A 56990-nucleotide genomic window follows, 5' to 3' on the forward strand; every position below is an offset into this window, starting at 1 on the left:
CGCCCCCAGCGGTGGCGGCGGTGACGGCGGACACCCACTGGAAGAAATTCGGGTTGTGGGCGGTGTTGTTGCTCAGTGTGCTGTTTTTGGCGGTGATGGCGTTCAGTCTGTTGCGCAAGCCGCCGGTCAAACCTTGAGAATGGCCGGCGCTGCGCGCCGTTCGCGGGCAAGCCTCGCTCCTGCAGGTTCGCGTCGTGCCAATTTCGGCGAACGACACAAAACCATAGGAGCAAGGCTTGCCCGCGATGGCGTCCTTGGAGTCAGCAAAAATCTTGAAACCGCCATTTGATCTGGTCGGTTTCGAACTACGCTCAACCCCGCACATGAACTCTATTGGGCGTATCACGTCTGATAGGAGGAAATACGCCCCGACTCGCGTTAAACTGCGCGGGTTTTTAGCCCCCCATTCCACCGGAGCCTTCCATGTCCCGCGTTACCCTGAGTCGCTATTTGATTGAGCAGACCCGTAGCAATAACACCCCTGCCGATCTGCGTTTCCTGATCGAAGTGGTGGCGCGTGCTTGCAAAGAGATCAGCCACGCCGTGTCCAAAGGCGCCCTCGGTGGTGTTCTGGGCAGCATGGGCACTGAAAACGTCCAAGGCGAAGTGCAGAAGAAGCTCGACGTGATCTCCAACGAGATCCTGCTCGAAGCCAACGAATGGGGCGGTCACCTGGCCGGCATGGCGTCCGAAGAAATGGACAATGCCTACCAGATCCCGGGCAAATACCCGAAAGGCGCGTACCTGCTGGTTTTCGACCCGCTGGACGGTTCGTCGAACATCGACATCAACGCCCCGGTCGGCACCATCTTCTCGGTGCTGCGTTGCCCGAACGAATACCTGAGCCAGAACGAAGCGCTGAACGAAAAAGCCTTCCTGCAACCAGGTACCGAGCAAGTTGCCGCCGGTTATGCCATCTACGGCCCGCAAACCATGCTGGTACTGACTCTGGGCGACGGCGTGAAGGGCTTCACCCTGGACCGCGAAATGGGCAGCTTCGTGCTGACCCACGAAGACATCCAGATTCCGGAATCCACTCAGGAATTCGCGATCAACTCGTCTAACCAGCGTCACTGGGAAGCGCCGGTTCAACGCTACGTCAGCGAATTGCTGGCCGGCGATGAAGGCCCGCTGAAAAAGAACTACAACATGCGCTGGGTGGCCGCGATGGTTGCCGATGTGCACCGCATCCTGACCCGTGGTGGCCTGTTCATGTACCCACGTGACAGCCGCGAGCCCTCCAAGCCGGGCAAACTGCGTTTGATGTACGAAGCCAACCCGATGTCGTTCCTGGTCGAACAGGCCGGTGGCGCGTCCACCGATGGCCACCAGCGCATTCTCGACATCAAGCCCGATGGCCTGCACCAGCGCGTAGCGGTGTTCCTCGGCTCGAAAGAAGAAGTCGCCCGCGTCACGGCTTACCACAAGGAATAAACCATGACCGCGCCCTGGCAGCCGTTGCTCGAATGGTGGTTCGGAACCCTCGAATCCCCCAACGACATAGCGGCTGACAGAGGCAAGTTGTGGTTCGGCAAGCGCGACAGCCAGGACCGCGAAGCGCGCGAGCGTTTCGGGGACTGGGTCGAGCAGGCACTGGCCGGCGGTTTGACCGACTGGGCGCAACGCCCCGAAGGTTGGCTGGCCTTGGTGCTGCTCCTCGACCAACTCCCGCGAATGATCTTTCGCGACACCCCCAAATCCTTCTCCGGTGACCTCCGGGCCCAAGCCCTGGTGGCGCAAGGTATTGCTGCGGATTTTGATCGGCAGTTACGACCGATCCAGCGGGTATTCATCTACCTGGTGTTTGAGCATTGCGAGAATTTGGCGGTGCAGAATGAGGCGGTTTCGCGGTTTATCGCGTTGGTTGATGCACAGCCAGAAGCGGATCGCGCGGTGTTCGCCGATAACCTGGACTATGCCGAGCGGCATCAGAAGGTGATTGCGCGGTTTGGACGGTTTCCCCATCGCAATGCGGTGTTGGGGCGCGAGTCTACGGCTGAGGAGATTGAGTTTCTTTCGGGGCCTGGGTCCAGGTTCTGATTCTTTGTTGTGGCTGATGCCGTCTTCGCGGGCAAGCCTCGCTCCTACAGGTGGCGCGCTGTTCAAAATGCAGCGCTGATCCTGTAGGAGCGAGGCTTGCCCGCGAAGGGGCCCGCAAGAATGATCTAGATCCTGAAACTACCCACCAACTGCTTCAACCGCGCCGCCTGCTGTTCAAGGTCCGAGCACGCACGCAACGTCGCCTGCAAGTTCTCCACCCCTTCCTGATTCAGCGTGTTGATTTCGGTGATGTCGACGTTGATCGACTCCACCACGGCGGTCTGTTCTTCGGTGGCGGTGGCGACGGATTGGTTCATGCCGTCGATTTCGCCGATGCGCTGGGTCACGCTGCCCAGGCGTTCGCCGGCCTGGTTGGCGATGCCGACGCTGCTTTCGCTCTGGCGCTGGCTGTCGGTCATGGTGCTGACCGCTTCCCGGGCGCCGACTTGCAGTTCTTCGATCATCTTCTGCACTTGCTGCGCCGAATCCTGGGTGCGGTGGGCAAGGTTGCGCACTTCGTCGGCCACGACCGCGAAACCGCGTCCGGCTTCACCGGCGCGGGCGGCTTCGATGGCGGCGTTCAGTGCCAACAGGTTGGTTTGCTGGGAGATGCTGGTGATCACTTCCAGAATCTGCCCGATGTTCACCGTGTTGCTGTTGAGCGTCTCAATGTTGCCGCACGAATCGCTGATCTTCGCCGACAGCTGCTGCATCGCGGCGATGGTTTTATCCACCACTTGCTGACCGTCTTCGGCCAGGGCACGGGCGTCGCTCGAATGCTGGGAGGCGAGGGCGGCGTTCTGCGCAATCTCCTGGGCGGCGGCCCCCAGTTCGTTGATCGCCGCGGCGACGCTGCTGGTGCGCGAGGCTTGCTGGTCGGAGTTGAACATCGACGAGTTCGACGCCGCCACTACGCGCAGGGCGACTTCGTTGACCTGGCCGGTGGCCGAGGCCACTTCGCGGATCGAGGTGTGGATCCGCTCCACAAAACGGTTGAACGAGGTACCCAGGGCGCCGAATTCATCGTGGCCGTGGATGGTCAGGCGTTTGGTCAGATCGCCTTCACCCTCGGCGATGTCATGCATCGCGCGGCCCATGGTCAGCAGCGGTTGCATCAGGAAGCTGATCAGCATGCCCAGCAGCGCGATGATGATCACCACGGCGATGACCATGGCGATGATCGCCGAGGTGCGGAATTCGCTGAGCATTGCGAACGCGGTGTCCTGATCCAGCACCAGTGCCACGTACCAATCCGCCGACGGCACGCCGTTGACGTGGGTGAAGGAGATGAACTGCGACTTGCCGTCGACCTCGACTTCTTTCATGCCCGGGCTGACCCGTGGCGCACCGTTCGGGTAGGCCTCGGCCAGGGTTTTGAGCACCAGTTTGCTGTCCGGGTGGATCAGGATCTTGCCGTCGGCGCTGACGATAAAGGCATGGCCGTGACCGCCAAAGTTCAGCGAGTTGATGATCGCGCTGACGCTGGACAGATCAATGTCCGCGCCGGCGACGCCGATCATCTTGTTCTCGTGCTGCACCGGCGTGGCGACGGTGATCACCAGTTTGCCCGACGACGCGGCGATGTAGGGTTCGGTAACGATGGTTTGCCGCGCGCTGTCGGCCGCCTTGTACCAGCCACGGGCGCGAGGGTCGTAGTCGGCGGCACGGTTGCCCGCCGGGATCGAGGTCATCACGCCTTCGGTGCTGCCGAAGTAGCTCAACTGGAAGTTGCCGGTGTAGGCCGGCAGGTCGATGGCGCGTTTCAGGCTGGCCGGGGCGCTGCCGTCCACGGCGATCTGTTGCGACAGCGATTGCAGCAACTGGATGCGCGCTTCCAGCCAGGTCTGGATGTTGCTGGTGGTCAGGCTACCGAGTTCCTGCATCGAGGATTCGGTACTGCTGCGCAGGGTCTGGCGCTGGCGGTAGTCGTTGAAGAGGATGAAACAGGCGAATGCAACGGCCACTACGAGGGCGGCAGCCAACAAAATCTTGTGGCTGAACTTCATGTTTCTGGTCATTAGGTGAACTACCGCAAAAGGGCTGGTCAACGAGGGAGCGGCAATTTGCCACAGTAGCGGGCTTTGCGCTGCCTCTATTTCGACTGACCAACGCCAAAGATTAGGCGTTATTCAGCGAAAACCGACGAATTGCCCAACGGCGCGAGAAAGTCGCTGATTTATCGGCGAAAGGCAGACGAGCGGCCCAACAAATAGCCGGGCAGTCGGGGAACCAGATGGGGGTTTTCTCTTCTAAGCTTCAGCTTGGCAGCCATGCCATTCCCCCTTCGCCCCAGGAGCTACACCATGTCGCTGCGATCTTTCGCCTTGCTCTCGTTCTGCGTGTTGTTGGTCGCGTGCAGCAAGGTCAATCAAGAGAACTACTCCAAGCTGTCGGCCGGCATGCCCAAGGCCGAGGTTGAAACCTTGTTGGGCAAACCCGCCGATTGCTCGGGCGCGCTTGGGATGTCCAGTTGCACCTGGGGCGACAAAAACAGCTTTATCAGCGTGCAGTACGCCGGTGACAAAGTGCTGATGTTTTCTGGCCAAGGCCTGAAGTAAACCGGGGCTACGCGCCCGCGGGAGAAAAACAATGAAGCGGTTATTGATAGTACTTTTTGCCGGCCTGGTATTGGCCGGCTGCGCCTCTTCTGGCGTAGATCCGTTGGCACCCAAGACAGCCAATAGCGTCAATCTCAAGAAATACCAGGGGACCTGGTACGAGTTGGCCCGGCTGCCGATGTATTTCCAGCGCAATTGCGCGCAATCCGAAGCGCATTACACGCTCTTGCCTGACGGTAATGTGGCGGTGCTCAACCGCTGCCTGACCCCGGATTGGCAGTGGGAAGAAGCCAAAGGCACGGCCTGGCCGCAGGTGCCGGGCAAGACCGACAAACTGTGGGTCCAGTTCGATAACTGGTTTTCGCGTTTGATTCCGGGTGTGGCGAAGGGCGAATACTGGGTGCTGTACGTCAGCGACGACTACAAGACCGCTATTGTTGGCGACCCGAGCCGCAAGTACCTGTGGTTGCTGTCGCGGACCCCGACCGTCAACGGTGTGGTGCGTGAAGAACTGCTGAGCAAGGCGCGGCAGCAGGGTTACGACACGACGCGGCTGATCTGGCGAGCGTCGGATACGAAGATGGCCAAGACCTCGAACTGATCACTCGGCTACTGATCGTTCCCACGCTCTGCGTGGGAATGATCGGTCAGGGATTATCCGAGAAGATCGCGCAGGACCTGGGTGAACGCGCGGCTGCTTTCTTCTTCGCCGGCATGACGCCCATCCCGCACAACCCACTGGCCGTTGACCAGCACATCGCGCACCTGGCGATCACCGCCGGCGAACAGCCAGCGATTCAGAATCCCGTCGCCACTGGCTGTCGCCAGGTACGGATCGTTGCCGTCGAGCACCAGCCAATCCGCACGCTTGCCGACTTCCAGTGCGCCGATCGGCTGCCCCAGCGCCTGAGCACCGCCATCCAGCGCCGCGTCGTACAGCGTGCGGCCGACCATCGGCTGATCCGCGCCATACAAGCGATTGCGCCGCTGATCCCGCAACCGCTGGCCGTATTCCAGCCAACGCAATTCTTCCACCACGCTCAACGACACATGGCTGTCGGAACCGATGCCCATGCGCCCGCCCTGGGCGAGGAAGTCCACCGCCGGGAAAATTCCGTCGCCGAGGTTGGCCTCGGTGGTCAGGCACAGGCCGGCGATGGCGCGACTCTTGGCCATCAGCGTGACTTCTTCCGGGTTGGCGTGGGTCGCGTGGACCAGGCACCAGCGCTGATCGACTTCGGTGTTTTCGTACAGCCATTGCAGTGGGCGACGACCGCTCCAGCTCAGGCAGTCATCGACTTCCTTCTGCTGTTCGGCGATGTGAATGTGCACCGGGCACTGCTTGTCGCTGGCGGCCAGCACGTCGCTGATCTGCTGCGGTGTGACGGCGCGTAACGAGTGGAAACACAGCCCCAGCGACTGCGCCGGTTGCTGCGCCAGGATCGGCTGCAAGCGCGACTGAAGCGTGAGGTAGTTTTCGGTGCTGTTGATAAACCGGCGCTGACCGTCGTTCGGGGCCTGGCCGCCGAAACCGGAATGGCTGTAGAGCACCGGCAGCAAGGTCAAACCGATGCCGGCCGAGCTGGCGGCCTGGCTGATGCGCAACGCCAGTTCGGCGGGGTCGGCGTAAGGCTGGCCATTGGTGTCGTGGTGCACGTAATGAAATTCCGCGACCGAGGTGTAACCGGCCTTGAGCATTTCGATGTACAGCTGACGGGCGATGAGGCCGAGTTGGTCGGGGCTGATTTTTCCGACGAGGCGATACATCAGATCGCGCCAGGTCCAGAAACTGTCGTTCGGATTACCCGCCACTTCGGCCAATCCGGCCATCGCCCGTTGGAAGGCGTGGGAGTGCAGATTGGGCATCCCCGGCAGCAGCGGACCGCTTAGCCGTTCGGCGCCATCTGCATTGGAATCGGCCTGGATATGGGTCAATACGCCGTCGGCGCTGACCTCAAGACGTACATTGTTGGCCCATCCACTAGGCAGCAGCGCGCGTTCGGCAAAGAAGGCGGACATGGTTCAGCACCCCATCGTGTGTTATTTGTATATACATATACAGACGTTTGCCTGCTCGGTAAACTCCGGCAAGCTATGTGGCTCGTGTGGTCAGTTCGTCAGTTCAAGTTCGGATGCCGGAAATTCAGAGCCAAGGCGCTGCGACGAGTCATAGCTGGCTATGGCGAGGAGCAGCAACGCAGGATCTGGATTTCCGGCGCCGAACTTGACTGACAGAACTGACCACACGAGCCACATTACCCTCACCAAACGAACAAGGATTAACCGTGCCGACTCCGCCTGCAGTGTCACCGTTGGCCGCGAACATGGGCGACAGTCCGGCGCCCTTGTACGCCCGCGTCAAACAGATGATCACCCAGCAAATCGACAGTGGAAACTGGCCACCGCACTACCGCGTTCCGTCGGAAAGCGAGCTGGTCAGCCAACTGGGTTTCAGCCGCATGACCATCAACCGCGCCCTGCGCGAGATGACCGCCGACGGCCTGCTGGTGCGCATGCAAGGTGTCGGCACCTTCGTCGCCGAGCCGAAAAGCCAGTCCGCGCTGTTTGAAGTGCACAACATCGCCGATGAAATCGCCTCCCGCGGCCATCGTCACACTTGTAAGGTCATCACCCTCGAAGAAGAGGCCGCCGGTTCCGAGCGCGCGTTGGCCCTGGACATGCGTGAAGGGCAACGGGTGTTCCACTCGCTGATCGTGCATTTCGAGAACGATATCCCGGTGCAAATCGAAGACCGTTTCGTCAACGCGCTGGTCGCCCCGGATTACCTCAAGCAGGACTTCACCCTGCAAACGCCTTACGCCTATTTGAACCAGGTTGCGCCGCTGACCGAAGGCGAGCACGTGGTCGAGGCGATTCTGGCCGAGGCGTCCGAGTGCAAGTTGCTACAGATTGAAAAGGGCGAGCCGTGCCTGCTGATCCGCCGCCGCACCTGGTCCGGCCGCCAGCCCGTGACCGCCGCCCGTTTGATCCACCCCGGTTCCCGTCATCGTCTGGAAGGTCGGTTCCATAAATGAGTGAGATGAAAGTTTTACGCGCCAAAGATTACCCGCGCATGCCGTGGAAAAACGGCGGCGGCAGCACGGAAGAAATCACCCGCGATGCGGGTACCGGCCTTGATGGTTTCGGCTGGCGCCTGTCGATTGCCGATATTGGTGAGTCGGGCGGCTTCTCGACATTCGCCGGCTACGAGCGGGTGATTACCGTGCTGCAAGGCGACGGCATGACCCTGCGCGTTGACGGCCAGGACACACGGCCGTTGTTACCGCTGGACCCGTTTGCCTTCAGCGGCGAGAGTCAGGTGTCGTGCACCTTGCTCGGCGGACCGATTCGCGATTTCAACCTGATTTATGCGCCGCAACGCTATAGCGCGCGGTTGCAGTGGCTGGAGGGCGAGCAGCGGTTTTTCAGTTCGGCGGGGACTGTGCTGGTGTTCAGTGTCACCGAGGCGTTAGAAGTGAAAGTCGGTAACAGCGACGCACAACTGGGGTGCCATGATTGCCTGCAACTCGACCGCAATACCGGCCTGCTCGAAGTCTGCGTCAGCGGCCAATGCTGCGTGATCGAACTGACCGCACGCTGATCCAGAATCCCTTTCGCGGGCAAGCCTCGCTCCTACAGGATTGTGGTCGTTCGCATCATGTGTGAACGCCACAATCCTGTAGGAGCGAGGCTCGCCCGCGAAGCTTTTTCAGGGTCCACGACGCGTTTCCCACAGCGCACCACTTTGTTACCGAACGCCCCAGCGTGGCGCAAAACCACGCTCAAGTAACAGCCGCCACGCCCACGCAAAATCCCCGCGAAAAATTTCATCTTCCGCAAAACCCTTGATCTACAAGCTTTCCAGCCCTCCAGAAACTTTTCTTGAATGCCCATCCAACAAGTTGGCCGCTTGATTGCATATGCTTGTATGTACAAGTAAAGACGTATGCGTATGAGTCGACCGAGACTCCTCGCAGCGTCCACTGATTCGCTTGTGGCGCTGTGACGCGCACAGGCTGGCTTGCCCACCGCCAGGGTTGGTTTGAATTGATCGCTGAGGAGTCTTTTTCGTGACTGACAATAAATCTACGACCGCTTCTTTCACAAAGCATCGTGACGTCGAAATCCGCGCTGCCCGCGGTAACAAGCTGACCGCCAAGAGCTGGCTGACTGAAGCGCCGCTGCGCATGTTGATGAACAACCTCGACCCGGAAGTCGCCGAGAACCCTAAAGAACTGGTGGTTTACGGTGGTATCGGGCGTGCGGCGCGTAACTGGGAGTGCTACGACAAAATCGTCGAAAGCCTGACCAACCTGAACGACGACGAGACCCTGCTGGTGCAATCCGGCAAGCCGGTCGGCGTGTTCAAGACCCACACCAATGCACCGCGCGTGCTGATCGCCAACTCCAACCTGGTGCCGCACTGGGCGAGTTGGGAACACTTCAACGAACTCGACGCCAAAGGCCTGGCCATGTACGGCCAGATGACCGCCGGCAGCTGGATCTACATCGGCAGCCAGGGCATCGTCCAGGGCACCTACGAAACCTTCGTCGAAGCCGGTCGCCAACACTACAACGATGACCTGAAAGGTCGTTGGGTCCTGACCGCCGGCCTCGGCGGCATGGGTGGCGCTCAGCCTCTGGCTGCTACCTTGGCCGGCGCCTGCTCGCTGAACATCGAATGCCAGCAGGTCAGCATCGATTTCCGCCTCAACAGCCGTTACGTCGACGAGCAAGCCAAAGACCTCGACGACGCCCTGGCCCGCATCGAGAAATACACCAAAGAAGGCAAGGCGATCTCCATCGCCCTGCTGGGCAACGCGGCGGAAATCCTGCCGGAACTGGTCAAGCGCGGCGTGCGCCCGGACATGGTCACCGACCAGACCAGCGCCCACGACCCGCTCAACGGTTACCTGCCAGCCGGCTGGACCTGGGAAGAGTACCGCGCTCGCGCCAAGACCGAGCCAGCCGCTGTCGTCAAAGCCGCCAAGCAATCCATGGCCGTGCACGTCAGAGCGATGCTCGACTTCCAGAAAATGGGCATTCCGACCTTCGACTACGGCAACAACATCCGTCAGATGGCCCAGGAAGAAGGCGTCGAGAACGCCTTCGACTTCCCAGGCTTCGTACCGGCGTACATCCGTCCGCTGTTCTGCCGTGGCATCGGTCCATTCCGTTGGGCTGCACTGTCGGGTAACGCTGAAGACATCTACAAAACCGACGCCAAGGTCAAAGAACTGATCCCGGACGACGCCCACCTGCACAACTGGTTGGACATGGCCCGCGAGCGCATCAGCTTCCAGGGTCTGCCGGCACGTATCTGCTGGGTTGGCCTGGGCCTGCGTGCCAAGCTTGGCCTGGCGTTCAACGAAATGGTGCGTAGCGGTGAATTGTCCGCACCAATCGTGATCGGTCGCGACCACCTGGACTCCGGTTCGGTAGCCAGCCCGAACCGCGAAACCGAGTCGATGCAGGACGGTTCCGACGCTGTGTCCGACTGGCCACTGCTCAACGCTCTGCTGAACACCGCGAGCGGCGCGACCTGGGTTTCCCTGCACCACGGCGGCGGCGTCGGCATGGGCTTCTCCCAGCACTCGGGCATGGTGATTGTCTGCGACGGTACCGACGAAGCGGCCGAGCGTATTGCTCGCGTGCTGCACAACGACCCGGCGACCGGCGTGATGCGTCACGCCGATGCGGGTTACCAGATCGCGATCGACTGCGCCAAGGAACAGGGCCTGAATTTGCCGATGATTACCGGCAAATGATGGAACGGGCCGCCTGTGATGGGTGGCCCAACGCAAAATCTGTAGGAGCGAGGCTTGCCCGCGAAGGCGTCTTTTCTGACACACCGGGGTTCGCGGGCAAGCCTCGCTCCTACAGGGATTCCACTAACACCGACAACAATCCACAGAGGTTGAATCATGGCTGTTAACACCGATCGTGCAAGCAACAAACCGTTGATCGAGAAACGCTCGATCGACTACATCCCGGAAGCGGAAAGACACGGTCGTCTGTTAAGCCAGTTCACCCTGTGGATGGGTGCCAACCTGCAAATCACCGCGATTGTCACCGGGGCCCTGGCCGTGGTGCTGGGCGGTGACGTGTTCTGGTCGTTGATCGGTTTGCTGATCGGCCAATTGCTCGGCGGCGGTGTGATGGCGTTGCATGCGGCGCAAGGACCGAAGCTTGGCCTGCCGCAGATGATCTCCAGCCGGGTGCAGTTTGGCGTGTATGGCGCCGCGATTCCGATCGTGCTGGTGTGCTTGATGTACCTCGGTTTCACCGCAACCGGAACCGTGCTGTCCGGCCAGGCGCTGGGCCAGTTGTTTGGCGTCAGCGACAGCGTCGGCATTCTTCTCTTCGCCAGTGTCATCGTGCTGGTCACGGTACTCGGTTATCGAGTGATCCATTGGATCGGCCGTATTGCCAGTGTCATTGGTGTGATTGCTTTTGTTTATCTGTTCAGCCGTCTGATGAGCCAGGTTGATGTTGGCGCACTGTTGCAAATCCGCCACTTCAGCTGGAGCAGTTTCTTGCTCGCGGTATCGCTCGCGGCGTCCTGGCAGATCGCCTTCGGCCCTTATGTGGCTGACTACTCTCGCTACCTGCCGAGCACGACGTCCTCGGTGAAAACCTTTTTCGCCGCAGGCGCAGGTTCGGTCATTGGTGCGCAGGTTGCGATGGTCCTCGGTGTGTTCGCTGCCGCATCGGCCAACGGCCAATTCGCCGGCCACGAAGTCGCCTACATCGTGGGCCTGGGCGGTACCGGTGCCACCGCGGCGCTGCTGTATTTCAGCATCGCGTTTGGCAAGGTCACCATCTCCACGCTGAACTCCTACGGCAGCTTCATGTGCATTGCGACGATCATCAGCGGCTTCCGTGGTGATCTGAAAGTATCGCGCTTGCAGCGTCTAGTGTTCGTGCTGGTGATCGTCGGTGCCGCGACCCTGATGGCGTTGCTCGGTCAGCACTCGTTCCTCGGTGCGTTCAAGTCCTTCATCCTGTTCCTGCTCGCGTTCTTTACGCCCTGGAGCGCGATCAACCTGGTGGACTACTACTGCATCACCCGCGAGCGCTATGACGTACCGGCGCTGGCCGATCCGAACGGTCGCTACGGCCGCTGGAACGTCCTGGGTATCAGCGTCTATGTCTTCGGTGTGCTGGTGCAATTGCCGTTCATCTCCACCAAGTTCTACACCGGTCCGCTGGTCGCGGCCCTGGGTGATGTGGATATTTCCTGGATCATCGGCCTGGTGATTCCCGCCGCGCTGTATTACGTGTGCGCGAAAAAATGGCACAGCGCAGTACCTGATCACCTGATTCTGCCAGTCGAGCAGAACAGCGATGCAGCACCTATAAAAAGCGGGGCCGGTCGCGCTGCGGCGCAGGCCTGATGGGATGTGGACAGGGCTTGGATGCCTCTTGACTGCCGTAAGCCAACTCATGATTAGGAGCGTCACTACAATGAAATCGAACAAGACCCTGCTGACCACATTGCTTTCCATGGGCCTGCTCGCCAGCGCCGGCGCCACCCAGGCTGCCGGTTGGTGCGAATCGGGCAAACCGGTGAAATTCGCCGGCCTGAACTGGGAAAGCGCCATGCTGCTGACCGACGTGCTGCAAGTCGTGTTGGAGAAAGGCTACGACTGCAAGACCGACAGCCTGCCGGGCAACTCCATCACCATGGAAAACGCCCTGAGCAGCAACGACATCCAGGTGTTCGCCGAAGAGTGGGTGGGCCGCAGCGAGGTCTGGAACAAGGCCGAGAAGGCCGGCAAAGTCGTCGGTGTCGGCGCTCCAGTGGTGGGCGCAGTCGAAGGCTGGTACGTGCCGCGCTACGTGATCGAAGGCGACGCCAAGCGCAAGCTGGAACCCAAGGCACCGGACCTGAAAAACATTGCTGATCTGGCCAAGTACGCCTCGGTGTTCAAGGATCAGGAAGAGCCAGCCAAGGGCCGTTTCTACAACTGCCCGGCCGGCTGGACCTGTGAACTCGACAACAGCGAAATGCTGAAAAGTTATGGCCTGGAAAGCACCTACACCAACTTCCGCCCAGGCACCGGCCCGGCGCTGGATGCGGCCGTGCTGTCGAGCTACAAGCGTGGTGAGCCGATCCTGTTCTACTACTGGTCGCCAACCCCGCTGATGGGCCAGGTGGACCTGGTCAAACTCGAAGAGAAGCCAGGCGTCGACAAGCGCGTGACCATCAAAGTCGGCCTGTCCAAGGTGTTCCACGAGCAGGCCCCGGAACTGGTGGCCGTGCTGGAAAAGGTCAACCTGCCAATCGACCTGCTGAACCAGAACCTGGGGCGCATGACCAAAGAGCGGATCGAATCGCCAAAACTGGCCAAGATCTTCTTGAAGGAACATCCTGAAGTCTGGCACGCATGGGTGAGCGACGACGCAGCCAAGAAAATCGACGCGGCCTTGTAGGTTGAGCCTCTCCGACTGCTGGCGACGGCAGTCGGACGCTTGATCGCAACCCCTTGATTGAGAGTCTCTTATGTTTCCCGAAAGCTTTACCTTTTCCATCGCCGACTGGGTCAACAGTTGGGTCGATTCGCTGGTCACCAACTACGGCGACGTGTTCCGGCACATCTCCGACACCCTGTTGTGGGCCATCGTCAATCTTGAAGGCATGCTGCGTGCGGCGCCGTGGTGGCTGATGCTGCTCATCGTGGCGGGCGTGGCCTGGCACGCGACCCGTAAAGTCGTGACCACGGCGGTGATCGTCGGCCTGCTGTTCCTGGTCGGCGCGGTCGGCCTCTGGGACAAGCTGATGCAAACCCTGGCGCTGATGATGGTGGCGACGATCATTTCGGTGCTGATCGGCATTCCCCTGGGCATTCTCTCGGCGCGCAGCAATCGCCTGCGTTCGGTGCTGATGCCGCTGCTGGACATCATGCAGACCATGCCGAGTTTCGTGTACCTGATCCCGGTGCTGATGCTGTTCGGCCTGGGCAAGGTCCCGGCGATTTTCGCCACGGTGATCTACGCCGCGCCGCCGCTGATTCGTCTGACTGACCTGGGCATTCGTCAGGTCGACGGCGAAGTGATGGAAGCGATCAACGCCTTCGGTGCCAACCGCTGGCAGCAACTGTTTGGCGTGCAACTGCCGCTGGCCCTGCCGAGCATCATGGCCGGGATTAACCAGACCACCATGATGGCCCTGTCGATGGTGGTGATTGCCTCGATGATCGGTGCCCGTGGCCTGGGCGAAGACGTGTTGGTGGGGATTCAGACCCTCAACGTCGGACGTGGCCTCGAAGCCGGTCTGGCGATCGTGATTCTGGCAGTGGTGATCGACCGCATTACGCAAGCATATGGTCGGCCACGGCATGAGGTGAGCAAATGAACGACGCAACCGTGAGCAAAATCGAAGTCAAAAACGTCTTCAAGATTTTCGGCAACCGCTCCAAGGAAGCCCTGGGCATGATTGGCCAGGGCAAGACCAAGGATCAGGTGCTGGCCGAAACCGGCTGCGTGGTCGGCGTGAATGATTTGTCGTTGAGCATCGGCACCGGCGAGATCTTCGTGATCATGGGCCTGTCCGGTTCCGGCAAATCGACGTTGGTGCGTCACTTCAATCGCCTGATCGATCCGACTAGCGGCGCGATCCTGGTGGACGGCGTGGACATCCTGCAATACGACATGGAAGCCCTGCGCCAATTCCGTCGCCACAAGATCAGCATGGTGTTCCAGAGCTTCGGCCTGCTGCCGCACAAGACCGTGGTCGACAACGTCGCCTACGGCCTGAAAGTGCGCGGCGAGAGCAAGCAAATGTGCTCCGAGCGCGCGCTGCACTGGATCAACACCGTGGGCCTCAAAGGCTACGAAAACAAATACCCGCACCAGCTCTCAGGTGGCATGCGCCAACGTGTGGGCCTGGCCCGCGCCCTGGCGGCAGACACCGACATCATCTTGATGGACGAAGCGTTCAGCGCCCTCGACCCGCTGATCCGCGCCGAGATGCAGGACCAGTTGCTGGAACTGCAAAAGACCCTGCACAAGACCATCGTCTTCATCACCCACGACCTCGACGAGGCCGTGCGCATCGGTAATCGCATTGCGATTCTCAAGGATGGCCGGTTGATTCAGGTCGGCACGCCGCGAGAGATCCTGCATTCGCCGGCGGATGAGTATGTCGACCGCTTCGTGCAGCGGCGGGCGGCGGTGGTTTAACAGTCGATCGTTCCCACGCTCTGCGTGGGAATGCATCCCGTGACGCTCCGCGTCACCCCTGCGCCGGGCTTGAACCTTGCGCTGAACACGGGACGCGGAGCGTCCCAGGCGGCATTGCCACGCAGAGCGTGGGAACGATCAACTTCAAGAGGTCAAAGATGTCCCAGGCTGAAAAAATCGTTATCGCCGACGCCCCGTTGCGTTGGCAGGATGTGGTGGCCGTCGCCCGTCATGGCGCGCAGCTTGAGCTGTCGGCCGAGACCTGGGCACGGATCGACAATGCCCAGGCCATCGTGCAGCGCATCGTCGCCAGCGGTGAGCGTGCGTACGGCGTCAACACCGGCCTCGGCGCCTTGTGCAATGTCTCGCTGAAAGACGAACAACTCAGCCAACTGTCGCGCAACACGCTGCTCAGCCACGCCTGCGGCGTTGGCGCGCCATTGGCCGACGAACAGACCCGCGCCATCATCTGCGCCGCGATCCGCAACTACAGTCACGGCAAATCCGGCATCCATCGCCGGGTGGTCGAGGCCTTGCTGGCGCTGCTCAATCGCGGCATCACCCCGCAAGTGCCGTCCCAGGGTTCGGTGGGTTACCTGACCCACATGGCCCACATCAGCATCACGCTGCTGGGCGTCGGCAATGTCAGCTATCGCGGGCAGATCGTTTCCGCGCAGCAAGCCTTGGCCGAGGAAGGTCTGGAGCCGGTTCAACTCGGCGCCAAGGACGGTTTGTGCCTGGTCAACGGCACGCCGTGCATGACCGGTCTGAGCTGCCTGGCCCTGGCCGATGCGACACACCTGGTGCAATGGGCCGACGTGATCGGTGCCATGAGCTTCGAAGCCCAGCGCGGTCAGATTGCGGCGTTTGATGCCGAGATCATCGCGCTCAAGCCACACCCGGGCATGCAGCACGTCGGCGTCAATCTGCGGGCGCTGCTCGATGGCAGTGAAGTGATTGCTTCAAGCCTCGGCATTCGCACGCAAGATGCTTTGAGCATCCGTTCGATTCCGCAGGTTCACGGCGCCGCTCGCGATCAGCTTGAGCACGCGAAAAAGCAGATTGAAACCGAACTCAACTCGGTCACCGACAACCCGATGCTGCTGGGCACGCCGGACAACTTCCGGGTGATGTCCCAGGCCAACCCGCACGGCCAGTCCGTGGCGATGGCGGCGGATCTGCTGGCGATGGCCATGGCCGAAATCGGCTCGATTGCCGAGCGGCGCCTGGATCGCTTGATCAACCCGCACGTCAGTGGCTTGCCGGCGTTTCTGGTGGCCAATCCGGGGGTGAACTCCGGGATGATGATCGTCCAATACGTCGCCGCTTCGCTGTGTGCGGAAAACCGCCAGTTGGCGCAACCGGCGGTGCTCGACAACTACGTCACCTCTGGCCTGCAGGAAGACCACCTGAGCCTCGGCACCAACGCCGCGCTGAAGCTGCACCGCGCCCTGGAAAACGTCACGCAGATCCTCGCCATCGAGTACCTGCTGGCGGCCCAGGCGTTTGAATTCCTCAAGGAACAACGCTTCGGCGCCGGCACCGATACCGCTTGGCGTCTGCTGCGCGAACGGGTTCCGGCCTACGACCAGGACCGTTGGCTGGCACCGGACATCGCCGCCGCTGCCAGCGTGCTGAAAGACCCGATTTTGCTGCAAATGGCTTTACCCAATCTGAACTGAAATCCACAACACCAGCGTGCCAAGGCGCGTCTCCCCACAAACGAGACGCGACGGACAACGGACATCTCCGGAGCGTCTGGTGAGTTAATAAAAAACTCTCAAAAGGAGAACGATGTGACTGCGCTTAATTTGATTCCCGGCCAACTGAGCCTTGCCCAACTGCGTGATGTGTATCAGCAACCGGTGAAACTCACCCTCGACAACAGCGCCTCGGCCCAGATCGAAGCCAGCGTTGCCTGCGTGGAACAGATCCTCGCCGAAAACCGCACCGCCTACGGCATCAACACCGGTTTCGGCCTGCTGGCCTCGACCCGCATCGCCAGCGAAGACCTGGAAAACCTCCAGCGCTCGCTCGTTCTGTCCCACGCCGCCGGCGTCGGCGAGCCGATCAGCGACGCACTGGTGCGCCTGGTCATGGTGCTCAAGGTCAACAGCCTGAGCCGTGGTTTCTCCGGGATTCGCCGCGTGGTCATCGACGCGCTGATCGCCCTGATCAACGCCGAGGTTTACCCGCACATTCCATTGAAAGGTTCGGTCGGTGCATCCGGCGACCTGGCGCCGTTGGCGCACATGTCCCTGGTGCTGCTGGGCGAAGGCAAGGCACGCTACAAGGGCGAGTGGATGGAAGCCACCGAAGCGCTGAAAGTCGCCGGCCTGACGCCGCTGACCCTCGCGGCCAAAGAAGGCCTGGCGCTGCTCAACGGCACCCAGGTGTCGACCGCTTATGCACTGCGCGGTCTGTTCGAAGGCGAGGACCTGTTCGCCGGCGCCCTGGCCATTGGCGGCATGACCGTTGAAGCGGTATTGGGCTCGCGCTCGCCGTTCGACGCACGCATTCACGCCGCCCGTGGCCAGAAAGGCCAGATCGACGCCGCTGCTGCTTACCGCGATCTGTTGGGCGAGCGCAGTGAAGTGTCCGATTCGCACCAGAACTGCGAAAAGGTCCAGGACCCGTACTCTCTGCGCTGCCAGCCGCAAGTCATGGGCGCCTGCCTGACCCAGTTCCGTCAGGCGGCCGAAGTGTTGGCCGTCGAAGCCAACGCCGTGTCCGACAACCCGTTGGTCTTCGCCGCTGAAGGCGACGTGATCTCCGGCGGTAACTTCCACGCCGAGCCAGTGGCCATGGCCGCTGACAACATGGCATTGGCCATCGCCGAAATCGGTTCCCTGAGCGAGCGTCGTATCTCGCTGATGATGGACAAGCACATGTCGCAACTGCCGCCGTTCCTGGTGGCCAATGGCGGCGTGAACTCCGGCTTCATGATCGCCCAGGTGACGGCGGCGGCCCTGGCCAGCGAGAACAAGGCGTTGTCCCATCCGCATTCGGTGGACAGCCTGCCGACATCTGCCAACCAGGAAGATCACGTGTCCATGGCGCCGGCCGCTGGCAAGCGTCTGTGGGAAATGGCCGAAAACACGCGCGGCGTGTTGGCGGTCGAGTGGCTGGCGGCGGCTCAGGGCCTCGACCTGCGTGACGGTCTGAAGACCTCGACCAAACTGGAAAAGGCCCGCGCCATCCTGCGTGCCGAAGTGCCGTTCTATGAGAAGGACCGCTTCTTCGCGCCGGACATCAATGCGGCGAGCGAGTTGTTGGCGACCCGTTGCCTGAACGAACTGGTGGCGGCGAAGTTGTTGCCGAGCCTGTAAGTCTGTTGGTGATCGTTCCCACGCGCTGCGTGGGAACGCAGCCCGTGACGCTCCGCGTCACTGGACGCGGAGCGTCCCCAGAGGCATTCCTTTGCTGCGCATGGGAACGATCAACTCCACCAATAAAAATAATTAAGGACGAGCAATGCAACCGCAAGCAAAAGGATTAAAGCGCGGGCTCTCTGCCCGACATATTCGCTTCATGGCGCTGGGGTCGGCGATCGGCACCGGGCTGTTCTACGGTTCTGCCTCGGCCATTCAAATGGCCGGGCCTGCGGTACTGCTCGCCTACCTGATGGGTGGCGCGGCGGTGTTCATGGTCATGCGCGCCCTCGGTGAGATGGCGGTGCACAACCCGGTGGCCGGCTCGTTCGGTCACTACGCCAGCACCTACCTGGGGCCGATGGCGGGCTTCATCCTCGGTTGGACCTACGCGTTTGAAATGGTCATCGTCGGCATGGCTGACGTCACCGCGTTCGGTATTTACATGGGCTTCTGGTTTCCGGAAGTCGCGCGCTGGATCTGGGTCCTGGGCATCGTTTCGGTGGTCGGCGGCCTGAACCTGTGCAACGTCAAAGTCTTTGGCGAAATGGAGTTCTGGCTGTCGCTGCTCAAGGTCGCGGCCATCGTCGCGATGATCCTCGGCGGCTTCGGCATCATGCTGTTCGGCATCAGCACCGCCCCTGGCGCCCAGGCGACTGACATCAGCAACCTCTGGAGCCATGGCGGTTTCATGCCCAATGGCGTGGGTGGCCTGATTGCCTCGTTCGCCGTGGTGATGTTCGCCTTTGGCGGCATTGAAATCATCGGCGTCACCGCCGGCGAAGCCAAGGACCCGCAGCACGTGCTGCCCCGGGCGATCAATGCTGTGCCGTTGCGCATCCTGCTGTTCTACGTGCTGACCATGTTTGTGCTGATGTCGATCTTCCCGTGGCAGCAGATTGGTAGCCAGGGCAGCCCGTTCGTGCAGATTTTCGACAACCTGGGCATCAGCTCGGCAGCGACCATCCTCAACATCGTGGTGATCTCGGCGGCGGTATCGGCCATCAACAGTGACATCTTCGGCGCGGGTCGGATGATGTACGGCCTGGCCCAGCAAGGCCACGCACCCAAGGGGTTCGCCCGCTTGTCCGGCAACGGCGTGCCGTGGATGACCGTAGTGGTGATGAGTGTCGCGCTGCTGTTGGGCGTACTGCTGAACTACCTGATCCCGGAGAACGTGTTCCTGCTGATCGCCTCCATCGCGACCTTCGCCACGGTGTGGGTCTGGCTGATGATTCTGTTCACCCAGGTGGCGATGCGCCGTTCCATGAGCGCCGAACAGGTCGCGCAACTGAAATTCCCGGTGCCGTTCTGGCCTTATGCGCCGATGGCGGCGATTGCGTTCATGCTGTTTATTTTCGGCGTGCTCGGCTACTTCCCGGATACCCAGGCCGCGCTGGTCGTTGGCGTGGTCTGGATCGTGTTGCTGGTGCTGGCCTACCTGACCTGGGTCAAACCCGCGGCCGGTAAAGCTGCATTAGTGACGCGAAACCCTGATTTTTCTCATCGATAACCTAACGGAGGCCAGGATGAAAACGCTCTGGCAACACTGCAACGTCGCAACCATGGCGCAAGGCGTCTACTCGATCATCGAGGATGCGGCCATCGTGACGTCCGGTGCGCACATCGAGTGGATCGGCCCACGTGCTCAATTGCCGTCGGGCGACTACCCGGCGGTCAACGACTTGAAAGGAGCCTGGGTCACGCCGGGCCTGATCGACTGCCACACCCACACGGTGTTCGGCGGTAACCGCAGCGGTGAATTCGAACAGCGTCTGCAAGGCGTCAGCTATTCGGACATCGCCGCAGCCGGTGGCGGCATCGCCAGCACCGTACGCGCCACCCGTGCGGCCACTGAAGATGACCTGTTCGTCAGCGCCGCCAAGCGTTTGAAAAGCCTGCTGCGCGACGGCGTGACCACGGTCGAAATCAAGTCCGGTTACGGCCTGGACCTGGTCAACGAACGCAAAATGCTGCGGGTCGCGCGTCGCCTCGGCGCCGAGTTGCCGGTCAGCGTGCGCAGCACGTGCCTGGCGGCGCACGCCTTGCCGCCGGAATACAAGGATCGCGCCGACGACTACATCGATCACATCTGCGCCGAGATGCTGCCGGCCCTCGCCGCCGAAGGGCTGGTGGATGCGGTGGATGCGTTCTGCGAATACCTGGCGTTCTCGCCAGCGCAGGTCGAGCGGGTATTTATCACCGCACAGGCACTCGGTCTGCCGGTGAAGCTGCACGCCGAGCAGTTGTCGTCCTTGCACGGTTCGAGCCTGGCCGCGCGTTACCACGCGCTGTCCGCCGATCACCTGGAATTCATGGACGAAGACGACGCCATCGCCATGGCCCAGTCCGGCACCGTCGCGGTGCTGCTGCCGGGGGCGTTCTACTTCCTGCGCGAAACCCAGTTGCCGCCGATGGAGGCCCTGCGCAAGCACGGGGTGAAAATCGCCATCGCCAGCGACCTCAACCCCGGCACCTCGCCGGCGTTGTCGCTGCGCCTGATGTTGAACATGGCTTGCACCTGTTTCCGCATGACCCCGGAAGAAGCCCTGGCCGGCGCAACCATTCATGCCGCTACCGCGCTGGGCATGGCTGATACCCATGGTTCGCTGGAAGTCGGCAAAGTTGCGGATTTCGTCGCCTGGCAAATCGATCGTCCCGCCGACCTGTCGTACTGGCTGGGCGGCGACCTGGAAAAACGCGTCGTGCGTCACGGCGTCGAGACAAGTCTTTAGGAGAGCAGTTGTGGATAAGGTTCTGAACTTCAAACAAGGCCGCGTGCCGCTGCTGATCAGCATGCCCCACGCCGGCCTGCGCCTGACGCCTGTGGTCGAAGCCGGGTTGATCCCCGACGCGAAAAGCCTGCCGGACACCGACTGGCACATCCCGCAGCTTTACGATTTCGCCACCGAACTGGGCGCCAGCACCCTGGCCGGCGAGTACTCGCGGTTTGTCATCGACCTGAACCGACCGTCCGACGACAAACCGATGTACGTCGGCGCCACCACCGGCCTGTACCCGTCGATACTGTTCGATGGCATTCCATTGTTCCGCGAGGGCATGGAGCCGACGGCGGCCGAGCGTGCGACCTACCTGGAACAGATCTGGACGCCGTATCACCGCACCTTGCAGAGCGAACTGGCACGCTTGAAGGCCGAGTTCGGCTACGCGCTGCTGTTCGATGCGCACTCGATCCGCTCGATCATCCCGCACCTGTTCGACGGCAAACTGCCGGACTTCAACCTCGGCACCTTCAACGGCGCCAGTTGCGATCCTCAGTTGGCCACCCAACTGGAAACGATCTGCGCCAAACACACCGAGTACAGCCATGTGCTGAACGGACGCTTCAAGGGCGGCCACATCACCCGCCATTACGGCAACCCGGCCGAAAACATCCACGCGGTGCAACTGGAGCTGGGGCAGTGCACGTATATGGAAGAGTTTGAGCCGTTCCGCTATCGCCCGGACCTGGCGGCGCCGACGCAGGTGGTGCTCAAGGAATTGCTGGAAGGGTTGTTGGCTTGGGGCCAGAAGCACTACGCGTAACCGGTCGCCGACCGTTCCCACGCAGAGCGTGGGAACGATCAGCACTTCGCTATCAAGTCGCCACCGTGCAAATCTCGGTCGCCACAGTTCGCTTTTACCGCTCGTCTGCTGCGTAATGTTCTGGGCACGGTGCACCAAGACGCCGAATCCCACAATAATTGCTGCCGCACGAGATCCCTCCGATGAAAAGACTGTTCACCCGCTGTCTCTCAATCCTCTGCGGCACCGCTCTTTTGAGCACCAGCGTCATGGCCAGTGACGACGCGTCCTGCAAAGCCGTGCGCATGGGCGTGGTCAACTGGACCGACGTGATCGCCACCAGCGGCATGGCTGATGTGCTGCTCAATGGCCTGGGCTACGACAGCAAGCAAACCAGCGCCGTGCAGCAAATCATCTTCGCCGGCATGCGCGACAAGCGCCTCGACATCTTCCTCGGTTACTGGAAACCGGCGATGGACAAGAACATCGCCCCGTTCGTGGCGGCCAATCAGGTCAGGGTCATGGACAAGCCGAGCCTGGCCGATGCCCAGGCAACCCTCGCCGTACCTGAATACGTGGCAGCGGCCGGGCTGAAGACTTTCGCGGATATCGCCAAATTCAAAGACCAGTTGGGCGGCAAGATCTATGGCATCGAGCCGGGCAGCGGCGCCAATACCACGATCAAGACCATGATCGAAACCAATCACTTTGGCCTGAAGGATTTCAAACTGATCGAGTCCGGTGAGGCCGGCATGCTCGCCGCCGTACAACGGGCGGTGAACCGCAAGGAATTCGTGGTGTTCGTCGGCTGGACCCCGCACCCGATGAACATCAACATGAACATCACCTACCTGACCGGCAGCGAAGACGTCTACGGCCCGAACGAAGGCGCGGCGACCGTCTCCACCGTCACCGCCCCGGACTACGCCGAACGCTGCCCGAACGTGAATCGCCTGCTGCAAAACCTGACCTTCACCGCGTCCCAGGAAAGCCAGTTGATGGTGCCGATCATGGAGCGCAAGACGCCGCAGGACGTTGCCAAGCAGTGGCTGCGTGAGCATCCGGAAGACCTTCAGCGTTGGCTGGCGGGGGTCAGCAGTTTTGATGGTAAAGAGGGTGTGGCGACGGTGCAGGCCAGCCTCAAAAACTGATCACGATTGCAGGCAAGGATGCTTTCTGTGGCGAGTACCGCTTTTGTGGCGAGGGCGCTTGCTCCCGCTCGACTGCGCAGCAGTCGCAAATATTTACTGCAATGTGAAATTTTGGGGGCTGCTTCGCAGCCCAGCGGGAGCAAGCTCCCTCGCCACAGCAAGCTCCCTCGCCACAAAAGCGGTACTCGATCAACCCTGAACAGGCTGACACCTGGCCCATGCCTTCTTATTCCCTTTCTGCCCAAATGTCGGCCTTCGTCGAGAAAACCCTCGGCTTCAACAGCACCGACAGCAGCCTCACCGGGTTGCGCCAGGCCTACAGCGAGATGTGCCGGGCGTTTACCCCGCCCCGGCCCGTCGGGCTTGAGGTCACCGACTTCACCCTCGCGGGCGTGGCGGTGCGTTCCTATCGTCCCCCGGTGACGCCGCCGACCAGCGGCTGGCCGTGCATCCTGTATCTACACGGCGGTGGCTGGGTGGTCGGGGATCTGGATTCCCATGACTTCATCTGCGCCGAACTGGCATCGGTGACGGGAGCGATGGTGGTCGCGGTGGATTATCGGTTGGCGCCCGAGCATCCGTTCCCGGCCGGGTTCGACGATTGCCTGAAGGTCTGGCAGGCGCTTCGGTCAGGGCCGTTCTGGTTCGACCCGGAGCGAATGGTCGTCGCCGGGGACAGCGCCGGCGGCAATCTCGCCGCCGCGTTATGCCTGGCGTTACGCGACGCGGGCGAGCCGTTGCCCACCGCACAAGTGCTGATTTACCCGGGCCTGGGTGGCGATCACCGTCTACCGTCCCGCAGCGAATGCGCCGACGCGCCGTTGCTCAGCAGCCGCGACGTGGATTGCTATCACGCCCATTACTTGCGCGGCAACGCACCACCGAGCGCCTACGCCTTGCCCCTGCTTGCCGACGATCTCAGCGGTTTGCCCCCGGCATGGATCGCCGTGGCGCAATTCGACCCGCTGCGCGATGACGGTGTGCGCTATGCCGAGCGACTCAATGCCGCGGGCATCAGTGCAACGCTTTACTACGGCGAAGGGCTGGTGCACGGCTGCCTGCGGGGTCGCGGGCAGGTCGCGGAGGTCGACCGACTGTACGAAACGCTGGTCGGGTTTCTGGCTGACAGGCTCTGACGCTGCAAGGGCATGCTCATTGACGTAATTCGGGTTTATGATGCCGGACGGCAGAATAATAGAAGTCCCCCCAGGGATGACCCGACCCCTTACGGAGCGCGCAATGCAGACTTTGTTCCCGCAGATCAAACCCTACGCCCGGCACGATCTGGCCGTCGATAAGACTCACACGCTGTACGTCGACGAAAGCGGTTCCCCGGAAGGTTTGCCGGTGGTGTTCATCCATGGCGGCCCCGGCGCCGGGTGTGATGCCCAAAGCCGTCGGTATTTCGACCCGAACCTGTATCGCATTGTCACCTTCGACCAGCGCGGCTGCGGTCGCTCTACGCCCCACGCCAATCTTGAAAACAACACCACCTGGGATCTGGTCGCCGACCTGGAACGGATCCGCAAGCACCTGAATATCGAAAAATGGGTATTGTTCGGCGGCTCCTGGGGCTCGACCCTGGCGCTGGCCTACGCGCAAACCCACCCGGAACGTGTGCATGGCCTGATCCTGCGCGGGATCTTTCTGTGCCGGCCGCAGGAAATCGAGTGGTTCTACCAGGCCGGCGCCAGTCGCCTGTTCCCCGACTACTGGCAGGACTACATCGCGCCAATCCCGCTGGACGAGCGCGGCGACTTGCTCACCGCTTTCCACAAGCGCCTGACCGGCAACGATCAGATCGCCCAGATGCACGCGGCCAAGGCCTGGTCCACCTGGGAAGGCCGGACCGCGACCCTGCGCCCGAACCCGCTGGTGGTCGATCGTTTCTCCGAACCACAGCGCGCTTTGTCGATTGCCCGCATCGAATGCCACTACTTCACCAACAATGCGTTCCTTGAACCGAACCAGCTGATTCGCGACATGGGCAAGATCGCCCATTTGCCTGGCGTGATCGTCCATGGCCGTTACGACGTGATCTGCCCGTTGGACAACGCCTGGGAATTGCACCAGGCCTGGCCGAACAGCGAACTGCAGGTCATCCGCGATGCCGGCCACGCCGCCTCCGAACCGGGCATCACCGATGCATTGGTACGTGCCGCCGGTCAGATGGCCCGACGCTTGCTTGATCTGCCGCCTGAAGAAGCATGAAGGGTCTGTTGCAGCGCGTGCGAGGCGCGCGTGTCGAGGTAGCGGGGGAGGTGGTCGGTGCTGTCGACCAGGGTTTGCTGGTATTGGTGGCGGTCGAGCCCGGGGACACTCGGGCCAGTGCCGACAAACTTCTGCATAAGATGCTTAACTATCGTGTATTCAGTGACGCCGAGGGCAAGATGAATCTGTCCCTTGTGGACGTTGGCGGTGGGTTGCTGCTGGTCTCGCAATTCACCCTGGCGGCCGACACCAAGAGTGGGCTGCGCCCGAGTTTTTCGACCGCGGCACCTCCGGCCCTGGGTGAAGAACTTTTCGACTATCTATTAGGCAAAGCGAAAGAGGTGCATGGCACTGTGGCATCAGGTAGATTCGGCGCGGATATGCAGGTGCATCTGGTCAATGATGGCCCGGTCACCTTCCTGTTACAGGCCTGAAACGCCCTGAAACCTGTTTTTCAGGGCGTTTCGACTGAAAACAGGGATTTTGCGCGATAAATACTTTGTTACCCCCTGATGCTTTGTAACGCGGCCTACTAGATAATCGCGCGCTACGGGGATCAGCGTTCGTTGGCCCATTTGACTTATGTAGAGACTTGCCCGGACCTGTTGGGGAATCATTTAGCCCCATAGGAGTCGGAACAATGCTCGCCAACCTGGCATATAGATAGCTGGCCGTTGGTTTTTTGATCTGTTTTCGGCGAGGGTTGCTCGTGATTGTTAGTCCCTGTAATGCACCAAAATTGTCTGCCCAACGGTTCCGAAGCGCTCTGGTAGCGGGCTCTGCACTGCTGTGCCTGCTCAGCGCCGGCCAGCTTTGGGCATTCAACCTGGATGATGTGTCGGTCAAGGCGAAAGAGCTGGCCGGGCAGAAATACGAAGCCCCGCGCAGTAACCTGCCGAACGAATTCCGCGAAATGAAATTCGCGGACTATCAGAAAATTCGTTTCCGCACTGAAAAAGCCGAGTGGGCCGATCAGAAAACCCCGTTCAAGCTGTCGTTCTATCACCAGGGCATGCACTTCGATACCCCGGTGAAAATCAACGAAATCACGGCCAACACCGTCGAAGAGATCAAATACGACCCAAGTCGTTTCGATTTCGGCGATGTCTCGTTCGATCCTAAAGCCACCGAACAACTGGGTTATGCCGGTTTCCGTGTGCTGTACCCGATCAACAAGGCCGACAAGCAAGACGAAATCATGACCATGCTCGGCGCGAGTTACTTCCGCGTGGTTGGCAAGGGTCACACCTATGGCTTGTCCGCTCGCGGCATGGCCATCGACACCGCCTTGCCGTCCGGCGAAGAATTCCCGCGTTTCACCGAATTCTGGATTCAGCAGCCCAAGCCGGGTGACAAGCACCTGGTGATCTTCGCCCTGCTGGATTCTCCGCGTGCCACCGGTGCTTACCGTCTGACCCTGCGTCCAGGCAGCGACACCGTGGTCGACGTCAAGGCCAAGATGTTCCTGCGTGACAAAGTCACCAAGCTTGGCGTTGCGCCGCTGACCAGCATGTTCCTGTTCGGCGCCAACCAGCCGTCGAAAGTGCTGAACTATCGCCGCGAACTGCACGACTCCAGCGGTCTGTCGATCCATGCCGGCAACGGCGAGTGGATCTGGCGCCCCCTGAACAATCCAAAACACTTGGCGGTCAGCAACTTCGCCATCGAAAACCCGCGTGGCTTCGGCTTGCTGCAGCGTGGTCGTGACTTCAGCCACTATGAAGACCTCGACGACCGCTACGACAAGCGCCCAAGTGCGTGGATCGAGCCAAAAGGCGATTGGGGCAAGGGTTCTGTAGACCTGGTGGAAATTCCGACCGCCGACGAAACCAACGACAACATCGTTGCCTTCTGGAGCCCGGAAAAACTGCCTGAACCAGGCCAGCCACTCGACGTCGCCTATCGCATGCACTGGACCATTGACGAAGCCTCGATTCACGCACCGGACAGCGCCTGGGTCAAACAGACCCTGCGTTCCACCGGCGACGTCAAACAGTCGAACCTGATCCGTCAGCCGGATGGCAGCGTTGCCTACCTGGTGGACTTCGAAGGTCCGTCCCTGGCCGCTTTGCCGGAAAACGCCGACGTGCGCAGCCAGGTCAGCATTGGCGACAATGCCGAACTGGTCGAGAACACCGTGCGCTACAACCCTGAAACCAAGGGCTGGCGCCTGATGCTGCGCATGAAAATCAAGGATCCGAGCAAGGCCACCGAGATGCGCGCGGCACTGGTCCAGAAGATCCAGCCTGAAGATCTGGCCAAGTCGTTGGTGCCTTCCTCCAGTTCCTCTGTTGCCAAGGCCGACAAAGTCGCCGCCAAGCAGCAAGAGAAAGTGGACAAGCAAACCAAGGACGCCAAGCAGGCAGACGCCAAGCAGGCTGATGCCAAGCCAGTGACCGATGCCAAGAACAAGGACAACAAAGACGCCAAGCAGCCTGCTGCTGCGGACGCGGCCCCAGCCACACCGGAATCGAACGAGACTGAAGAAGTCCTGACCGAGACCTGGAGCTACCAGTTGCCTGCCGATGAGTAATTCTCAACTAAAGCCAGAGACTCTCTCCGAGTATCTGGCGCATTTACCGATGACCGACGAGCAGCGCGCGGAACTCGCGGGCTGCCAGTCCTTCAGTGAACTGCACCAGCGTCTTTCGTCGTCGACGTTCGACGCTCCTGCCGAGGCTGCACAAGCCTCGGTGGGCAAACGCTTGCTCCTCAACAGTGCTGAAGAGTTGGAAGAAGCGGAGATGCTGGCGCTTGACGCCAGTGGTCGTGTCGTACTCAAAGCGACTCCGCCGATCCGTCGGACCAAGGTCGTGCCGGAGCCGTGGCGCACCAACATCCTGGTGCGCGGCTGGCGCCGGATGACCGGTCGCACCAATCCACCAGCCCCGCCGAAGGATGAACGCGTGTTGCCAGCGGCTCGCTGGCGCACCGTCGGTTCGATCCGTCGCTACATTCTGCTGGTGCTGATGCTCGGCCAGACCATCGTGGCCGGCTGGTACATGAAAGGCATCATGCCGTACCAGGGCTGGTCGTTCGTCGACATGGACGAAATCATCAACCAGTCCCTGACGCAAACTGCGATGCAGGTCCTGCCTTATGCCTTGCAAACCAGCATCCTGATTCTGTTCGGGATTCTGTTCTGCTGGGTGTCGGCCGGTTTCTGGACTGCGCTGATGGGCTTCCTCGAGTTGCTCACCGGTCACGACAAATACCGTATTTCCGGCAAAAGCGCCGGCAATGAGCCGATCGCCAAGGACGCACGCACCGCACTGGTGATGCCGATCTGCAACGAAGACGTGCCACGGGTGTTTGCCGGTCTGCGCGCGACCTTCGAGTCGGTAGCGGCCACGGGTGACCTGGACCGCTTCGACTTCTTCGTCCTCAGCGACAGTAACGAAACCGATATCTGCGTCGCCGAGCAACAGGCCTGGCTGGACGTCTGCCGGGAAGCCAAGGGCTTCGGCAAGATTTTCTATCGCCGCCGTCGTCGTCGCGTTAAGCGTAAAAGCGGCAACCTCGACGACTTCTGCCGTCGTTGGGGCGGTGACTACAAGTACATGGTCGTGCTCGACGCGGACTCCGTGATGAGCGGCGAATGCCTGACCAGTCTGGTGCGCTTGATGGAAGCCACGCCGGACGCCGGGATCATCCAGACCGCGCCACGTGCGTCGGGCATGGACACCCTGTATGCGCGGATGCAGCAATTTGCGACCCGTGTGTACGGTCCGCTGTTCACCGCCGGCCTGCACTTCTGGCAGTTGGGTGAATCCCACTACTGGGGTCACAACGCGATCATCCGCATGAAGCCGTTTATCGAGCACTGCGCCCTGGCGCCGTTGCCGGGTAAAGGTGCGTTTGCCGGTGCGATTCTGTCCCACGACTTCGTCGAAGCCGCGCTGATGCGCCGTGCCGGCTGGGGCGTGTGGATTGCCTACGACTTGCCGGGCAGCTACGAAGAACTGCCGCCGAACTTGCTGGACGAACTCAAGCGTGACCGTCGCTGGTGCCACGGTAACCTGATGAACTTCCGCCTGTTCCTGGTCAAGGGCATGCACCCGGTGCACCGCGCGGTGTTCCTGACCGGCGTGATGTCTTACCTGTCGGCGCCGTTGTGGTTCTTCTTCCTGGTGTTGTCCACCGCGCTGTTGGCGGTGAACACCCTGATGGAGCCGCAGTACTTCATGGCGCCGCGCCAGCTGTATCCGTTGTGGCCACAATGGCACCCGGACAAGGCCGTGGCGCTGTTCTCGACCACCGTCGTGCTGCTGTTCCTGCCGAAGTTGCTGAGCATCATCCTGATCTGGGCCAAGGGCGCGAAAGAGTTCGGTGGCAAGTTCAAGGTGACGACGTCGATGCTGCTGGAGATGTTGTTCTCCATGCTGCTGGCGCCGGTGCGGATGATTTTCCACACCCGCTTCGTGCTCGCCGCGTTCCTCGGCTGGGCCGCGACCTGGAACTCGCCACAACGTGACGACGACTCCACGCCATGGAGCGAGGCGGTCAAGCGCCACGGTCCGCAAACCTTGCTGGGCTTCTTCTGGGCCCTGCTGGTGATCTGGCTGAACCCGAGCTTTCTCTGGTGGCTGGTACCGATCGTCGGTTCGTTGATGCTGTCGATCCCGGTGTCGGTGATCTCCAGCCGTGTCGGCCTGGGCCTCAAGTCCCGTGACGAGAGCCTGTTCCTGATCCCTGAGGAATACAATCCGCCACAGGCCTTGGTGGCGACCGACCAGTACACCCATGAAAACCGTTATCACGCGTTGAACGACGGCTTCATCCGGGCGGTGGTCGATCCACAGCAGAATGCGTTGGCGTGCGCGCTGGCGACGTCCCGTCACGGTCAGGCCGAGCCGATCGAGTGGTTGCGCGTCGAACGGGTTCGTCATGCGTTGAAGGCCGGCCCTGCCGGGCTGAACAACCATGAGCGCCTGCAATTGCTGAGCGATCCGGTGGCATTGGGTCGTCTGCATGACGCGGTCTGGAGCGAAGGTCACGCCGAGTGGCTGGACGCCTGGCGTAAATCGGTGAAAGCCGATCCCCATGCGCCGCTGCTGCCGCTCAAGCCATTGAGTGCACAGCCTCAGTTGGCGTAATGAAAAACCCCGCGAAAGCGGGGTTTTTTGTTTGTGGCGTCGCTGGAATGATCGTTCCCACGCTCTGCGTGGGAATGCCTCAACGGACGCTCCGCGTTCGGCTTTTGGGACGCGGAGCGTCCCGGGCTGCATTCCCACGCAGAGCGTGGGAACGATCAAATTCCTGCGCTAACCCTTGTGCAAACGAACGAGTGCGATAGGATCCGTCCCCGAATTGGTGCGCCCGGACAGCTTTCTGTTCGTATCTTCCGGTTTTCTAACGAAAACCGCCGATTGCGCGCCTCACACCGCAATGGTTTTGGGGACTTGATGATGAAGAAGTATCTCTCGATGCTGCTGGTCGGCGTCACGGCATTGGTTGCAGTCAACGCGGCGCAGGCCGGTGCCATCGATGACGCGGTCAAGCGCGGCACGCTGAAAGTCGGCATGGACCCGACCTACATGCCGTTCGAAATGACCAACAAGCGTGGCGAGATCATCGGCTTCGAAGTCGACCTCCTCAAGGCTATGACCAAGGCCATGGGCGTCAAGCTGGAGCTGGTGTCCACCGGCTACGACGGCATCATCCCGGCCCTGATGACCGACAAGTTCGACATGATCGGCAGCGGCATGACCCTGACCCAGGAACGCAACCTGCGCCTGAACTTCAGCGAACCGTTCATCGTCGTCGGCCAGACCCTGCTGATCCGCAAGGACTTGGAAGGCACCATCAAGTCCTACAAAGACCTGAACACCGACGAGTACCGCATCACCTCCAAGCTCGGCACCACCGGCGAGATGGTCGCCAGGAAGCTGATCGCCAAAGCCAAGTACCACGGCTACGACAACGAGCAGGAAGCCGTGCTTGACGTGGTCAACGGCAAGGCCGACGCCTTCATCTACGACGCCCCGTACAACGTGGTCGCGGTGAACAAGGTCGGCGCCGGCAAACTGGTGTTCCTCGACAAGCCGTTCACCTACGAGCCGCTGGCCTTCGGCTTGAAGAAGGGCGACTACGACAGCCTCAACTTCATCAACAACTTCCTGCACCAGATCCACGAAGACGGCACCTACGACCGCATCCATGACAAGTGGTTTAAAGACACCGCTTGGCTCAAGGACATGGAATAAGGCTCGGTCAGCTAGACCGCGCCGCCCCATTCGCGGGCAAGCCTCGCTCCTACATTTGGAATGCGTTCCCCTGTAGGAGCGAGGCTTGCCCGCGAAGGCGGCCTCCCAGGCGACACAAATCCGGAATCTCCAAAGCAAATGAAACACAAGAAATCCCAACTGCCCTGGCACGTGCTGACCGTGCTGGTGCTGATCGGCCTGGCCGGCGCGTTGTATTACGCCACCTCGCTGATGGCCTACGAATGGCGCTGGAACCGCGTGCCGCAGTACTTCGCCTACCACGCCGAAGAATCCCAGCGCGCCGCCGATATCTCCACGGTCAGTGAACTGGTGCGCCAGGGCGACAAGGCCGAAGTCACCCTGCGCAATGACGCAGGTACAGAACAACACCTGATCGTCGATGAAAATAGCCTGCAAGTCGCCCGGGGCGATGACGTGGCGGAAGGCGACGTGATCGGTGTCACCCGACATTGGGCCGCCGGACCGTTGCTGTGGGGCCTGTGGACCACGTTGTGGCTGTCCGTGGTGTCTGGCGTGCTCGGGCTGTTGATCGGCCTTGCGACCGGCCTGTGCCGGCTGTCGAACAACCCGACCCTGCGCGACCTTTCGACCCTCTACGTCGAACTGGTGCGCGGTACGCCGCTGCTGGTGCAGATCTTCATTTTCTACTTCTTCATCGGCACGGTAATGAACCTGTCCCGGGAGTTCGCCGGGATCGCCGCACTGTCGCTGTTCACTGGCGCCTACGTGGCGGAGATCATCCGTTCCGGCGTGCAGTCGATTGCCCGTGGGCAGAACGAAGCCGCGCGCTCGCTCGGCTTGAGCGCCGGCCAGTCGATGCGTCACGTGGTATTGCCGCAAGCCTTGAAACGCGTGCTGCCGCCGCTGGCCGGGCAGTTCATCAGCCTGGTGAAAGACACGTCGCTGGTGTCGGTGATCGCGATTACCGAACTGCTGAAAAGTGGCCGCGAAGTCATCACCACCTCGTTCTCGCCGTTCGAAATCCTGTTCTGCGTGGCCGGGCTGTACCTGTTGATCAACCTGCCGCTGTCGAAAATCGCCAGCCGGCTTGAGCGGAGGCTCGCGCAAAGTGATTGAAGTCCGCGAACTGGTAAAAGTCTTCGACACCCGTGGCCAGGTGGTGCGCGCGGTGGATAACGTGTCCACGACCGTGGCCAGGGGCGAAGTGCTGGTGGTGATCGGCCCGTCGGGTTCCGGCAAATCGACCTTCCTGCGCTGCCTCAATGGCCTGGAAGAGTTCGATTCGGGCTCGGTGAGCATCGACGGCCTGCAACTGGCCGATCCGAACACCGACGTAAATGCCTATCGCCGGGAAGTCGGCATGGTGTTCCAGCACTTCAACCTGTTCCCGCACATGACTGTGCTGGAAAACCTCTGCCTGGCGCAGAAGGTCGTGCGCAAGCGCGGCAAGAAAGAGCGCGAGGCCAAGGCCCTGGCGTTGCTGGAAAAGGTCGGTATCGCGCAGAAGGCCAATGAGTTTCCGTCACGCCTGTCCGGCGGCCAGCAACAGCGCGTGGCGATTGCCCGGGCGTTGGCCATGGAGCCGAAGGTCATGCTGTTTGATGAGCCAACGTCGGCGCTCGACCCGGAAATGGTCGGCGAAGTGCTGGACGTGATGAAAACCCTGGCGGTGGAAGGCATGACCATGGTTTGCGTGACCCACGAAATGGGCTTCGCTCGGGAAGTGGCGGATCGGGTGTTGTTTTTCGATCACGGCAAATTGCTGGAAGATGCTTCGCCGGCCGAGTTTTTTGATGCGCCGAAGGATCCACGGGCGCAGGCGTTTTTGCGGCAAGTCCTCTAACGCAAAAACACCCTGTGGCGAGGGAGCTTGCTCCCGCTGGGCCGCGAAGCGGCCCCAAATGCTAACAGATGAATCCGGTGAGTCTGATTTACGACGGCTTCGCCGCCGAACGGGAGCAAGCTCCCTCGCCACAGGGATACGTGGCGCTTCCTAGACCTTGAACCGCCCCACCAACATCTGCAAATGCGTGCCCAACCGCGCCAGCTCGACGCTGGACGCCGCGGTCTCTTCGCTCGCCGCCGAGGTCTGCTCGGACACATCGCGCACGTTCAGCACGCTGCGGTTGATCTCTTCGGCCACGGCGCTCTGTTGCTCGGCGGCCGCAGCGATCTGCTGGTTCATCGACTGGATCGCCGACACCGTGCGGGTGATGCTTTCCAGCGAGCCACCGGCGCGGCGGGTCAGTTCGACGCTGCTGTCGGTCAGGCTGCGGCTGTTGTCCATGATGGTCGCGACTTGCTGGGTGCCGGTTTGCAGGCCGACGATCAACTCTTCGATTTCTTCGGTGGACTTCTGGGTGCGCTGGGCCAGGCTGCGGACTTCGTCGGCGACCACGGCAAAACCGCGTCCGGCTTCACCGGCACGGGCCGCTTCGATGGCGGCGTTGAGCGCCAGCAGGTTGGTCTGTTGCGCCACGGACTTGATCACGTCGAGCACGCTGCCGATCTTGTCGCTTTCGCGCTTCAGATCGCTCATGGCGACAGTCGAGTTACCGACTTCGATGGCCAGGCGTTCGATCTGGGCGATGGCTTCGCCGACCACTTTGTCACCTTCACGGGCCTGTTGATCGGCAGCGACGGCGGCTTCGGAGGCTTCTTCGGCGTTACGCGCGACTTCCTGCACCGTGGCGGTCATCTCGTGCATCGCGGTGGCCACCTGATCGGTTTCCACCTTCTGGCTGTTGACCCCGGCGCTGGTTTGCTCGGTCACGGCGGACAACTCTTCGGCAGCGCTGGCGATTTGCGTAACGCCATCGCTGATGCCGCCGATCAACTCGCGCAGGCCCAGGGTCATGCTCTGCATGGCGCGCTGGAGCTGGCCGAGTTCGTCCTGGCGTTCGGAGATCAGGTTGTGGGTCAGATCGCCCGAGGCGACGCGCTCGGCCACCTTGAGGGTCTGGCTCAGGGGAATGACGATCTGGCGAGTGATGGCCCACGCCGCGAGCAAGCCAAAGGCCAGCGCCAGGAGGGAGGCCATCAGCAGTTGGTTCTTGGCATGGGCGGCGTCGGTGTCGCGCACGATGGTTTGCGACGCGGTGAGCTTTTTGCTGACGTCGAGCAGCAGGTCGCCTTGCTCGGCCATGCGTTTGAGGGCGGCGGCACTGGCCACCTGGGAGTCGCGGAACTGGCTGACGGCGGCGCGATAGGCCTTGAGCGACTCGGTGGCCTGTTGCAGGTTGGCGATGTGCTGTTCCGGCAGTTTGCCCGGCAGGGTCTCGAGGTTTTTCAGGGCGTTGTCGATGGCGTCCAGCGCTGGTTGCTCGGCTTCGGTCTTGGCGCTGTAGGTGTAGCCGCGTACCTGGAAGCGCGCTTGCTGGATCAGCTTGCTCAGGTCGATCACGGCGTTGAACTGGGCGACGCTGTCACCTTGCAGCAGTGCCTTCTCGACCTCAGACACCTTGGCCACGGCGTTGTCAGCGGTGGCGCCGAGTTTACTGCGGGCATCTTCGCGGTTGGCACCGGCCTGGGTCATGGCGGTAAAGGCTTGCTTGTACTGGCTGACGGCGGCCAATTGCTGGTCGATCATCGCCACGTCGGCGGGTTGCTCGATCAGCTTGCGCGCGGTTTGCAGGCCGGCGTCGAGTTGGCCCAACAAGTCGTTGACCGCCCCCGGGCCTTGTTCGCCCCGGCGCATTTCGTAGTCCAGGCGGGCGAGGCGCAAGTCCTTGGTCAGGTCATTCAGGCTGGCGATGAACCCCAGCTTGTCGCCACGACTCATCACCCCCGTCAGGCCGGTCCAGCCGGTGAAGGTGATCAACAAGGTCAGGAGCAGGACGAGACCGAAGCCGACACCCAGTTTGCGATTAACGCTTACGTTTCCCAGTTTCTCGGCTAGCCAACGGTACATGCTGCTACTCCCCTCGGAACACAATTTGGTTTTATGGGGGCTGTATCGGCTGGCGGGCGGGAATCTGTAGGCGTACACGTGGGTTGGAGCGACGACATCCCCTGTAGGAGCAAAGCTTGCTCGCGATGGCGGTGTGTCAGTCAATAGAGGGCTGACTGACCGTCCGCTATCGCGAGCAAGCTTTGCTCCTACAGAAGAGCGGTGTGGGGTTTAGAAGAGGCGTGCCAGCAGCGCGGTGACGGCGGTTTCAACCCGCAGAATGCGATCACCCAGTTGCACTGGATTCAGCCCGGACTTGCCCAGCAATTCGATTTCGTAAGGAATCCAGCCACCCTCCGGCCCGATGGCCAGGGTCACCGGTTCATCCAGGCCGCGAGGGCAGGGCGGGTAGTTGCCAGGGTGGCCGACCAGGCCGAGGGTGCCTTCGGTGATCGCGGGCAGCCGGTCTTCGACGAACGGCTTGAAGCGCTTCTCTATGACGACTTCCGGCAGCACGCTGTCCCGGGCCTGTTCCAGACCCAGGATCAACTGCTCGCGAATCGCTTCAGGCTCCAGGAACGGGGTTTGCCAGAAGCTCTTCTCGACGCGGTAGCTGTTCACCAGCACGATCCGTGGCACACCCATGGCCGCCACGGTCTGAAACACCCTACGGAGCATTTTCGGCCGTGGCAGAGCCAATACCAGGGTCAATGGCAACTTGGTCGGTGGCGGTTGGTCGAGCACGACACGCAATTCCGCTTCGCCGGCCTCCAGGCGCAGCACTTCGGCCGAGCCCATCAAGCCGCCGATCCGGCCGACGCGCATGCTGTCACCCACCACGCAGCGATGGACTTCCTGCATATGCGTCAAGCGCCGATCGCGCAGGATCACCCGGTCGGCCGCAATAAAGTCGGCCTCTTCGAGGAGCAGCAGGTTCACGGCTGGGTCGCTGGCGGCTGGTCGTTGTGATCGTCAGCCGGTTGATCGTCCGGGTGCTCGCCGCGCTTGCTGACCAGGCTGCCGAACAGGATGCCGATTTCGAACAGCAACCACATCGGTACCGCCAACAGGGTCTGGGAGAAGATGTCCGGCGGGGTCAGGATCATGCCGACCACGAAGCAGCCGATGACCACGTACGGGCGGATTTTCTTCAGGTAAGCGACGTTGACCACGCCGATCCACACCAGCAGCACCACGGCCACCGGGATCTCGAACGCCACGCCAAAGGCGAAGAACAGGGTCATGACGAAATCGAGGTAGCTGCTGATGTCGGTCATCATCTCCACGCCGGCCGGGGTGGCAGCGGCGAAGAATTTGAAGATCAGCGGGAACACCAGGTAATAGGCGAAGGCCATGCCGGTGTAGAACAGCAGGATGCTGGAGACCAGCAACGGCACCGCGATGCGCTTCTCGTGCTTGTACAGGCCCGGCGCGATGAAGCCCCAGATCTGATGCAGGATCACCGGGATCGCCAGGAACAGCGACACCATCATCGTCAGCTTCAGTGGCGTCAGGAACGGCGACGACACGTCAGTGGCAATCATCGTCGCGCCCACCGGCAGATACTGGCGCAGCGGCGTGGAGACGAAGGTGTAGATCTGCTGGGTAAACGCGAACAACCCGGCGAAGATGATGAAAATCGCCGCTACACAGCGCAGCAGGCGAGTACGCAACTCGGTGAGGTGCGAAACCAGGGGCATGTGCTGGTCGTTTTCCGGAAGATTAGGGCCTGTCATCGGTCATTTCCTGTGTCGCGCCGAGCCTGTATTTGCGCAGGGCAAGGCGCGAGAAGCGTAGTTTGGCGTTTCAAATAAGCGACGAGTAACGCAGCCCTGCGCAAATACAGGCCGGCCCTTCGGGTTGTGCCTGAAAGCGGGCCAGGCTGCGTTGTAGCCCTTGGAAAGGGAACAACCATTCCCTGCGGCCTACGCCTTGCCTGGCCCGCTTTCAGGCGACAACGCGACACAGGAAATGACCGATGACAGGCCCTTATCATGGGGCTCGCGGCGGCAGTGTTGGGTCGTGAGGAGCCGGCGCAGTTGGCGCGGCAGCAGGAGCAACAGGTTCTACGGGGGGCGGCGCGGGGACAACAGGTGCGGGTTCGACGCCGCCCATGGAGGCCACCGGTTCGGTGCCCGGCGCGTGAATCGTCTGCTCGGCCACCGGTTCAACCGGCTGCACCGGCGTGGCTTCCTGCTGGGTCGGCGTGAAGATCTTCCGCGCCTCCTGCTCCAGGGACAGGATGTGCTCGTTGTGCAGTTGCCGACGAATCTCGTCGGCACCGATTTCACGTTCAACTTCCTGTTTGATCGCGTTGAAGCTGCGCTTCAGCCGCCCGATCCACAGACCGGCGGTGCGCGCAGCACCCGGCAGACGCTCGGGGCCCAGCACCAGCAGGGCCACGAGGCCGACGAGCAGCAGTTCAGAGAAGCTGATACCAAACATTAGTCAGTGCTCACACGTCTTTGCGGATCGGCTCTTCGACTTTCTGTGCCTGCACGTCGATGGTGTGCGGCTGGTTCAGTGGCGAGGTCGTGGTTGGTTGAGCAGGTGGCACCGGTTGGGCCGGGGTCACGGTCGGATCGGCCGGTTTCTCTTCGTCGTTCATGGCTTTGCGAAAGCCTTTGATCGACTCGCCGACGTCAGTGCCGAGGTTTTTCAGTTTTTTGGTGCCGAACACCAGCACCACGACAACCAGGATGACGATCCAGTGTTTCCAGTCAAAAATGCCCATGTTACTGCTCCTCTCAAATAGTTATTCAGGCGGACGGACGCGAGGCTTTCTCGGCGTGTCCGGACAGACCGAAGCGACGGTCCAGTTCATCGAGCACAGCCTGTGGATGCTGCCCCAGTTGGGCGAGCATGACCATGCTGTGGAACCACAAATCGGCGGTCTCGTAGATCACGTCGCTGCAGTCACCGCTGATGGCGGCGTCCTTGGCGGCGATGATGGTTTCGACCGACTCTTCGCCGACTTTTTCCAGAATCTTGTTCAAGCCCTTGTGGTACAGGCTGGCGACATACGAGCTGTCGGCGGCGGCGCCTTTGCGCTCTTCCAGAACCTGCGCCAGACGGGTGAGAGTGTCACTCATGTGTGTGTCCTGCGGAATAGATGGCATGCGGATCTTTCAGGACCGGGTCGACGGTTTTCCAGTCGCCGTTCTCGAAGACACGGTAGAAGCAGCTCTGGCGGCCGGTATGGCAGGCGATGTCGCCGATTTGCTCGACCATTAGGATGATCACGTCGGCGTCACAGTCCAGACGCATCTCATGCAGGGTCTGCACATGGCCGGATTCTTCACCCTTGCGCCACAACTTGCCACGGGAACGTGACCAGTAGATGGCACGGTTCTCGGCAGCGCTCAGTTCCAGCGCTTCGCGGTTCATCCAGGCCATCATCAGGACGCGCCCGGTCTTGTGATCCTGGGCAATCGCCGGGACCAGTCCGTCAGCGTCCCACTTGATCTCGTCCAGCCAGTTGTTCATGGTCCGTCCCGGAGCAGCGGCGAGCTTTAAGCTGCAAGCTGCAAGTAAAAAACAATCTGCGTCGTGCAAACGAAGCGCTTGAAGCCTGAAGCTTATCGCTTGCAGCTCAATCCGGCTATCGGCGAACGACCAGATACAAACCGACCACCATCATGATCCCGGCCGGCCAATGCCCCAGTTCATTCAGCGGGCCACCCGCTGCGAGCACCGCGCCACCGCCCAGGTGCGCGCAACCGAGCAGGCGCAGGAACCAGTCGTCCTTGCGTCGATGCCATGGTGGCGGCGGGTCATAAGCGTGAGGCTGGGACATGCGTTCCAGCAGGTCGCGGGCCATGTTGGCCAAGTGCGGTAACTGCTCAAATTGGCTCTGTACGTTGCCGATCAAGGCTTTCGGGCTGACGCGCTCGCGCATCCAGCGTTCGAGAAACGGCTGGGCGGTGTTCCACAGATCCAGGTCCGGGTACAGCTGACGGCCCAGGCCTTCGATGTTCAGCAGGGTTTTTTGCAGCAAGACGAGCTGCGGCTGCACTTCCATGTTGAAGCGCCGAGCGGTCTGGAACAGGCGCATCAGCACCTGGCCGAAGGAAATATCTTTTAACGGTTTTTCAAAAATCGGCTCGCACACGGTGCGGATCGCCGCTTCGAATTCGTTGAGTTTGGTTTCCGCCGGGACCCAGCCCGAATCAATGTGCAACTGCGCCACACGCCGGTAGTCACGCTTGAAGAACGCGAACAGGTTGCGCGCCAGGTAGTCCTGGTCTTCCGGAGTCAGGCTGCCGACGATGCCGCAGTCGATCGCAATGTATTGCGGGCTCCACGGGTTGACAGTGCTGACGAAGATGTTGCCCGGGTGCATGTCGGCGTGGAAGAAACTGTCGCGGAACACCTGGGTGAAGAAGATCTCCACACCGCGTTCGGCGAGCATTTTCATGTCGGTGCGCTGGTCGGCCAGGGTCGCCAGGTCCGTGACCTGAATCCCGTAGATGCGCTCCATGACCAGCACTTTCGGCCGGCACCAGTCCCAATAGACTTGTGGCACGTACAGCAGGTCCGAGCCTTCGAAGTTGCGCTTCAACTGGCTGGCGTTGGCCGCCTCGCGCAACAGGTCGAGTTCGTCGTAGATGGTTTTTTCGTAGTCCTGGACCACGTCCACCGGGTGCAGCAGGCGTGCATCGGCCGAGAGTTTTTCTGCGGCGCGGGCGAGGATGAACAGCCACGCGAGGTCCTGGGCGATGATCGGCTTCAGGCCCGGGCGGATCACCTTGACCACCACTTCTTCACCGGTTTTCAGCTGCGCGGCATGCACCTGCGCCACCGAGGCCGAGGCCAGCGGTTCGACGTCGAATCGGCTGAAGACTTCGCTGATCTTTTTCCCGAGCTGTTCTTCAATCAGCTTGATCGAGACTTGCGAGTCGAACGGCGGGACGCGGTCCTGCAGCTTCATCAGTTCGTCGGCGATGTCTTCCGGCAACAGGTCGCGGCGAGTGGACAGAATCTGTCCGAACTTGATGAAAATCGGCCCCAGGTCCTGCAACGCCAGGCGCAATCGCGCGCCACGGGTCAGGTCCAGGGGCTTGCGCGGGAACCAGCGCCACGGCAAGGCATAGCGCAGCGCCAGCAGAAACCAGGGCAGCGGCAGGGCGAACAGCAGGTCATCGAGGCGGTAGCGGATCACGACGCGCTGGATGCGCAACAAACGGCGGACGGCAAGCAGCTTCATGCGTTATCGCTTGGGTCGAGGGATCGGGAAAGGCGCTCGAAACGCGCCTCGAGACGTTCAAGATCAAGTTTGATCTGGTCCAGTTCACTGAAACGGGCTTCGGCTTCACGCTGACCGACGAGGGTGCGTGATTCTTCGGCCAGGTATTCGCCCAGGTTCTGGTTCAGGCTGGCGAACCCTTGCTGGTAAAAACGTGCGCGGCTGCGCAGGTGACCGCCGACCAGTTGCGTGGCGACCGGGCCGAGCCAGCGCGAGAGTTCGTACTCCCAGTCCAGCTCCAGGTCTTGCAGGATGGCCGCCAGTTCCAGCAGCACGCCGCTGTCACCGTCGAGTTCGACTTCCGGGCTGTGCAAGATCGAAGTCTTGTCCTTGCTCAGCGCCAGTTTCAACAGGCTTGAGGCCGGTGCACGCAAGGTGCAGTCGGCGCCGGTTTCCCATTGGGAGGCGAGCATCAGGCCTTCATCGCTGGGCAGGATGAACAGCTGCAGCGCCGGGCTGCGGCAGTCGACGGCAATCACCCGGCCGCTCAAATGCGCCAGGCGCGGCAGCGCGGTGCTGTCGAGCCGCAGCACCCGGTTCAGGCCGAGTTCAACGCTGGCGAGCAGGCCGGCCAGCAGCATCAGGGCTTGATGCCGCGGTGCAGGGCGACGATGCCTGCGGTCATGTTGTGGTAGGTCACGCGGTCGAAACCGGCCTCGACCATCATCGACTTCAGGGTTTCCTGATTCGGGTGCATGCGGATCGATTCGGCCAGGTAGCGATAGCTTTCCGAGTCGTTGGTGATCAGCTTGCCCATCAGCGGCATGAAGGCGAACGAGTAGGCGTCGTAGGCTTTGGACATCAGCGCGTTGGTCGGCTTGGAGAATTCCAGCACCAGCAGGCGACCGCCCGGCTTGAGCACGCGCAGCATCGAACGCAGGGCGTCTTCTTTATGCGTCACGTTGCGCAGGCCGAAAGCGATGGTCACGCAGTCGAAATGGTTGTCCGGGAACGGCAGCTTTTCCGCATCGGCCTGGACGAATTCAACGTTGCCGGCCACACCCAGGTCCAGCAGGCGGTCACGACCGACCTTGAGCATGGATTCGTTGATGTCGGCCAACACCACCTGGCCGGTCGGGCCCACGAGGTGCGAGAACTTTTTAGTCAGGTCGCCGGTGCCGCCGGCAATGTCCAGCACGCGGTTACCGGTGCGAACGCCCGACAGCTCGATCGCGAAACGCTTCCACAGACGGTGCATGCCGCCCGACAGGAGGTCGTTCATCAAGTCGTACTTGGCAGCTACCGAGTGGAAAACCTCAGCGACTTTTTCCGCTTTTTGGCTTTCCGGAACGTTTTTGAAACCGAAGTGAGTGGTGGGTTCGGCATCGCTGCCTTTGCGCTGATCAGTCATATCGCTGTCACCAGAAGAGAATGCGGGACATTCTAATCCCGGTGGCCTGCTTTGTCTTGGCAACACTGAAGGTAAGATAGGCGACCACCGGGACGTTTTGCCGCAGCAGCGGTCAAGATGCTTCAGGAAAGTATCCATAAAGCAGGAGTCATTCGATGGCCCGAATTAGTGTTGAACGTGCCCACGGCCTGGGCAAGGAAGCGGCGCGCGAGAAGGCCGACCTGTTGGCGCAGAAACTGTCCGAGCAATATGGCCTGGAGCCGTCGTGGTCCGGCGATACCCTGAACCTCAAGCGTTCGGGTGTGAAAGGCGCGGTATTGGTCGGTGAGGATTCGATCAAGGTCGATGTCGAGCTGGGCCTGTTGATGTCGGCCATGAGCGGCACCATCAAATCGGAAATCGAAAAGGCCCTCGACAAAGCGTTGGTGTAATTAATACCTGTAGGAGCGAAGCTTCCTCGCGAAGAGGCCGGTACATTCGCTGCATCTTCTTTGGCAGGAACTCCGCCTTCGCGGGCAAGCTTCGCTCCTACAGGTTTCACGGCACGCAAATGTTGCGGTTGTTAGGGTGCCGTTTCTAATTTTTCTCCCTACTTTGTGCCTGAGCCCGACACTTTCGCGGGCAGTTCCTCAAACCTTCTGCGCGTGAGGTGCACCATGGCCAAAGTTATTTTGAAGAAAAAAATCGACGCATCGACTAACGCTCTGCAAGACGTCAGATCGTATGCCCGCAAGATCTGGCTGGCAGGCCTGGGTGCCTACACTAAAGTTGGCCACGAGGGCAGCGAGTACTTTCAAGAGTTGATCAAGGCTGGTCAAACTGTTGAAAAGAAAGGCAAAAAAGTCGTTGCTGAAAAACTCGAAGCGGCTAATGCCGAGATCGATGAAGCCAAGACTGAAGTGAGCACTTTCAAAGGCAAGGTCGAAGTGCAACTCGACAAGGTCGAGAAGGCTTTTGACTCGCGTGTCGCAAGTGCCTTGAATCGTATCGGCATTCCGTCTAAACATGACGTTGAGACACTCTCTGCTAAGCTCGATGAGCTGACGGCATTGCTCGAACGTGTCGCGCGTAAATCTTAAGGAGAACGGGATGGCTGGCAAAAAGAATACTGAAAAAGAAGGCAGCTCGTGGATCGGGAAAGTCGAAGACTACTCCCGCAAAATCTGGCTGGCTGGTTTAGGCGTGTATTCGAAGATCGACACTGACGGCAGCAAACTCTTCGATACATTGGTTAAAGACGGCGAGAAAGCCGAGAAGCTCACCAAAAGCGCTGTTGGCAAGAAAGTCGACGCCGCCAAGGACTCCGCTTCGTCGGCCAAGTCGCGCATCAGCGGCGTGAAAGATCGCGCACTGGGCAAGTGGGATGAGCTGGAAGGGGCTTTCGACAAGCGTCTGAACAGCGCCATTTCGCGCCTGGGTGTTCCGAGCCGCAACGAAGTCAAAGCGCTGCACAGCAAGGTCGATACCCTGACCAAGCAGATCGAAAAACTCACCGGTGCCAAGGTTGCGCCTGTTGCGGCGAAAACCGCAGCGGCCAAACCAGCGGCTAAAACTGCTGCCAAGCCACTGGCTAAAGCTGCCGCTAAACCGGCTGCCAAACCAGCCGCCAAAACGGCCGCAGCAAAACCTGCAGCAGCCAAGCCAGCGGCCAAACCGGTCGCCGCCAAAGCAGCTGCAAAACCAGCAGCGAAACTTGCTGCCAAAACCGCAGCGGCCAAGCCAGCGGCAAAACCTGCCGCCGCGAAGAAGCCCGCGGTGAAAAAACCGGCAGCACCAAAAGTCGCCGCGCCAAAACCAGCAGTGGCTGCCGCCAAACCGGCAACCCCGGCCACTTCAGCGAACTCCGCTGCAGCGCCGACCCCTGCTGCTACCCCGACTGCCGCGCCAGCTCCATCGACGCCAACCAGTCAGTCCTGATGATCGTTCCCACGCTCTGCGTGGGAATGCCTCAACGGACGCTCCGCGTCCCCTGCGGCAGTGACGCAGAGCGTCACCGGCTGCATTCCCACGCGGAGCATGGGAACGATCACGCCCGGCCTGCAAAGGTCGGGCGTTTTTTATGGTTGAACGTGTGCAGTTTTCCGTAACGCCTATGCAGATGTCTCAGTTAAATGCCGTTATGGATAAGGCTAAGTACTTCCGTTACAAGCCCCGAAGCATAGCGCTGCGCTGCAACTCTCTCATCGGTTCCTTCTTCGCCGCGACCAAACAGGAACTGCGCGTATTTGACCGGTCCGGTCAGTTCGTAGCCCTCCACACCGTTGCCCTCGGCAAACTTCTTTTGCAGCGCATCGAGTCCTGCCTTCAAGGCGTTCGCGTGCTGACGGGTAAGCGATTTCTCTATGAATTTCGAAGCGACGTATTCCGGTGTGCCGGCGTAGCGCATAACGTGAATAAGGTCGCCAGCGTCCTTGGGTTCACCACGACTATCGAAGGCAAGCGCTTTAAGGATGATGAACGCAACCACATCTGCGTATCGAATAGTCTCGATTGAGACGCCACCGTCATCGAGCAAGGGTGCCTTGATTTCTTTCGAATCAAACCAGTCATGCACAATTTCAGCGTGCTCAATCGCCAGGGCGGAAACAGCTTCCCCGTCGAGGAGTTTCTTTTCAAAGGCAGGGCATTGCACATCGGCCCCCCTTAAAAATTCCACAAGGACGTATTCCTTCTCCGACAGTCTTCGCATCCAGCGCCATGCCGAGGTCCAGCCGTTGTCGTCTACAAAGGGCTCAAAGCCTCTGCCCCTGAGCTGCTGGGCAAGCGACGCATACCCCTCGCCCTCTGCAATTACTTAAAGGTTTAAAACGATGTCTACGTCGGAGGTGCCAAAGTGAGGCGGGACGTCCGGTGGAGATTGTGGAGTGAGGTAGCGGGGAACCAGACCACCAACAAGTCGCAGGGTCGACTTCAATGTTCCGAATGCGCCGAGCAGCGTCACCAGAACTTGCTCGCAGGTATCAGTTTGCTCGGCAGAGTAGCCTGCTGCAGTCTTCGGTTTTGGAGCTAAAGCCATGTATTCAGACCTTCAGAATGTCTTGTCGAAGTTGAGTCGCCAACTCTTCATTGCGACCTCGCCCATCGTGCAAATCGAGATATTGAATGAACTCGCTGGCCAGCCAGCCACCTGACTCTGGATGGGGGCGTCGAAAAAGCATCCCTGCACCTGAGCGCTCGATCAAAACGACGTTGCTGCCTTTTTCTGCCGGCTTCAAACCCAAGGCTTCGGCGAACTGAACGTGGGTCCCAGGCAAGGTTTCCAGCTCAGCTACATCGACATGAGTGAGTAACGGTGACATGTAATTAGCAGCGATTGCGCCCGTAAAGGCCCAGTCCCCAATACGGGCTCTTTCGGTTTTGAGGGCCAGGCTGTCGAGTAGCTTTTTGGGGTCGGAGGAAAAGAAATACCAGCTGGATTTGTTTTCCTTACGTTTCTGCCACACCTCAACCCAGGCATCCAGTAAGTCACCTGGTCTGCTGAGCCTGCGGCGAAGAAGACGACCTTTGCCCTCGGATTCCACCCATTCGCGCAACTCCAATTCCCGTAAAACCGATGAGACGGTAAATACAGATGTTTCAGAGATTTTTGCCAGCTCCAACCCGGTGAACCATTCGCCTCTTTTGTGCAGCAGTGCGTGGACCACCATTTCTTTAGCCCCGGCAAAAAGAGGGGCTCGTTGTTTTTTCTGGGCGGATGCAGTGGCTGGCCGATCAATATTGATCAGCCATTGATCATGACGAAAGTACAAAGAGCCGCTGGTGTCGTAATAACCCGCTCCCTGATCCTTGAGTTCTTCGCGTGCCCCCTGGCTTATTTTCTCCGCGATCACTAAGGGGATGAAGGTCTCGTTTCGCTTGTGTTCGTTTTCGATGCGATAACGTTCAAATACCCATAAAGCGTCGCGAATGTCCCGAGGGTAAACCACCCGCTTGACTGCTACGGCCACGTTCCATGTGCCGCCGGGGGACTTGATCGTCAATAGCAGGTCAATGCCGTTGGCAGGGGAACGTGCGTTTTTTTTATTGAGAATCTTGGCCCCTGTAGCGCTTTGAAAGGATTCGATGAATGCATCAATCAGCGGCTGTTGAGTGTGCTCAGGAGACTCACTTGGCATAGCGGTATGGTCCGGGTGGATTATGGAGAGATCATTTGTTTATGTTATTTAGCTAGTTTAGCTGCACAGCTAAACTAGCTAGTTATCATAAATAAAGAAAGCACTGCATGCGTTGAATCATGCCGGCTCACTCATGCTCCTCCAGATACTGCAACGCCAACTGCTCCGTCGCAGCCTTGATCGGCGGCAGCAAGTGCGGCGCGACCAGCATCATGATCTGGTACACCACCAACCGAACCTCTCCCTCGCGATCCAGAATCCGCTGGTAGTCCAGGGAAAACAGCAACGTCATGGTGATCTGTTCCACCAGTTGCCCCAACGCCTGGGTATCGCTGACCAATTGTCCCTGAGCCTTCAACCGCGCGAGCAATGACGCCAGCGTGCGCTTCAACGCATTGAGCAAATTGCGGATGCCCTTGGCCAGTTTCGGCAGGCGCCCGGCCAGGTTCGACAGGTCCTGGAACAGGAACCGGTAGTGCGCCAGGCGCTCGACGATCAGGTGCAGGAACAGCCAGTAATCTTCAGGCCCCAGCTCCACATCGGAAGGCGGATCGAGCAGCGGCGCCAACTCATTCTGGAAGCGTTCGAACAACCCCAGGATCAGTGGTTCCTTGCCGTGGAAGTGGTAGTAGAGGTTGCCGGGGCTGATCCCCATTTCGTTGGCAACTTCCATGGTGGAGACGTTCGGTTCGCCCTTGTGATTGAACAACTGCAGGGCACATTCGAGGATCCGGTCGCGGGTTTTCATCCAGTCTTCTTAATGGTCGAGTCAGGCCACGGCCGGCGCCGGCCGTGGTGGTTTGAGCGTCAGCGCACGCGGACGTAAGTGCCGGGTGCGGCTTCCATCGGTGGATAGTTCTGGTTGCCGAGGGCCATGTGGGTTTCTTTTTGCGCGCCGGAACGTTCCTGAATCCAGCTCAACCAGGGGGTCCACCAACTGCCATCGGTTTGCTTGGCGTCGTAATACCAGGCCCGTGGGTCGCTGCTCAGTTTCGGGCTTTCGACGAAGTTGGCTTTCGGGTTGGACGGCGGGTTGAGAATGCTCTGCACATGGCCGCTGTTGGACAGCACAAAGCGACGCTCACCGCCCAGCAGCAGGGTCGAGCGATACACCGCATCCCACGGCGTGATGTGATCGTTTATGCCGGCCACGCTGAAACTGTCGACCGTGACTTTCTGCAAGTCGATCGGCGTGCCACACACTTCCAGACCGCCCGGATGGCTCAGCGGGTTGTGCTTGAAGAAGTCCAGCAGGTCGCCGTGGAACGCCGCGGGCAGGCGTGTGTTGTCGTTGTTCCAGTAGAGGATGTCGAACGCCGGCGGCTCCTTGCCCAGCAGGTAGTTATTGACGAAATAACTCCAGATCAAATCGTTGGGGCGCATCCAGGCGAACACTTTGGCCATGTCGCGACCGTCGAGCACGCCCTTCTGATAGGAACGGCGCTTGGCCGCTTCCAGGGTCTGTTCGTCGGCGAACAGGGTGGCCGGGCTGTCCATTTGGCTGTCGAGCAGGCTTACCAGATAGGTCGCGCTCGACACTCGGCGCAGTTGCCGCTTGGCCTGGAGATGACCCTGCAACGCGGCAATGGTCAGCCCGCCGGCGCAGGCGCCCATCAGGTTGACTTCCCGGGCGCCGGTGATCGCCCGGCACACGTTCATCGCTTCTTCCACGGCTTCCACATAGGTCGACAGCCCCCACTCGCGGTGACGCACATCCGGGTTGCGCCAGCTGATCATGAAGGTTTGCAGGCCGTTCTTCAGGGCGAACTGGACGAAGCTGTTGTGCGGGCTGAGGTCGAAAATGTAGTACTTGTTGATCTGCGGCGGCACCACCAGCAGCGGTTTGGAATACTGCTTTTCGCTCATCGGCTTGTACTGGATCAGCTCCAGCAGCTCGTTGCGAAACACCACCGAGCCGGTGGTGGTAGCGACGGTTCTACCGACCTCGAAGGCTTGCTTGGTGACCTGCCGGGGCAAGCCATCGTTGTGCAGGAAATCGTCGATCAGGTGCCCGACACCCCGCACCAGGCTGTTGCCGCCGGAGTTGAATATCTCCTTGATCGCCAGCGGATTGAGCAAGGTGTTGGACGGGGCCACGGCATCGTTGAGCAGGGCGAAGGCGAAGTGGGCGCGGGCGCGATCATCGGGGCTCATGGCGCTCTCGTCGATCCAGTTCTTGACCTGTTTCTGCCAGCTCAGATAAGCCTGCAAGCTGCGCCGATAGAACGGGTTGAGGCTCCATGCCGGGTCGGCAAAGCGACTGTCATGCGGGTTGGTCGGGTGCAGGGTTTCCCCCAACAGCACACGACCCAACTGGCCACCCAGTTTCAGGGCATGCCGGGCGCTGTGCACCGGGTTGCGCAAACCATGGGCGGCAACACTGCGCAGGGTTGAAAACAGATCCCGACCGCGCAGGCCGGTAATCGCACTCTGTGCGTTGATGAACGCGGCGGGAGTGGGCAAAAACTCCCTCGCTGGTTTTTCGCGCATGAATCAACACTCCTTCGTCTTCAGGCCAAAAACAAACACACCGAACCAGAACACCATAGACGCTGTTATGGGTTGTTGCGCGGAACGGCGTCCTGCCATTCCCTTTCCGTCGGCTGAACGGCGGATTAGCCGCCCAATGGCGTCGGATGCGGATGCATCACAGCGCGCTGCCGCTCTTCCTCGAGGAATTTCATGATGATCGGCGCCACCGCTTCGGCGCGGGTAATCAGGAACAGATGCCCGTCATCGATGATGTGCAACTGGGCGTTGGGAATCCGCCAGGCCAGGATGCGCATGTTGATCAGTGGGATCAGCGGATCGTCATCGCCGGCCAGCACCAGCGTCGGCTGGTGGATCTTGTGCAGCCAGTGAATGCTGGTCCAGCCGAGGCCGGCGAACAGCTGCCAGTAGTAACCGAGCTTGCCCGCCGAACGCACCTTCGCCGCATGGCTGGCGGCCAGCGTCGGGTCGCGGCGGAACGAGCCGCCGTAGATCATCGGTGCAATGCGGATCACGTGGGATGGCTGGATATAACGCCGTGGGCTGGCCATCATCCACAGCACTTTCGGCTTGCCGGGCACCATTACCGCGCCCGCTGCCGTGGCCGCCAGCACCAGTTTCTTGCAGCGCTCCGGATAGTCATAGGCGAACTGTTGCGCCAGGGCACCGCCCCAGGACACGCCGATCACGTTGACTTGGCCGTAGTCGAGATAGTCGAGCATCCGTGCCGTGAGTTTTGCCAGGCCCGGGAAGCGATACGGGTGATTCGGCGTTGACGAGCCGCCAACCCCGGGAACGTCGAAGGCGATGACTTCCAGGTCCGGGTCCAGCGCCGCGACGAACGGAAACACCAGCTCCAGGTTGGCGCCGATGCCGTTGAAAATCAGCAAGGGCGTCAAGTGAGGCTTGCCGGGGCGTACCGCAGTGCGGAGGGTCTGGCCATCCAAGTCGACGGTACGAAAAATGAACGGTTGCGGCATGCTTCAGGCCCTGTGGGTCTCGCTCTCAAATTCATCCCCGATCCCCTGTAGGAGCGAAGCTTGCTCGCGAAGACGTCAGTCCAGTCGACATCTACGTTGAATGAACGACCGCTTTCGCGAGCAAGCTTCGCTCCTACAGAGGGCGAGGTGTGTCAGTTACCGCTCATGTACGTAAGTGCCCGGCGCAGCTTCGCCCGCCGTGTAGGTTTTGTTGCCCAGAACAGTCGGGGATTTCTTCAGCTTGCCTGAACGCTCGGCCTGCCATGCTTGCCAATGCAGCCACCAGGAATCGGTGTGCTTGGTGGAGTTCTCTTGCCAGTCCTCGGCCTTCACCGGCATGTCGGCGCTGGTCATGTAGCGCGACTTCGGGTTGCCCGGCGGGTTGAGGATGCTCTGGATGTGCCCGCTGCTCGACAGCACGAATTCGACGTTGCCGCCGAACAGTTGCGCCGATTTGTAGCAGGACTTCCACGGGGTGATGTGGTCGTTGGTACCGGCCAGGGAAAAGATGTCGGCGGTGACCTGCTTGAGATCGATCGGCGTGCCGCACACTTCCAGGGCGTTGGCGCGGATCAGTGGATTGCTCTTGAACATCTCGATCAGATCGCCGTGGAACGCGGCCGGCAACCGGGTGGTGTCGTTGTTCCAGAACAGGATGTCGAACACCGGCGGCTCGTTACCCAACAGGTAGTTGTTGACCCAGTAGTTCCAGATCAGGTCGTTGGGGCGCATCCAGGCAAAGACTTTCGCCATGTCGCGGCCTTCCAGTACGCCGGCCTGGTAGGAATGACGCTTGGCGGCTTCGAGGGTCTGCTCGTCGACGAACAGGGCCACGTCGCTGTCCAGGGTGGTGTCCAGCACGCTCACCAGCAAGGTCAGGGCGTTGACCTTCTTCTCGCCGATCGCCGCGTAGTGGCCCAGCAGGGCGGTGCAGGTGATGCCGCCGGAACAGGCGCCGAGCATGTTCACGTCTTTGCTGCCGGTGATCGCCATCACCACATCCACCGCTTCCTTGAGCGCCTCGATGTAGGTGGACAGGCCCCACTCGCGCTGTTCCTTGGTCGGGTTGCGCCAGCTGACAATGAACGTCTGTACGTTGTTGCGCAGGCAGAAGCGCGCCAGGCTCTTGTCTGGGCTCAGGTCGAAGACATAGAACTTGTTGATCTGCGGCGGGACCACCAGCAGGGGGCGTTCGTGCACCTGCTCGGTGATCGGCCGGTACTGGATCAGCTCCAGCACGTCGTTGCGAAACACCACCGCGCCTTCGGTCACACCCAGGGATTTGCCGACTTCGAAGGCGCCCATGTTGACCTGGCTCGGCATGCCACCGTTGTGGACGATGTCCTTGGCCAGATGGGAGAGGCCGTCGAGCAGGCTCTTGCCGCCGGTTTCGAAGAAGCGCTTGACCGCCGCGGGGTTGGCCGCACTGTTGGTCGGGGCCATGGCTTCGGTCATGAGGTTGATCACGAAGTGCCCGCGGGCGACGTCTTTGGGCGACAGGCTGCTGTCGTCGATCCAGGCATGCAGTTCCTTGCGCCACGCCAGGTAAGTTTGCAGATAACGTTTGTAAAGCGGGTTCTGGCTCCAGGCCGGATCGGCAAAGCGACGGTCATCGCCCGGCGGGTGCAGCTCGGATTTGCCGAACAGCACATTCTTGAGTTCGAGGCTGAAATGAGCGACATGCTTGACGCTGTGAATCGGTTGTTTGATGGCCTGCCGGAGCACCATCCGAGCAGAAGCCAGTAGATCCTTTCCACGCAGCCCAACAACAGGATTAAGCCCCAGGGTGTTTTCCGAGGCTTGATACTTCAGGTCATCGTTGTTCTTGTTACTCATCTACGACGCTCCATTGTCCTGAGACGAGTACCCGGGGCCAGCCGTGTAGTCACACAACCAATACCAGGTACTGCTGCTCGGGTGACCGTTAATACTGCATCGCTGCTTTTTCAACACAACGAGCACTGCAGGGAACTTGCCAGTTCCATTGGTTACCCGAGTTTAATTTTTTTCGCAAGCGGGCCGATCCTCGACGTCGCAGCGGAGCATTCAAACAGATGAAATTAGAAAATGCCCTCTAAAGAGCAAGAGGCCTGACCTAGAGCATCAGCTTGACGATGGACTGGCTCGGATCGCGGGTTTTGCCAGCGGCTTTGAGCTCGGCAAGATAATCGTTCCAGAGGTCTTCCTGGCGCACGGCCAACTGGTACAGGTATTCCCAGGTGAACAGGCCGCTGTCGTGGCCGTCATCGAAGGTCAATTTCAGTGCGTACTGACCGGCCGGTTCTACTTTGCTCAGGCCGACGGCGATCTTGCCAAATTGCAGGATAGGTTTGCCGTGGCCCTGGACCTCGGCGGAGGGAGAATGCACGCGCAGGAACTCGGCGGGCAGGTGATATTCCTCGCCGGACGCGTATTTCAGCGACAGGGTTTTCGAGGCTTTGTGCAACTTGATGTCGGTGGGAATCTGGCTCATGGAGCCAGCCTACAAGCTCCAAGCTTCAAGCTGCAAGAGGTAGGTGACCAACTTGCAGCTTGCGGCTTGCAACTTGTCGCTCTACAGAATGTAGCGCGACAGGTCTTCGTTCTGCGCCAATTCACCGAGGTGGCTGTTGACGTACTCGGCGTCGATCAGGATCACCTTGTCATCGTGGGCGCTGGCCAGGTCGCCGGCGCTGAACGACACCTCTTCCAGCAGACGCTCAAGCAGCGTGTGCAGGCGACGGGCACCGATGTTCTCGGTTTTCTCGTTGACCTGCCAGGCGATCTCGGCGATGCGCTTGATCCCGTCCGGCTGGAACTCGATGGTCAAGCCTTCGGTTTTCAGCAGGGCGCAATACTGCTCGGTCAGCGACGCGTGTGGTTCGCTGAGGATGCGCTCGAAGTCTTCCGGGGTCAGCGCCTTCAATTCCACGCGGATCGGCAGACGACCTTGCAGCTCAGGCACCAGGTCACTCGGCTTGCTCAAATGGAACGCACCGGAGGCGATAAACAGGATGTGGTCAGTCTTGACCATGCCCAGCTTGGTGTTGACGGTGCAGCCTTCGATCAGCGGCAGCAAGTCGCGTTGCACGCCTTCACGGGAGACGTCGACGCCACCGGAATTGCCGCGCTTGGCGACCTTGTCGATTTCGTCGATGAACACGATACCGTGCTGCTCGACCGCTTCCAGGGCCTTGGCCTTCAACTCTTCGTCGTTGACCAGGCGCCCGGCTTCTTCGTCACGCACCAGTTTCAGGGCTTCCTTGACCTTGAGCTTGCGGCTTTTCTTTTTGCCCTTGCCCATGTTGGCGAACAGGCTTTGCAGCTGGTTGGTCATCTCTTCCATGCCCGGTGGCGCAGAGATATCGACGCCCGCCACTTCGGCGACTTCGATTTCGATCTCCTTGTCATCCAGCTGGCCTTCACGCAGGCGCTTGCGGAACAGCTGACGGGTGTTGGAATCAGCCGACGACGTCGATTCTTCGTTGCTGAAACCCATGCGTGCCGGTGGCAGCAGGGCGTCGAGGATGCGGTCTTCGGCGGCGTCTTCGGCGCGGTGGCGAACCTTGGTCATTTCCTGTTCGCGCAGCAGCTTGATCGCGGCGTCAGCCAGATCACGAATGATCGACTCGACGTCACGGCCGACATAGCCGACTTCGGTGAACTTGGTCGCTTCGACTTTGATGAACGGCGCGTTGGCCAGCTTGGCCAGGCGACGGGCGATCTCGGTTTTACCGACACCGGTCGGGCCGATCATCAGGATGTTCTTTGGTGTTACTTCAACACGCAGCTCTTCCGGCAGCTGCATCCGGCGCCAGCGGTTACGCAGCGCGATGGCGACGGCGCGCTTGGCATCGTCCTGGCCGATGATATGGCGATTGAGTTCGTGGACGATTTCACGGGGAGTCATGGACATAGTAATTGGCGGTCCTCTGGTCAAAGTGAGCCGTGGCACAAGGCCGAAACAGGCTTACTCGGCGAGGTCCTGCTCCTCAATGGTGAAGGTGTGGTTGGTGAATACACAGATGTCGCCGGCGATACCGAGCGCGGTTTCGACGATTTCCCGAGCCGACAGGTCGGTTTTCTTCAGCAAGGCGCTGGCTGCGGCTTGAGCGTAGCCGCCACCGGAACCCATGGCGATCAGACCTTCTTCGGGTTCGACCACGTCACCGTTGCCGGTGATGATCAGGGAAGCGTCTTTGTTGGCGACCGCGAGCATGGCTTCGAGGCGGCTGAGGGAGCGGTCGGTGCGCCATTCTTTGGCGAGTTCGACGGCGGCGCGAACCAGGTGACCCTGATGTTTCTCGAGCTGGCCTTCAAAACGCTCGAACAGGGTGAAGGCGTCAGCGGTGGCCCCGGCAAAACCGGCGATGACCTGACCGTGGTACAGGCGACGAACTTTCTTCGCGTTGCCTTTCATCACGGTATTGCCGAGAGAAACCTGGCCGTCGCCGCCCATGACGACTTTGCCGTGGCGGCGAACTGAAACGATGGTGGTCAAGGGAGAGTCTCCACGCAGCGGGGCGAAAATGCCTTATGCCAACTCATATGGGGGTGGTGGAGATTTTTTCAACTGTAAGCAGCGGCGGGGGACGAGCGGTGTTAAGCGGGGGAGGGTGTGTTGTTTGTTCTGGCGCCTTCGCGGGCAAGCCTCGCTCCTACAGGTTTATGTCGTTCGCATTTACGGCGAACGGCGCATTTCCTGTAGGAGCGAGGCTTGCCCGCGAAGAACGATCACGCGGTACTGCTGACGAAATCAGCGGCTCTGGCGTTGTTGTAACAACAGGTTGCTGAAACCGCTGCCGGCCAGTTGTTTCTGGGCGGTGGTCAGTTGTTCGCGGTTGCTGAACGGCCCGACCAATACCCGATACCAGGTTTCATCCTTGACCATGCCGGACTCAACCGCCACGGCCTGGCCGAGCAAGATGATCTGCGCGCGAACCTTGTCGGCGTCAGCTTCCTTGCGGAACGAGCCCGCCTGCAAGAAGAACTTGGTCACCGGTGCCGCTTTGGAAACCGGTGGCGGCGGTGGCGGGGTGATCCCGGCGAGCGCGGCCTGGGCCCGTGCGGTGTCGATCTTCGCGGCTTGCTCTGGCGTCACCGGGGTGGTCGGCACCGTCGGTACTTGCGGCGTCGGCAGGGTTTTCTCCGGCACCGCGTCCGGCGGCACGATCACTTCCGATTCCGGCAACAGGGTGTAGAAGTCGTACTTCGGCTTCACCGGTTGCGTCGGGCTCGGCGGGGTCTTGTTGGCCTCGGCGATCTTGCTGGCTTTCTGCTGCTCGATTTTTTCGCGCTTGACGCTTTCACTGCCCTTGCCCGGCTCCAGTTTCATCAGGAACACGATAAACGCGCCGACCGTCAGGCCGATGGCCATCCACAGCCAGCCCGGGATCGGCTGTTTGGCAGGAGCGGTGTAACGACTGGCGCCACGCTTGGGTGCAGGTTTTTTCTTGGCAGCCAACTTACATACGCTCCAGAGTTTCCAGACCCAAGAGTTCCAGGCCTTGCTTGAGTGTGCGGCCGGTCAGCGCGGCGAGGCGCAGGCGGCTCTGCATTTGCGCCGGAGTGTCGGCGGTGAGGATCGGGCAGTTCTCGTAGAAGCTGGAGAACAGACCGGCGACATCGTACAGGTAGGTGCAGAGGATGTGCGGCGTTCCTTTGTCGGAAACGTTGTTCAGCACTTCGCCGAACTGCGCCAGTTTGGCCGCCAGCTCATGTTCGTGCGGTGCTTCAAGGACAATCTGGCCTTCGACTTCGGTGAAATCCTTGCCCAGCTTGCGGAATACACCGGCGACGCGGGTGTAGGCGTACAGCAGGTACGGCGCGGTGTTGCCTTCGAAGTTCAGCATCAGGTCGAAGTTGAAGCTGTAGTCGCTGGTGCGGTGCTTGGACAGGTCGGCGTATTTCACCGCGCCAATGCCCACGACCTTGGCGATGTTGCGCAGATCGTCTTCGGCCAGCTCCGGGTTCTTCTCTTTCACCAGGGTGTAGGCGCGGTCCTTGGCTTCGTTCAGCAGGTCCACCAGTTTCACGGTGCCGCCGTCACGGGTCTTGAACGGACGGCCATCGGCGCCGTTCATGGTGCCGAAGCCCATGTGCTCCATTTCCATCGGGTGCGTCACGAAACCGGCCAGGCGCGCGACCTGGAACACTTGCTGGAAGTGCAGGGCCTGGCGCTGGTCGACGAAGTACAGCGCGCGATCAGCCTTGAGCTTGCCGCTGCGATAACGCACGGCCGCCAGGTCGGTGGTGGCGTAGAGGTAGCCACCGTCGGCCTTGACGATGATCACCGGCAGCGGGTCGCCGTCGGCGTTCTTGAATTCGTCGAGGAACACGCACTGGGCGCCGTTGCTCTCGACCAGCAGGCCAGCAGCCTTGAGGTCATTGACCACGTTGATCAGGTCGTCGTTGTAGGCGCTTTCGCCCATCACGTCGGCCATGGTCAGTTTCACGTTCAGTTGTTCGTAGATCGCCTGGCAGTGGGACAGCGAGATATCGCGGAAGCGTGTCCACAGGGCCAGGCACTCGGCGTCGCCGGCCTGCAACTTGACCACCAGGCCACGGGCGCGGTCGGCGAACTCTTCGGATTCGTCGAAGCGCTGCTTGGCGGCGCGGTAGAAGTTTTCCAGGTCCGACAGCTCGTCACTGGTGATCGGGTTTTCCTGCAGATAGGCCATCAGCATGCCGAACTGGGTGCCCCAGTCGCCGACGTGGTTCTGACGGATCACTTCGTCGCCGAGGAATTCCAGTACGCGCGCCACGCCGTCGCCAATGATGGTCGAGCGCAAGTGGCCGACGTGCATCTCTTTGGCCAGGTTCGGTGCCGACAGGTCGACCACGGTTCGCTGCACCGGACCGGACTTGCGCACGCCGACATGCTGGTCGGCCAAAGCGGCGTCCAGGCGCGAAGCCAGGGCGTCAGTGTTCTGGAAGAAGTTCAGGAAGCCCGGACCGGCGATTTCGGTCTTGGTGACGTTTTCGTCAGCGGGCAGGGCGGCGATGATCTTTTCCGCCAGATCGCGGGGCTTCATGCCCGCCGGTTTGGCCAGCATCATCGCGATATTGCTGGCGAAGTCGCCGTTCTTCTTGTCGCGGGAGTTTTCCACCTGGATCGCCGGCGACAGGCCTTCAGGCAACACACCTTCGTTGACGAGTTGGGTGATGGCTTGTTGGATCAGCTGGCGAATGGTGTCTTTCATGGTGTTCTCTTTCGACCGCAAGCGCGGCGGCGCCTGGATGCGCTAGTGGAAAAACTGGGCATTATCCGTGGCATGGACGTGCTTGCCAACTATAGCGGGCAGGTTAGGGATATGTGGCGATCTCAAAATCAATACAAATCGACGGGATCAACATCCAATGACCACCGCACCGCCCGCCCACTCGGCATCTGTTCCAGCATCAACAACCAGCTGCTGAGCAACCGATGCAGCGGCGCCCGCGCCGTGGCCTGCAACAACAACTGCGCCCGATAACGCCCGGCCCGACGCTCCATCGGCGCCGGCACCGGCCCGAGCAATTCGATCCCGCTCAGGTTCTGCTCGGCCAGCAATCGTTCCGCCTCGCTGCACGCCTCATCGAGAAAGCCTTCGGCCTGTCCCGGTTTGTGCGCTTCGGCCCGCAGCAGTGCCAGGTGCGCAAATGGCGGCAGGCCGGCGGCGCGACGTTCGCTCAAGGCTTGCTCGGCAAACGCGAAGTAACCCTGTTCAGTC

The 56990-nt window shown here is 60.7% G+C and carries 53 protein-coding genes and 2 pseudogenes (2 of these 55 only partly in view); 29 read left to right on the forward strand and 26 right to left on the reverse strand.

Translation table 11 applies throughout. From position 1 onward, the window contains the following. The 3 genes from ACY4LX_RS03065 to ACY4LX_RS03075 form a co-directional block, all read left to right on the forward strand. On the forward strand, positions 1-137 hold the end of the coding sequence (locus ACY4LX_RS03065) for a DUF3999 domain-containing protein (protein ID WP_463259140.1). Its footprint begins 1237 nt before the window's first position; 137 of the gene's 1374 nt are visible here — the last part of the coding sequence; its start codon lies beyond the left edge, outside the window; it ends in the stop codon at positions 135-137. A 286-nt stretch (positions 138-423) separates the two neighbouring features. Further along, positions 424-1434 carry a class 1 fructose-bisphosphatase gene (locus ACY4LX_RS03070; protein ID WP_149659120.1) on the forward strand — a complete coding sequence of 337 codons (1011 nt, stop codon included), beginning with the start codon at positions 424-426 and terminating at the stop codon, positions 1432-1434. Between the two features lie 3 nt (positions 1435-1437). Beyond that, on the forward strand, positions 1438-2040 hold the full coding sequence (locus ACY4LX_RS03075) for a DUF924 family protein (protein WP_463259141.1): 603 nt from the start codon (positions 1438-1440) through the stop codon (positions 2038-2040). Between the two features lie 125 nt (positions 2041-2165). Here the strand turns inward: ACY4LX_RS03075 and ACY4LX_RS03080 are convergent, their stop codons facing one another. Continuing rightward, positions 2166-2930 carry a methyl-accepting chemotaxis protein gene (locus tag ACY4LX_RS03080; RefSeq protein ID WP_371927683.1) on the reverse strand — a complete coding sequence of 255 codons (765 nt, stop codon included), beginning with the start codon at positions 2928-2930 and terminating at the stop codon, positions 2166-2168. A 93-nt stretch (positions 2931-3023) separates the two neighbouring features. Then, positions 3024-4058 (reverse strand): annotated as a pseudogene (locus ACY4LX_RS03085) (HAMP domain-containing protein); the annotation flags it as partial. A 285-nt stretch (positions 4059-4343) separates the two neighbouring features. Here ACY4LX_RS03085 and ACY4LX_RS03090 point away from each other — a divergent pair. Both ACY4LX_RS03090 and ACY4LX_RS03095 read left to right on the forward strand, forming a co-directional pair. Beyond that, on the forward strand, positions 4344-4598 hold the full coding sequence (locus ACY4LX_RS03090) for an outer membrane protein assembly factor BamE (protein ID WP_149659123.1): 255 nt from the start codon (positions 4344-4346) through the stop codon (positions 4596-4598). Positions 4599-4629: 31 nt separating this feature from the next. Then, entirely contained in the window at positions 4630-5199 is a 570-nt protein-coding gene (locus ACY4LX_RS03095) for a lipocalin family protein (RefSeq protein WP_149659124.1), read from the forward strand. 53 nt (positions 5200-5252) lie between these two features. On the opposite strand, the gene ACY4LX_RS03100 is transcribed toward ACY4LX_RS03095, so the two are convergent. Next, the gene (locus ACY4LX_RS03100; RefSeq protein WP_463259142.1) at positions 5253-6617 is read right to left on the reverse strand and encodes a formimidoylglutamate deiminase; all 1365 of its coding nucleotides are present in this window, start codon (positions 6615-6617) and stop codon (positions 5253-5255) included. Positions 6618-6922: 305 nt separating this feature from the next. On the opposite strand from ACY4LX_RS03100, the gene hutC reads away from it, so the two are divergent. The 21 genes from hutC (at position 6923) to ACY4LX_RS03205 (ending at position 33072) form a co-directional block, all read left to right on the forward strand. Further along, positions 6923-7633, forward strand: coding sequence for a histidine utilization repressor (hutC, locus tag ACY4LX_RS03105; protein WP_154505298.1), 711 nt, complete (start codon positions 6923-6925; stop codon positions 7631-7633). Continuing rightward, entirely contained in the window at positions 7630-8199 is a 570-nt protein-coding gene (locus ACY4LX_RS03110) for a HutD/Ves family protein (RefSeq protein ID WP_463259143.1), read from the forward strand. The genes hutC and ACY4LX_RS03110 overlap by 4 nt, the downstream gene beginning before the upstream one ends. A gap of 469 nt (positions 8200-8668) precedes the next feature. Then, the gene (hutU, locus tag ACY4LX_RS03115) at positions 8669-10366 is read left to right on the forward strand and encodes a urocanate hydratase (RefSeq protein ID WP_149659128.1); all 1698 of its coding nucleotides are present in this window, start codon (positions 8669-8671) and stop codon (positions 10364-10366) included. Between the two features lie 156 nt (positions 10367-10522). Continuing rightward, the gene (locus tag ACY4LX_RS03120) at positions 10523-11995 is read left to right on the forward strand and encodes a purine-cytosine permease family protein (protein ID WP_463259144.1); all 1473 of its coding nucleotides are present in this window, start codon (positions 10523-10525) and stop codon (positions 11993-11995) included. A gap of 70 nt (positions 11996-12065) precedes the next feature. After that, complete coding sequence (locus tag ACY4LX_RS03125) at positions 12066-13034, forward strand: ABC transporter substrate-binding protein (RefSeq protein ID WP_149659130.1); 969 nt, start codon at positions 12066-12068, stop codon at positions 13032-13034. A 70-nt stretch (positions 13035-13104) separates the two neighbouring features. Beyond that, positions 13105-13956 (forward strand): ABC transporter permease, encoded by an 852-nt coding sequence (locus ACY4LX_RS03130; RefSeq protein WP_133837848.1) that lies wholly within the window; start codon positions 13105-13107, stop codon positions 13954-13956. Then, positions 13953-14783: a quaternary amine ABC transporter ATP-binding protein gene (locus ACY4LX_RS03135; RefSeq protein ID WP_054054680.1), complete on the forward strand. Its 831-nt coding sequence runs from the start codon at positions 13953-13955 to the stop codon at positions 14781-14783. Before ACY4LX_RS03130 ends, ACY4LX_RS03135 begins: the two co-directional genes overlap by 4 nt. 158 nt (positions 14784-14941) lie before the next feature. Beyond that, positions 14942-16465 carry a histidine ammonia-lyase gene (hutH, locus tag ACY4LX_RS03140; RefSeq protein WP_463259145.1) on the forward strand — a complete coding sequence of 508 codons (1524 nt, stop codon included), beginning with the start codon at positions 14942-14944 and terminating at the stop codon, positions 16463-16465. A gap of 114 nt (positions 16466-16579) precedes the next feature. Further along, a complete protein-coding gene (gene hutH / locus ACY4LX_RS03145) occupies positions 16580-18112 on the forward strand; it encodes a histidine ammonia-lyase (RefSeq protein WP_149659132.1) in 1533 nt (510 codons plus the stop codon). Positions 18113-18257: 145 nt separating this feature from the next. Then, on the forward strand, positions 18258-19667 hold the full coding sequence (locus tag ACY4LX_RS03150) for an amino acid permease (protein ID WP_149659133.1): 1410 nt from the start codon (positions 18258-18260) through the stop codon (positions 19665-19667). Between the two features lie 16 nt (positions 19668-19683). Next, positions 19684-20889: an imidazolonepropionase gene (hutI, locus tag ACY4LX_RS03155; protein ID WP_463259146.1), complete on the forward strand. Its 1206-nt coding sequence runs from the start codon at positions 19684-19686 to the stop codon at positions 20887-20889. A gap of 10 nt (positions 20890-20899) precedes the next feature. After that, the gene (gene hutG / locus ACY4LX_RS03160; protein ID WP_463259147.1) at positions 20900-21700 is read left to right on the forward strand and encodes an N-formylglutamate deformylase; all 801 of its coding nucleotides are present in this window, start codon (positions 20900-20902) and stop codon (positions 21698-21700) included. 182 nt (positions 21701-21882) lie between these two features. Further along, positions 21883-22830, forward strand: coding sequence for a choline ABC transporter substrate-binding protein (locus tag ACY4LX_RS03165; RefSeq protein WP_463259148.1), 948 nt, complete (start codon positions 21883-21885; stop codon positions 22828-22830). Between the two features lie 218 nt (positions 22831-23048). Further along, positions 23049-23966 (forward strand): alpha/beta hydrolase, encoded by a 918-nt coding sequence (locus tag ACY4LX_RS03170; protein WP_463259149.1) that lies wholly within the window; start codon positions 23049-23051, stop codon positions 23964-23966. A gap of 103 nt (positions 23967-24069) precedes the next feature. Then, on the forward strand, positions 24070-25041 hold the full coding sequence (gene pip / locus ACY4LX_RS03175) for a prolyl aminopeptidase (RefSeq protein ID WP_149659138.1): 972 nt from the start codon (positions 24070-24072) through the stop codon (positions 25039-25041). Next, the gene (dtd, locus tag ACY4LX_RS03180) at positions 25038-25475 is read left to right on the forward strand and encodes a D-aminoacyl-tRNA deacylase (protein ID WP_463259150.1); all 438 of its coding nucleotides are present in this window, start codon (positions 25038-25040) and stop codon (positions 25473-25475) included. Before pip ends, dtd begins: the two co-directional genes overlap by 4 nt. Before the next feature lie 275 nt (positions 25476-25750). Continuing rightward, the gene (locus tag ACY4LX_RS03185; RefSeq protein ID WP_463259151.1) at positions 25751-27574 is read left to right on the forward strand and encodes a glucan biosynthesis protein G; all 1824 of its coding nucleotides are present in this window, start codon (positions 25751-25753) and stop codon (positions 27572-27574) included. Then, entirely contained in the window at positions 27567-30137 is a 2571-nt protein-coding gene (mdoH, locus tag ACY4LX_RS03190) for a glucans biosynthesis glucosyltransferase MdoH (RefSeq protein WP_463259152.1), read from the forward strand. The genes ACY4LX_RS03185 and mdoH overlap by 8 nt, the downstream gene beginning before the upstream one ends. A 312-nt stretch (positions 30138-30449) precedes the next feature. Beyond that, complete coding sequence (locus ACY4LX_RS03195; RefSeq protein WP_149659143.1) at positions 30450-31247, forward strand: transporter substrate-binding domain-containing protein; 798 nt, start codon at positions 30450-30452, stop codon at positions 31245-31247. Positions 31248-31385: 138 nt separating this feature from the next. Further along, positions 31386-32345: an amino acid ABC transporter permease gene (locus tag ACY4LX_RS03200; RefSeq protein WP_463259153.1), complete on the forward strand. Its 960-nt coding sequence runs from the start codon at positions 31386-31388 to the stop codon at positions 32343-32345. Beyond that, positions 32338-33072, forward strand: coding sequence for an amino acid ABC transporter ATP-binding protein (locus ACY4LX_RS03205; RefSeq protein ID WP_463259154.1), 735 nt, complete (start codon positions 32338-32340; stop codon positions 33070-33072). Before ACY4LX_RS03200 ends, ACY4LX_RS03205 begins: the two co-directional genes overlap by 8 nt. Positions 33073-33222: 150 nt before the next feature. Here the strand turns inward: ACY4LX_RS03205 and ACY4LX_RS03210 are convergent, their stop codons facing one another. The 11 genes and pseudogenes from ACY4LX_RS03210 to ubiE all read right to left on the reverse strand — a co-directional run bounded on the left by ACY4LX_RS03210 (position 33223) and on the right by ubiE (position 41714). After that, a complete protein-coding gene (locus ACY4LX_RS03210) occupies positions 33223-34095 on the reverse strand; it encodes a methyl-accepting chemotaxis protein (protein WP_372242344.1) in 873 nt (290 codons plus the stop codon). Between the two features lie 33 nt (positions 34096-34128). Further along, positions 34129-35139 (reverse strand): annotated as a pseudogene (locus ACY4LX_RS03215) (methyl-accepting chemotaxis protein); the annotation flags it as partial. Positions 35140-35349: 210 nt separating this feature from the next. Further along, entirely contained in the window at positions 35350-36057 is a 708-nt protein-coding gene (locus ACY4LX_RS03220; RefSeq protein ID WP_463259155.1) for a 16S rRNA (uracil(1498)-N(3))-methyltransferase, read from the reverse strand. Next, positions 36054-36854 carry a twin-arginine translocase subunit TatC gene (gene tatC / locus ACY4LX_RS03225; RefSeq protein ID WP_149659150.1) on the reverse strand — a complete coding sequence of 267 codons (801 nt, stop codon included), beginning with the start codon at positions 36852-36854 and terminating at the stop codon, positions 36054-36056. The genes ACY4LX_RS03220 and tatC overlap by 4 nt, the downstream gene beginning before the upstream one ends. Before the next feature lie 256 nt (positions 36855-37110). Beyond that, positions 37111-37563 carry a Sec-independent protein translocase protein TatB gene (gene tatB, locus ACY4LX_RS03230; protein WP_463259156.1) on the reverse strand — a complete coding sequence of 151 codons (453 nt, stop codon included), beginning with the start codon at positions 37561-37563 and terminating at the stop codon, positions 37111-37113. A gap of 10 nt (positions 37564-37573) precedes the next feature. Next, positions 37574-37852: a twin-arginine translocase TatA/TatE family subunit gene (locus tag ACY4LX_RS03235; RefSeq protein ID WP_149659152.1), complete on the reverse strand. Its 279-nt coding sequence runs from the start codon at positions 37850-37852 to the stop codon at positions 37574-37576. A 25-nt stretch (positions 37853-37877) separates the two neighbouring features. Beyond that, positions 37878-38210: a phosphoribosyl-ATP diphosphatase gene (locus ACY4LX_RS03240; RefSeq protein WP_007899279.1), complete on the reverse strand. Its 333-nt coding sequence runs from the start codon at positions 38208-38210 to the stop codon at positions 37878-37880. Next, positions 38203-38604, reverse strand: coding sequence for a phosphoribosyl-AMP cyclohydrolase (hisI, locus tag ACY4LX_RS03245; RefSeq protein WP_123511122.1), 402 nt, complete (start codon positions 38602-38604; stop codon positions 38203-38205). The genes ACY4LX_RS03240 and hisI overlap by 8 nt, the downstream gene beginning before the upstream one ends. 115 nt (positions 38605-38719) lie before the next feature. After that, complete coding sequence (gene ubiB, locus ACY4LX_RS03250) at positions 38720-40324, reverse strand: ubiquinone biosynthesis regulatory protein kinase UbiB (RefSeq protein ID WP_463259157.1); 1605 nt, start codon at positions 40322-40324, stop codon at positions 38720-38722. Beyond that, positions 40321-40944: a ubiquinone biosynthesis accessory factor UbiJ gene (locus ACY4LX_RS03255; RefSeq protein WP_149659155.1), complete on the reverse strand. Its 624-nt coding sequence runs from the start codon at positions 40942-40944 to the stop codon at positions 40321-40323. Before ACY4LX_RS03255 ends, ubiB begins: the two co-directional genes overlap by 4 nt. Further along, entirely contained in the window at positions 40944-41714 is a 771-nt protein-coding gene (ubiE, locus tag ACY4LX_RS03260; RefSeq protein ID WP_007948968.1) for a bifunctional demethylmenaquinone methyltransferase/2-methoxy-6-polyprenyl-1,4-benzoquinol methylase UbiE, read from the reverse strand. The genes ACY4LX_RS03255 and ubiE overlap by 1 nt, the downstream gene beginning before the upstream one ends. A gap of 155 nt (positions 41715-41869) precedes the next feature. Between ubiE and ACY4LX_RS03265 the strand changes: the two genes are divergently transcribed. From ACY4LX_RS03265 to ACY4LX_RS03275, 3 genes are all read left to right on the forward strand, one after another. Continuing rightward, positions 41870-42145: a polyhydroxyalkanoic acid system family protein gene (locus tag ACY4LX_RS03265; RefSeq protein WP_149659156.1), complete on the forward strand. Its 276-nt coding sequence runs from the start codon at positions 41870-41872 to the stop codon at positions 42143-42145. A 225-nt stretch (positions 42146-42370) separates the two neighbouring features. Then, the gene (locus ACY4LX_RS03270) at positions 42371-42793 is read left to right on the forward strand and encodes a phasin family protein (RefSeq protein WP_149659157.1); all 423 of its coding nucleotides are present in this window, start codon (positions 42371-42373) and stop codon (positions 42791-42793) included. A 10-nt stretch (positions 42794-42803) separates the two neighbouring features. Beyond that, entirely contained in the window at positions 42804-43631 is an 828-nt protein-coding gene (locus ACY4LX_RS03275; RefSeq protein ID WP_463259158.1) for a phasin family protein, read from the forward strand. Positions 43632-43821: 190 nt separating this feature from the next. On the opposite strand, the gene ACY4LX_RS03280 is transcribed toward ACY4LX_RS03275, so the two are convergent. From ACY4LX_RS03280 to ACY4LX_RS03335, 12 genes are all read right to left on the reverse strand, one after another. After that, positions 43822-44370 carry a hypothetical protein gene (locus ACY4LX_RS03280; protein WP_463259159.1) on the reverse strand — a complete coding sequence of 183 codons (549 nt, stop codon included), beginning with the start codon at positions 44368-44370 and terminating at the stop codon, positions 43822-43824. A 364-nt stretch (positions 44371-44734) separates the two neighbouring features. Then, the gene (locus ACY4LX_RS03285) at positions 44735-45829 is read right to left on the reverse strand and encodes a type IV toxin-antitoxin system AbiEi family antitoxin (protein ID WP_149659160.1); all 1095 of its coding nucleotides are present in this window, start codon (positions 45827-45829) and stop codon (positions 44735-44737) included. A 127-nt stretch (positions 45830-45956) separates the two neighbouring features. Next, on the reverse strand, positions 45957-46577 hold the full coding sequence (locus ACY4LX_RS03290) for a TetR/AcrR family transcriptional regulator (RefSeq protein ID WP_149659161.1): 621 nt from the start codon (positions 46575-46577) through the stop codon (positions 45957-45959). Between the two features lie 59 nt (positions 46578-46636). Then, entirely contained in the window at positions 46637-48319 is a 1683-nt protein-coding gene (gene phaC / locus ACY4LX_RS03295) for a class II poly(R)-hydroxyalkanoic acid synthase (RefSeq protein WP_463259160.1), read from the reverse strand. Positions 48320-48444: 125 nt separating this feature from the next. Continuing rightward, positions 48445-49299 carry a poly(3-hydroxyalkanoate) depolymerase gene (gene phaZ / locus ACY4LX_RS03300; RefSeq protein WP_133837875.1) on the reverse strand — a complete coding sequence of 285 codons (855 nt, stop codon included), beginning with the start codon at positions 49297-49299 and terminating at the stop codon, positions 48445-48447. A gap of 156 nt (positions 49300-49455) precedes the next feature. Further along, a complete protein-coding gene (gene phaC / locus ACY4LX_RS03305; protein WP_149659163.1) occupies positions 49456-51135 on the reverse strand; it encodes a class II poly(R)-hydroxyalkanoic acid synthase in 1680 nt (559 codons plus the stop codon). Positions 51136-51394: 259 nt separating this feature from the next. Then, positions 51395-51772 (reverse strand): gamma-butyrobetaine hydroxylase family protein, encoded by a 378-nt coding sequence (locus ACY4LX_RS03310; RefSeq protein WP_149659164.1) that lies wholly within the window; start codon positions 51770-51772, stop codon positions 51395-51397. 81 nt (positions 51773-51853) lie between these two features. Continuing rightward, positions 51854-53194, reverse strand: a complete 1341-nt coding sequence (hslU, locus tag ACY4LX_RS03315; protein WP_133837878.1) for an ATP-dependent protease ATPase subunit HslU — start codon at positions 53192-53194, stop codon at positions 51854-51856. 54 nt (positions 53195-53248) lie between these two features. Next, positions 53249-53779, reverse strand: coding sequence for an ATP-dependent protease subunit HslV (gene hslV, locus ACY4LX_RS03320; protein ID WP_007899242.1), 531 nt, complete (start codon positions 53777-53779; stop codon positions 53249-53251). A 255-nt stretch (positions 53780-54034) separates the two neighbouring features. After that, positions 54035-54742, reverse strand: a complete 708-nt coding sequence (locus ACY4LX_RS03325; RefSeq protein ID WP_123402550.1) for an SPOR domain-containing protein — start codon at positions 54740-54742, stop codon at positions 54035-54037. 1 nt (position 54743) lies between these two features. Further along, positions 54744-56480: an arginine--tRNA ligase gene (gene argS, locus ACY4LX_RS03330; RefSeq protein ID WP_463259161.1), complete on the reverse strand. Its 1737-nt coding sequence runs from the start codon at positions 56478-56480 to the stop codon at positions 54744-54746. A gap of 128 nt (positions 56481-56608) precedes the next feature. Then, positions 56609-56990, reverse strand: partial view of a primosomal protein N' gene (locus ACY4LX_RS03335; RefSeq protein ID WP_463259162.1) — the 3' portion only. Its footprint extends 1838 nt past the window's final position; the window shows 382 of its 2220 coding nt (coding positions 1839-2220); its start codon lies off the right edge, out of view; it ends in the stop codon at positions 56609-56611.

Source organism: Pseudomonas sp. Emmai, from assembly GCF_055179735.1.

Excerpts from the sequence above, each read along its gene's own strand:
- ACY4LX_RS03170 (WP_463259149.1), top strand. The coding sequence starts at position 23,049 with ATGCCTTCTTATTCCCTTTCTGCCCAAATGTCGGCCTTCGTCGAGAAA.
- ACY4LX_RS03125 (WP_149659130.1), top strand. The coding sequence starts at position 12,066 with ATGAAATCGAACAAGACCCTGCTGACCACATTGCTTTCCATGGGCCTG.
- phaZ (WP_133837875.1), bottom strand. The coding sequence starts at position 49,299 with ATGCCGCAACCGTTCATTTTTCGTACCGTCGACTTGGATGGCCAGACC.
- ACY4LX_RS03285 (WP_149659160.1), bottom strand. The coding sequence starts at position 45,829 with ATGCCAAGTGAGTCTCCTGAGCACACTCAACAGCCGCTGATTGATGCA.
- hisI (WP_123511122.1), bottom strand. The coding sequence starts at position 38,604 with ATGAACAACTGGCTGGACGAGATCAAGTGGGACGCTGACGGACTGGTC.
- ACY4LX_RS03310 (WP_149659164.1), bottom strand. The coding sequence starts at position 51,772 with ATGAGCCAGATTCCCACCGACATCAAGTTGCACAAAGCCTCGAAAACC.
- ACY4LX_RS03210 (WP_372242344.1), bottom strand. The coding sequence starts at position 34,095 with ATGCAGAGCATGACCCTGGGCCTGCGCGAGTTGATCGGCGGCATCAGC.
- argS (WP_463259161.1), bottom strand. The coding sequence starts at position 56,480 with ATGAAAGACACCATTCGCCAGCTGATCCAACAAGCCATCACCCAACTC.
- ACY4LX_RS03135 (WP_054054680.1), top strand. The coding sequence starts at position 13,953 with ATGAACGACGCAACCGTGAGCAAAATCGAAGTCAAAAACGTCTTCAAG.
- ACY4LX_RS03120 (WP_463259144.1), top strand. The coding sequence starts at position 10,523 with ATGGCTGTTAACACCGATCGTGCAAGCAACAAACCGTTGATCGAGAAA.
- hslU (WP_133837878.1), bottom strand. The coding sequence starts at position 53,194 with ATGTCCATGACTCCCCGTGAAATCGTCCACGAACTCAATCGCCATATC.
- ACY4LX_RS03095 (WP_149659124.1), top strand. The coding sequence starts at position 4,630 with ATGAAGCGGTTATTGATAGTACTTTTTGCCGGCCTGGTATTGGCCGGC.
- pip (WP_149659138.1), top strand. The coding sequence starts at position 24,070 with ATGCAGACTTTGTTCCCGCAGATCAAACCCTACGCCCGGCACGATCTG.
- ACY4LX_RS03290 (WP_149659161.1), bottom strand. The coding sequence starts at position 46,577 with ATGAAAACCCGCGACCGGATCCTCGAATGTGCCCTGCAGTTGTTCAAT.
- ubiE (WP_007948968.1), bottom strand. The coding sequence starts at position 41,714 with ATGACTGATCAGCGCAAAGGCAGCGATGCCGAACCCACCACTCACTTC.
- tatC (WP_149659150.1), bottom strand. The coding sequence starts at position 36,854 with ATGACAGGCCCTAATCTTCCGGAAAACGACCAGCACATGCCCCTGGTT.
- hutH (WP_463259145.1), top strand. The coding sequence starts at position 14,942 with ATGTCCCAGGCTGAAAAAATCGTTATCGCCGACGCCCCGTTGCGTTGG.
- ACY4LX_RS03265 (WP_149659156.1), top strand. The coding sequence starts at position 41,870 with ATGGCCCGAATTAGTGTTGAACGTGCCCACGGCCTGGGCAAGGAAGCG.
- ACY4LX_RS03235 (WP_149659152.1), bottom strand. The coding sequence starts at position 37,852 with ATGGGCATTTTTGACTGGAAACACTGGATCGTCATCCTGGTTGTCGTG.
- dtd (WP_463259150.1), top strand. The coding sequence starts at position 25,038 with ATGAAGGGTCTGTTGCAGCGCGTGCGAGGCGCGCGTGTCGAGGTAGCG.
- ACY4LX_RS03200 (WP_463259153.1), top strand. The coding sequence starts at position 31,386 with ATGAAACACAAGAAATCCCAACTGCCCTGGCACGTGCTGACCGTGCTG.
- ACY4LX_RS03100 (WP_463259142.1), bottom strand. The coding sequence starts at position 6,617 with ATGTCCGCCTTCTTTGCCGAACGCGCGCTGCTGCCTAGTGGATGGGCC.
- ubiB (WP_463259157.1), bottom strand. The coding sequence starts at position 40,324 with ATGAAGCTGCTTGCCGTCCGCCGTTTGTTGCGCATCCAGCGCGTCGTG.
- phaC (WP_149659163.1), bottom strand. The coding sequence starts at position 51,135 with ATGAGTAACAAGAACAACGATGACCTGAAGTATCAAGCCTCGGAAAAC.
- ACY4LX_RS03080 (WP_371927683.1), bottom strand. The coding sequence starts at position 2,930 with ATGTTCAACTCCGACCAGCAAGCCTCGCGCACCAGCAGCGTCGCCGCG.
- hutI (WP_463259146.1), top strand. The coding sequence starts at position 19,684 with ATGAAAACGCTCTGGCAACACTGCAACGTCGCAACCATGGCGCAAGGC.
- mdoH (WP_463259152.1), top strand. The coding sequence starts at position 27,567 with ATGAGTAATTCTCAACTAAAGCCAGAGACTCTCTCCGAGTATCTGGCG.
- ACY4LX_RS03110 (WP_463259143.1), top strand. The coding sequence starts at position 7,630 with ATGAGTGAGATGAAAGTTTTACGCGCCAAAGATTACCCGCGCATGCCG.
- tatB (WP_463259156.1), bottom strand. The coding sequence starts at position 37,563 with ATGTTTGGTATCAGCTTCTCTGAACTGCTGCTCGTCGGCCTCGTGGCC.
- ACY4LX_RS03070 (WP_149659120.1), top strand. The coding sequence starts at position 424 with ATGTCCCGCGTTACCCTGAGTCGCTATTTGATTGAGCAGACCCGTAGC.
- ACY4LX_RS03130 (WP_133837848.1), top strand. The coding sequence starts at position 13,105 with ATGTTTCCCGAAAGCTTTACCTTTTCCATCGCCGACTGGGTCAACAGT.
- ACY4LX_RS03090 (WP_149659123.1), top strand. The coding sequence starts at position 4,344 with ATGTCGCTGCGATCTTTCGCCTTGCTCTCGTTCTGCGTGTTGTTGGTC.
- ACY4LX_RS03150 (WP_149659133.1), top strand. The coding sequence starts at position 18,258 with ATGCAACCGCAAGCAAAAGGATTAAAGCGCGGGCTCTCTGCCCGACAT.
- phaC (WP_463259160.1), bottom strand. The coding sequence starts at position 48,319 with ATGCGCGAAAAACCAGCGAGGGAGTTTTTGCCCACTCCCGCCGCGTTC.
- ACY4LX_RS03275 (WP_463259158.1), top strand. The coding sequence starts at position 42,804 with ATGGCTGGCAAAAAGAATACTGAAAAAGAAGGCAGCTCGTGGATCGGG.
- ACY4LX_RS03255 (WP_149659155.1), bottom strand. The coding sequence starts at position 40,944 with ATGCTGCTGGCCGGCCTGCTCGCCAGCGTTGAACTCGGCCTGAACCGG.
- ACY4LX_RS03240 (WP_007899279.1), bottom strand. The coding sequence starts at position 38,210 with ATGAGTGACACTCTCACCCGTCTGGCGCAGGTTCTGGAAGAGCGCAAA.
- ACY4LX_RS03075 (WP_463259141.1), top strand. The coding sequence starts at position 1,438 with ATGACCGCGCCCTGGCAGCCGTTGCTCGAATGGTGGTTCGGAACCCTC.
- ACY4LX_RS03270 (WP_149659157.1), top strand. The coding sequence starts at position 42,371 with ATGGCCAAAGTTATTTTGAAGAAAAAAATCGACGCATCGACTAACGCT.
- ACY4LX_RS03195 (WP_149659143.1), top strand. The coding sequence starts at position 30,450 with ATGAAGAAGTATCTCTCGATGCTGCTGGTCGGCGTCACGGCATTGGTT.
- hutC (WP_154505298.1), top strand. The coding sequence starts at position 6,923 with ATGGGCGACAGTCCGGCGCCCTTGTACGCCCGCGTCAAACAGATGATC.
- ACY4LX_RS03165 (WP_463259148.1), top strand. The coding sequence starts at position 21,883 with ATGAAAAGACTGTTCACCCGCTGTCTCTCAATCCTCTGCGGCACCGCT.